We start from the raw sequence: 54951 nt of genomic DNA on the forward strand, positions 1-54951 counted from the left end.
ACCGGTCGCTCACTCAACGTACTGACGATGATTAATGTCCTAAGACAAAAACCTTCCTCTGATACTTCGTGTGAGACTCTTGATACTTTTGCTATTCCGGTTCAAAGAACCGGCCGCACTCGCATCAAGCGCCCACACTTATCGGCTGTTAGTTTTTAAAGAGCACATCGCAGAACAGAACCACTGCACTTCCGTCTTGCGTCGCTGCATCAGCAGCAGAGAAACGAGATTATGAAGAATCTTTTTCTCCTTGTCAACACTATTTTTTTGCTTTCGCTTCAAAATTTGCCGACTTGGAGGCCACCTGTTTCGCAGCGGCCCAACGTCTTGCGACGAGGGACCGAATCTTAGGTCAAGCAGACGCGGATGACAAGGTGATGAAGCAACTTTTTTGCAAACACTTTACTTCTGCACCGCCTTGGCCGTTCCCAACACGAACTCGGACGGCACCGCAGCCGCCATCGCGGCATACCCCGCGTCGCTCGGGTGAATGTGGTCGCCGCTGTCATACCGCTTCTGCAGCGCCGTCGGGTGCGCCGGGTCGCGCAACGCCTCATCGAAGTCGATCGCGCCGTCGAACGCGCGGCTCGACCGGATCGACTGGTTGACCGCCGTGCGGATTGCCTCCCGCTCCGGCGGCAACGAGGCCGGCGTCAGCGTCGCACCATAAATCTTGACGCCGCGCTGGTGCGCCTGCGCGATCAGCCGCTGATAGCCGCGCACCAGCGCATCGGCGTTGACTTCCGTGTGGGGCGCGTCGCAATCGAGGCCGCCATGCGCAGGCATCGCCATGAAGTTGATGTCGTTGATGCCGATCAGCACGATCACCGCGCGCACCCCCGGCTGACGCAAGGCATCGCGTTCGAAACGGTTCACCACCGCCTCTCCGTAGCAGGCCGAGTTGCTCAGCAGCCGATTCCCGCTGATGCCCGCATTCACGACAGCCGTCTGCGCGCCATCCTTACGCGCAATCTGTTTTGCGAGCGCATCGGTCCAGCGGCGGTTGGCATTGAGCGACGAGCGCATGCCGTCCGTGATCGAATCGCCGATCGCCACCACCGCATGCGCCGACGTGTTCTGCACCGCCACATTCGTCAGCCACGCGTATTGCGTGAACCGCGAGCGGAACGGACCGGCGGAACTGTCGTCGGCGTGGTTGCCTGGCGTCGAAATGTAGTTTACCTGGCTCGCGACCCGATGCCACGCGGCCAGCTTCTGGTCCTTCCCCAAAAACAGGCTCACGGCGAGCGGCTGCTGCGCTTCGACGACGAACTCCACCGGATCGCTCGTCATCTGCGAGCCCGGCGCCACGATCACGCGCTTTTGGCCGCCGAACAGCACCGGCCGCGCACTGCCTGGACGAAGGGCCGCGCCACTGCCGCCCGCCGACCGCGCGACACTCATTGCGTCGACAACCAGCGGCTCCGTCCCAAACGTATTACTGATGCGCAAGCGCACCCGCTTGCCGTCGGCCTGTGGATAGACGATCTGCCGAACCGTCCGTCCGCCAACCTCCGGCGCGCGATACAGCGGCGGAAGGTTGGCCAGTTGCGGAATGGCCTGCAGCGCGGTGCCCCACGCGCTGACCCAATGCTCGCCGGCGGACGGCTCGGTGGTGTCGGCGGCGAACGCATGCGGGACGAAGAAAGATTGCGCAATCAGCGCAGCCGCGCAGATCGCGGTGAGAACGGGTCGTTTCATTCGGCGAAGGCGTGCGGAAAGGGATCGATTGTGCCTGAAGCGTGATGTCCGCCGCGGCGTGATTCGTGCGAAACGTTCGCTGACAGGAACGGAACGCCCGGTTTGGCCTCACAATGCTGCCAGTTCATTTTTCGCCGCCCGCTTCGGACGGCTCGCAGGCTCATCAATATGCAATCAAAAACCGCAACACCTCAGCGACTCGAGTGGGAAGAGGACGGCGAAAGCCGCTCGGCCCGCTGGCGATCGGAAAGCGGCAACTCGCCGCCGAAGCGGGTGGTCATCGGGCATGACCAGATGACCGCCGATCACGCCTACCGGCTCGCCTGCGAAGGCACGGCAATCGTCTGGCGCGGCGACTTTCAGAATGCCCGGCAGCTTCTGCAGGCGTTGGCGCGCCGCATCGACAACAAGCCGCGCAAGGCCAAAAAGGCCGCGCCGGAGACTTCGCCGGTCGATACCTTCAATCTGCACCGCCTCGCCCAGTCGCAACGCGCCCGCACCCTGGCGATGCTCGTGCTGCCGCTCGACGAGCACTACGCCATTCCCCTGCGCCGCGCGCCCGACGTGCGCGAGGCCTGCGAGGAAGCGTACGGTCCGCCATCCGACGAGGCGTCGGTGGTGTCCTTGCGGGAAGTGCTCGGGCTGGTCGGGGCGCACGAGTGGCGCAAGAAGGGCGTCGAGATCGCGGCGCTCGGCGCGCGCATCCATCCCTGGTACGGCGTGTTCTCGCCGGTGCGCGGCGAGTACGTCGAGCTCGTCGCGAACCAGCCCTTGCCGTCGCGGGAACTCGCGTTCGATATCGGCACCGGTACGGGTGTGCTGGCCGCGTTGCTCGCCCGACGCGGCGTCGAGCGCGTAGTAGCGACGGAACTCGATCCCCGCGCCCTCGCCTGCGCCCGGGAAAACGTGTCGCGGCTCGGACTCGGCCGTCAGGTCGAGGTCACGGAAGCCAACCTGTTTCCCGCCGGCCGCGCGCCGCTGATCGTCTGCAATCCGCCCTGGCTGCCCGCGCGCCCGAGCGCCGCGATCGAGCACGCGATCTACGATCCCGACAGCCGCATGCTGCGCGGCTTCCTCGACGGCCTCGCCGCGCATCTCACGCCCGGCGGCGAAGGCTGGCTGATCCTGTCCGACTTCGCCGAGCATCTCGGACTGCGCACGCGCGCACAGCTGCAGGAATGGATCGATGCCGCCGGCCTGAAGGTGGACGGTCGCATCGACGTGAAGCCGCATCATCCGCGCGCAGCCGACAAAACGGATCCGCTGCATGCCGCACGATCGGCGGAAGTGACTTCGCTCTGGCGTCTCGTCGCCGCTTAGTCACTTTCCAGGCGCATTCGACGCTCAGCCGCGCCCGGCCAGCCAGCCGAGCGCGCCCTCGCCGGCGACGAGGCCGCTCGCGAAGCACGCCGTCAGCAGGTAGCCGCCTGTCGGCGCTTCCCAGTCGAGCATTTCGCCCGCGCAGAACACGCCGGGCAAGGCGGTGAGCATCGAGCGCGCGTCGAGCGCTTCGAACGCGACGCCGCCCGCGCTGCTGATCACCTCGGCGATTGGCCGCGGGCGCAACACGCGCAGCGGCAGCGCCTTGATGCGCGCGGCGAGCGTGTCGAGATCGGCGAATTCGTCTTTGGTCAGGCACTCGCGCAGCAGCCCCGCTTTGGCTCCGGTCAGATGCAGCCGGCTGTGCAAATGGCTCGACATCGAGCGCGCGCCGCGCGGATGCAGCACTTCGTCACGCACCCGTTCGGCGGAAAGCTGCGGCACCAGATCCAGCAGCACCGTGGCGCCCCGGCCTTCGCTGGCGGCGATCCGTTCGCGTATCGGCGCCGACAGCGCGTAGATCAGGCTGCCTTCGATGCCCTGCGCCGTGACCAGGCACTCGCCGACGCGCCACGCGGTTTCGCCGTCCGTGCCCGGCAGGCCGATCGCCACGGACTTGAGCGGCTCGCCCGCGAAGCGGCTGCTGAAGTGCTCGCTCCAGCCGATATCAAAACCGCAGTTCGACGGCTTGAACGGCCGCACCTCCACGCCGCGCGCCGCGAGCAACGGTAAAGCGCCGCCGTCCGAACCCAGTTGCGGCCAACTTGCGCCGCCGAGCGCGAGGATCAGCGCATCGTGACGGACCTGTTTCTCGCCGGCGGGCGTGGCGAATCGCGACACCGACGCGCCGTCTTCCGCCCAGCCGAGCCAGCGATGGCGCATGTGAAACGTCACGCCCGCCCCGCGCAGCCGATGCAGCCAGGCGCGCAGCATCGGCGCGGCTTTCATGTCGGTGGGAAAGACCCGTCCGGAACTGCCGACGAAGGTCTCGACGCCCAGTTCGTGTACCCACGTCCGCAGCGCGGCGGCGTCGAAACGCGCGAGCAGCGGCGCGATATCGGGCTGACGGGCGCCGTAACGCGCGAGAAACGCGTCGGCAGGCTCGGAATGCGTGAGGTTCATGCCGCCCTTTCCGGCCATCAGGAACTTGCGGCCGACGGAAGGCATGGCGTCGTACACATCGACCCGTGCGCCGCCCGCCGCGAGCGCCTCGGCAGCCATGAGCCCGGCCGGGCCGCCGCCCACGACCGCGACCGCGACGCCGCTCGATTCGATGTTGTCGACTGAAGACATGCTGGATGGTCGGAAACGAAAGGGAGCGACATTGTCGCACCCGGGCATCGGGACGCTCCGCGCTTCCCCCTCGCGCCGCTCGTAAGTCATTAAATAACAAAAAAGAATTTGGGCGCGCCCGCCCGGCCCAGTACGATCCCGCGATTCGTTGCATCAACAATCTTTTTCATAATCAGACCGACCATGTCCGTATCCCTCGCGCCCGAGCCCGCCTCGACCGGCGCTTCCGCCCGCGCCACCGACCCGCGCCCCGTCATCGAAAGCGCCGCCGATATCTCCCGGCTCGTCAACCACGGCGCCGCCATCGGCAGCGATGCACGCGTGGTCGTCGCCATCGCGCTCGGCGGCATCTTTCTCGATGCCTACGATCTGGGCGCGCTCGCGTTCGGCATGAAGGACATCGCGCGGGAATTCTCGCTGACGCCGACCGGCGCCGGCTTCGTCGCGTCCGCGATCACCTTCGGCGCGATCATCGGCGCGTTCCTCGGCGGCTATCTCACCGACAAGATCGGCCGCTATCGCGTCTTCATGGCCGACATGTTCTTCTTCGTCGTCGCCGCCATCGCCTGCGCGCTCGCGCCCAACGCCTGGGCGCTCGGCGGTGCGCGCTTCGTGATGGGGCTGGGCGTGGGCATCGACTTGCCGGTCGCCATGGCCTTCCTCGCCGAATTCTCGCGGCTGCAGGGCCGCGGCAACAAGGCCGCCCGCGTCGCGATGTGGTGCCCGGTCTGGTATGCGGCGATCAGCATTTCCTATCTGCTCGTGCTCGGCCTGTATGCCGTTCTGCCCGCGCACAATGCCGGCTGGCTCTGGCGCCTGATTCTCGGCTTCGGCGCCGTGCCGGCGATCGCGATCATCGTGATCCGCAGCCGCTACATGAGCGAATCGCCCGTCTGGGCCGCGAATCAGGGCGATCTCAAGGGCGCGGCGGCGATTCTCAAGCGTTCGTATGGCATCGATGCACGCGTCGCCGATACGCCCGTTACGCCACCCAAGGCGCGCCGCGCGACATGGAGCAATTACGGCGCGCTGCTGCGCGGCGTCTATCTGCGCCGCACCGTGCTCGCAACGGTCATCGCGATCGCTTCCTCGTTCGCGTACAACGCCGTCGCGTTCGGCCTGCCGGTGATCATCTCGAGCTTCCTCGCCCAGTCGATGCTCACGACGATCCTCGCCTCGCTCGCGCTCAACCTGTGTTTCGCGTTCGCGGGCGGCCTGTTCTCGGTGCGTACCGTGCCGAAATACGGCGCCTGGAAGCTGTCGGTGGTCGGCTACGCGTTCCAACTCGTCGCGCTCGTCGGGCTTGCGATCGTCGGCAAGCCGTCGACCGGCGCCGAAGTGGTGCTCGCCATCGGGTTCCTGGCCGCGTTCCTGCTCGGGCAAGGCGTCGGACCGGGCTCGCACAGCATGACCTTCGCGTCCCTGAGCTATCCGACTTCGCTGCGCGGCGTCGGCGTCGGGTTCAATCAGACGCTGATGCGGGCCAGTTCGACCGTTTCGCTGTTCCTTTTCCCGGTGCTGTCCGCGGCGCTCGGCACGAAGGTGTTCTGGATCATCGCGGTCGCACCGCTCGCCGGACTCGTCGCGCTGTTCGCGGTGCGCTGGGAACCGTCGGGCTATGACGTCGACGCCGAGGACTTCGGCGCGCAACAGGCGCGCTGAGCCGGCGAGCCTGGTTTCGTACTCTGCGTTTTGAGCGGCGGCGATAGCCGCCGCTCGATTGCTTTCTTGGCTTGCCCGACTTCCTCCGCTTCCTCCGCTTCCTCCGCTTCCTCCGCTTCCTCCGCTTCCTCCGCTTCTTCCGCTTCTTCCGCTTTCCCCGCTTTCCCCGCTTTCCCCGCTTTCCCCGCTTTCCCCGCTTTCCCCGCTTTCCCTACTTTCCCTACTTTCCCTGCGTTCCCTGCTTTCCCTGCTTTCCCTGCTTTCCCTGCTTTCCCTGCTTTCCCCGCTTTCTCCACTTCACCGCTTTCTTCACTTCCCCGCTTCCCGCTTCTTCCGCTTCCCCGGCCCCTCCGCTTTCTCGGCTTCCTTCACTCCTCCCGCGATCCACGCTTCCCCGGCTTCGCCGCTTCCTCGGCTTCCTTTACTCCTCCCGCTTCCCCGGCTACTCGGCTACTCGGCTACTCGGCTTACCCGGCTCCTCGGCTCCTCGGCTCCTCGGCTCCTCGGCTACTCGGCTACTCGGCTACTCGGCTACTCGGCTACTCGGCTACTCGGCTACTCGGCTACTCGGCTACTCGGCTCCTCGGCTCCTCGGCGTCCCCGGCTCCCTGGCTCCGCGGCTCTCCCGACTTCTCCGGCTCATCGGCTTTGCGGCTTCCCGGCTTCTCGGTTTTCCGGCTCTCGGCTTCCCGGCTCTCGGCTTCTCGGCTTCTCGGCTTCTCGGCTTCTCGGCTTACCCGGCTCCTCGGCTTACCCGGCTTCTCGGCTTACCCGGCTTCTCGGCTTACCCGGCTCCTCGGCTACCCGGCTCCTCGGCGTCCCCGGCTCCTCGGCGTCCCCTGCTCCCTGGCTCCCTGGCTCCGCGGCTCTCCCGACTTCCGCGGCTCATCGGCTTCTCGGCTTCTTGGCTCGCCGGCTCATCGGCTTCTCGGCGTCCCCCGCTCCCCGGCTCACTTCACTCCTTCCACGTTCCAGCTTCTTCCGCCGTCCATCCCCCTCCCCCGTTCCGCATCGATTCCAGCAACGCCTCCCCCAACCCCATTCCCACTCATGCGGATTTACCCCAGCCCCTTCCGAAAAATCATTCACCGACCGTCCGGTCGGTTTATAATCCCCCCACTGCGATTTCCTTGAGCGCGAGTACCGCCATGTACACCCAATCCCTCGATGTCCCCAGCCCCGCGGCCGATGCGTCGTCCGGCAAACCCGCCGCCTCTTCAGACCAGGGCGCGGACCAGACCCGCTTCGACGCCGTGATGCAGGCCGACGGCAAGATCGAGCCGCAGGACTGGATGCCCGACGCGTATCGCAAAACACTGGTGCGGCAGATTTCCCAGCATGCGCATTCGGAGATCATCGGCATGCAGCCCGAGGGCAACTGGATCAGCCGCGCGCCGAGCCTGAAACGCAAGGCAATCCTGCTGGCCAAGGTCCAGGACGAAGGCGGCCATGGCCTCTATCTCTACAGCGCGGCTGAAACGCTGGGCGTCTCGCGCGATCAGCTGGTCGACGCATTGCACGCCGGGCGCGCCAAGTATTCGAGCATCTTCAATTACCCGACGCCCACCTGGGCGGACGTCGGCGTGATCGGCTGGCTGGTCGACGGCGCCGCGATCATGAACCAGATCCCGCTCTGCCGCTGCACGTACGGGCCCTACGCCCGCGCGATGATCCGCATCTGCAAGGAAGAGTCGTTCCATCAGCGCCAGGGCTTCGACGCGCTGCTCGCCATGATGAAGGGCACGCAAGCGCAGAAGGACCTCGTGCAGCAGGCGGTGAACCGCTGGTGGTGGCCGGTGCTGATGATGTTCGGCCCGAGCGACAAGGATTCGATCCACAGCGGACAGTCGTTCGCGTGGGGCATCAAGCGCATCTCGAACGATGACCTGCGCCAGAAGTTCGTCGATGCCACTGTCGAGCAGGCGCGCATCCTGGGCGTCACGCTGCCCGACGCCGACCTGAAATGGGACGAGGCGCGCGGCGCGCACGATTACGGCGCGATCGACTGGGATGAGTTCTGGCGCGTGGTCAACGGCGACGGTCCGTGCAACAAGGAGCGGCTCGCCACGCGCGTGAAGGCGCACAACGAGGGCGCGTGGGTGCGCGAAGCCGCGCTGGCCCATGCTGAGAAGCAGCGGGCGCGAACCCAAAAGCAAGCGGCCTGAACAGACGACGAGAAACAGGAGACGCAAAGATGAACAAGGAATGGCCGATCTGGGAAGTGTTCGTGCGCAGCAAGCAGGGACTGGATCACAAACACTGCGGCAGCCTGCACGCGCCGGACGCAGGCGCGGCGTTGCGCATGGCGCGCGACGTCTACACGCGCCGCCAGGAAGGCGTGAGCATCTGGGTGGTGCCGTCGGCGGCGATCACGGCGTCGGACCCGGCGGACAAGGGCGAACTGTTCGAGCCGGCGGAAGACAAGATCTACCGCCATCCGACCTTCTTCGTGCTGCCCGAAGAAATCAATCACATGTAAGGGCGCGGGACATGACTCAGGAACATCTCGCCTACGTGCTGCGGCTGGCCGACAACGCGCTGATCCTCGGCCAGCGCAACGCCGAATGGTGCAGTCACGGCCCGGCGCTGGAGGAAGACATCGCGCTGGCCAACATCAGCCTCGATCTGATCGGCCAGTCGCGCCTGCTCTATACGCATGCAGCAACGCTCGACGCCGCGCTCAACGGCGCCCACAAGACCGAAGACGATTACGCGTACTTCCGCACGGAACGCGAGTTCGCCAACTACACGCTGGCAGAACTGCCGCACTGCGGCCCGCTCGCCGGCAACGCGCGCGCCGAACGCGATTACGCGGTGACCATCGTGCGCAACTTCCTGTACTCGGCGCTGATGGCCGAGGTCTGGACGGCGTTGCAGACCTCGGGCGATGCCCAGCTCGCAGCGATCGCGGCGAAGTCGCTCAAGGAAACGCGCTATCACCTGCATCACGCGCGCGACTGGCTCGTGCGTCTGGGCGACGGGACCGAGGAATCGCATCGGCGCACACAGGCAGCGCTCGACTACCTGATGCCGTACACGCGCGAGTTCTTCGCCACCGATGCGATCGAACAGGCCGTGGCCGATGCGGGCATCGCCCCTCTGGCAAGCGATTTCGAAGCGTCGTGGCGTGAGCAGCTTGCCGCGGCGCTGGAAGAGGCGACCCTCGAAGCCCCCGCGGAAGTGCGCCACGTCACCACCGGCAAGCAAGGCGAGCACTCGGATCACATGGGTTATCTGCTGGCGGAAATGCAGAGTCTGGCGCGGCAGCATCCCGGAGCGAGCTGGTGATGAACGCCGCCAGCGTCCCTGCCCGTGCCGCTATGAACGCGACGCTCCAGCGCGCGTGGTCGGTGCTGGAAACGGTGCCCGATCCGGAGATCCCGGTGGTGTCGATCCGCGAACTGGGCATTCTGCGCGACGTCCGTCAGGGCGGCGACGGCGTGCTCGAAGTGGTAATCACGCCGACGTACTCGGGCTGTCCCGCGATGGGGCAGATCGCGGAAGACATCGCACTGGCGATCGGCAATGCCGGACTGGGCGCGCATCGCATCGAGACGGTGCTGGCGCCGGCCTGGACGACCGACTGGATCACCGAAGAAGCGCGCGACAAGCTGCGGCGCTACGGCATTGCGCCGCCGTCGGGGAGCTGCGCCGTCACCGAGAAGCCCATTCGCTTCGTGCCGCGCTCCATGCCGCACGCGAAGGAAACGGTTGCCTGCCCGCGCTGCGGTTCCACGCACACGGAGAAGCTGTCGCAATTCGGCTCCACGGCCTGCAAGGCCTTGTACCGCTGTGTGGATTGCCGCGAACCGTTCGACTATTTCAAGCCGTACTGAACCGCGGCCCTGATTCAATCCGATTTAATTGAAAGCGAGCCGATAACGATGGCGACTCCGCAATTCCACCCGCTGCGCATCCGCGACGTGCGTCCCGAAACCGCCGATGCGTTCACCGTTTCGTTCGACGTCCCGCCGGCCTTGCGCGACGCCTTCCGCTTCACGCAAGGGCAGTTCGTGACGCTGAAGACGCACATCGACGGCGAGGAGACGCGCCGCTCGTATTCGATCTGCGTCGGCGTGACCGACTATGACCGCGACGGCGAGTTGCGCATCGGTATCAAGCGGGTACGTGGCGGACGGTTCTCGAACTTCGCGTTCGAGACGCTCAAGCCCGGCCATGAGATCGACGTGATGACCCCGGACGGGCGCTTCTTCACGCACCTGAACGCCGATCACGCGAAACAGTACGTGGCGTTCTCGGGCGGCTCGGGCATCACGCCGGTGCTGGCGATCATCAAGACGACGCTCGACACGGAGCCGACCAGCCGCTTCACGCTGGTCTACGGCAATCGCAGCGTCGACGCCATCATGTTCGCCGAGGAACTCGAGGACCTGAAGAATCGCTACATGGAGCGGTTCGCGCTGTATCACGTGCTGTCGGACGACCTTCAGGACGTGGACCTGTTCAACGGCGTACTGGATCAGGCGAAGTGCAAGGCCTTCCTGGAAACGCTGCTCTCACCGCAGGACATCGACGAGGCATTCATCTGCGGCCCCGGCCCGATGATGGACGCCGCCGAAGCCGCGTTGAACGACGCAGGCGTGCCGCCGAAGCAGATTCACGTCGAACGGTTCGGCACGCCGCTGCCGCAGGCGGGGGTGCCGCCTGTCGAGATCACGGAAAACACGCCGGCGGCGGATCTGGAACTGATCATCGACGGCAAGAAACGCAAGCTGCGCCTGCCGTACGAAGGCGTGAGCGTGCTCGATGTCGGCCTGAAGGCAGGACTGGCACTGCCGTATGCGTGCAAGGGCGGCGTGTGCTGCACATGTCGCGCGAAGGTACTGGAAGGCGAAGTGAAAATGGACAAGAACTACACGCTCGAACAGCACGAGATCGATGACGGTTTCGTGTTGACTTGCCAGTGTCATCCGCTGAGCGAGCGCGTGGTCGTGAGTTTCGACGACCGTTGATCCTGCGGCGTGCAAGCCTGAGCGGTCTGTCGCGCATCCGGGCGGACACGTGACCGCCGGACGGGAGTCGATTCGCGTAAACTAGGATCGCTCCCTTCGAGCGTTCCTTCAGCTTTCCGGCATTCCGACACCCATGAACACGATTCACGTCGTCAATGGCGACAGCGCGGCGCAGTCCCTCACCGAAGCCTTGCTCCGCGCAGAACGCGCAGACCGCGTCGTGACGCTGCGCGACGACCTGGCGGTCGGCCCCATCCGCGATATCGACGATTCCGCGCTCACGCGCGCCGCGTTCTGGCGACAGGTCCTGAACAGCGCGATGGACTTCGAAGAGCAACTCGAGGAACAGCTCGGCGTGCTCGACCGCCTTACCCGGGGCGATGGGCAGGTCGTCGTATGGCATGGCCAGAGCGCCGCCGATCAACTCACGTTGCGGCGCACCGCCTTTTATCTGCGCAACGCGCCGCAGCGGCTGAACGAGGCGAAGCTGTCGCACGATGATTTGCAGATCGACGCTGAAAACGACTCGTCTGGCTTTCCTGGACGGCCGGACCGCGCGACTGCCGTCGGCATGTTTTCGCCAAAACAGCTGCTCGCAAAACTGCCGACTGCCGCGCCCATTTCCGTATTGCGCATCAGCCGCCTCGCGCTCGAATGGCAGGAAGCGAAATATGCCAGCGCCGAAACCCGCCGGCTGCGCGACAACATGCTGGTCTCGGGCACCTGGCTGGACGTCGACGAAGCTTTGCTCGATCTCGCCAGCCCCGAATGGCAACTGGCGCGGCGGATCGCGGGCGGGGCGATGGGCCAGCGTTTCGACTTCATGCTCTCCGATTCCGTCGCGTTCTGGCGCCTGCGCGAACTCGTCGTCGCCGGCCGGCTGAAGATACGGGGCACGCCGTCCGACATCGCGCAGGCCGAATTGCGCCGCTGAAGCGCATCTGACTTCTGTATTGAAGCTGCATCGAATCCATAAGAACGCATCATCACGACACATGGCCCGTACCAAAGCAGCCGACCACGAAACCCAACGCGAACAGATCCTCGAACTCGCCGCCGCGAAATTCGCCCAGACGAGTTACCCCAGCACGTCGATGGCCGATCTGGCCGCGGCAAGCGGCACCTCGAAGGCCCGTCTCTACCACTATTACGAGAGCAAGGAAGCCATCCTGTTCGATCTGCTCGACCGCTACACCAAGCGGCTGATGCTGATCATCGCGGAGGTGGAAGGCGCGAGCCAGCGGCGCGGTCTCGGCGAGCGCGAAGCCTTCTCCGATCTGGTGCGGGCCTTTCTCGCCGAATACGAGACCTCGCACAGCCGCCACGTGGCGCTTCTCAACGACGTGAAATATCTGGAAGAAGCCCAGCGCCAGATTGTTCTGGATCGTCAGCGCGATATCGTCGCAGCGTTTGCGCGCCAGCTGGCGCGGGCGTATCCGAAGCGCGCTTCCCGCGACAACCAGACCGCGCTCACGATGATGGTTTTCGGCATGATCAACTGGACTTTCACCTGGCTCAAGCCGGGCGGCAAGCTCGGATACCGGGAGTTCGCCGATCAGGTGGTAGACATGATCGAGCATGGGCTCGGCGGCCATTCAGAAGCCTGATTGTTGCGGCACAACATAGATGAGTTGATCTTCGTGCGTTTTGCCGCACTGCGATAAACCCATGATTTATTTGAACTTCAAGATAATTTAGCACCCGTTTAGAACGGCTCACCTAGGTTTGTTTAGGGTTTTCCCGTACTTGTTTTTCCGGAATCCGTTAAAATTCGTCTTGCTTTGCAGCATGCTGCATGACGAATGAAGGAGAAACGCCGTGGAACTGACCCTCAACCGCACTGCCGAGCAGATCGTGCCGAACGATCCGCCGCTGACTGACGCACGTCCGCCGGTTCTGGTTCGCGAGCTTTCTTCCGCCGATCGCGAGCGTCTGCTGAGCCACTTCCTCGCCCTCGAAGAAGACGACCGTCTCCTGCGCTTCGGCCAGGTGGTTCCCGATCACGTGATCGAGAACTACGTGCGCAACATCAATTTTTCGGACGACAAGGTATTCGGCGTGTTCGGCGATGCGCTGGAACTCATCGGCGTCGGCCATCTGGCCTATCTGCCTGCGGAAGGCGACAAGCGCACCGCCGAATTCGGGGTGTCGGTGCTGGAAAGCGCGCGTGGGCGCGGTGTCGGATCGAAACTCTTCGCGCGCGCCGCCATGCGCAGCCGCAACACGCACGTCTCGGTGCTTTACATGCACTGTCTGTCGCGCAATTCGACGATGATGCACATCGCCAGGAAGTCGGGCATGAAGATCGAATACGCGTATGGCGAAGCGGACGCCTATCTGTCGCTCGCGCCGGCCGACCAGAACAGCATCATGACCGAGATGCTCCAGGAGCAAGCCGCCGTGTTCGACTACGCCATCAAGCGCCAGGCGCATCGTGCGTCGCAGATGTTTCAAGCATTCATGCCGACGGCAGACGCCGCCTGATTTTCCCCGACCACATCGCATGGAAACAAGGGCGGCTTCGGCTGCCCTTGTGCTTTTGGCGCCTGTCAACGCAGCGGCAATGCTGTCGTTTCCTTGATGCGTTCGAGCGAGAAGCTCGACCTGACATCGATGACCGACGGGTGATGCAGCAACTGCTCCTGCACAAAGCGGGAAAAATCATCCATGTCGCGCACCTGCACCCGCAGCAGAAAGTCCATCTCGCCCGTCATCGCGTCGCACGCGACGACTTCCGGCCACGAACGCACCGCTTCGCGGAACAGGTCGCCGTGCGTCGGCGTCTTCGGCGTACCCGCTGCGGCTTGCGTGCCGCCGCGTTTCTCCAGCCGCACATTGATATAGGCCAGCAGGCCAAGGCCGAGCTTCTTCGCATCGAGCAGCGCGACGTAGCCGCGAATGACGCCGCTTTCCTCCAGCCGTCGGATGCGCCGCAAACACGGACTCGGTGAAAGACTGATTCGCTCAGCAATTTCCTGATTGGACAGCCGTCCGTTTTCCTGGAGGATCGCCAGAATGCGTCGGTCTATTGTGTCCAGTTCGGCGTCGACTTCGGGTTCGGCCATTTCCTGGCTCCTTTCTGTACATTTTTGGCATGAACTAGCGCAAGTCTATGAAGTGGCGATGTGTTTCGCAAGTTTTTGCCGCATCGACATGGCTAGACTGTCTTCACGTCGCGCTTTCGCGCAGACCCCTTATCGGAGACACCGCATGACCGCAACGACCTGGGAGAATCCCGTCGGCACCGACGGCTTTGAATTCATCGAGTACACCGCACCGGATCCGGTCGCGCTCGGCAAGCTGTTCGAGCAGATGGGCTTCACGGCCATCGCCAGGCATCGGCACAAGGACGTCACGCTGTATCGCCAGGGCGAGATCAACTTCATCGTGAACGCCGAGCCCGATTCGTTCGCGCAACGCTTCGCCCGCCTGCACGGCCCGTCCATCTGCGCGATTGCCTTCCGCGTCGCCGATGCCGCCAAGGCCTACCAGCGCGCGCTCGAACTCGGCGCCTGGGGCTTCGACAACAAGACCGGCCCGATGGAATTGAACATCCCGGCCATCAAGGGCATCGGCGATTCGCTGATCTACTTCGTGGACCGCTGGCGCGGCAAGAACGGCGCGCAGCCTGGCAGCATCGGCGACATCAGCATCTACGACGTCGACTTCGAGCCGATTCCCGGCGCCGAGCAGAATCCGGTTGGCCACGGCCTGACCTACATCGATCACCTGACGCACAACGTCCATCGCGGCCGCATGGTCGAATGGGCCGAGTTCTACGAGCGGCTGTTCAACTTCCGCGAGGTGCGTTACTTCGACATCGAGGGCAAGGTGACGGCGGTGAAGTCGAAGGCGATGACGTCGCCGTGCGGCAAGATCCGCATTCCGATCAACGAGGAAGGCTCGGAAAACGCCGGGCAGATTCAGGAATATCTCGACGCCTATCGCGGCGAAGGCATTCAGCACATTGCGCTCGGCACCAACGACATTTACACGACCGTCGATGGCCTGCGCAGCGCGCGCATTGCACTGCTCGACACCATCGACACGTATTACGAGCTGGTCGACCGGCGCGTGCCGGGGCATGTGGAATCCGTCGCCGAGTTGAAGAAACGCAAGATCCTCATCGACGGCACCAAGGACGAAATCTTGCTGCAGATCTTCACGGAGAACCAGATCGGACCGATTTTCTTCGAGATCATCCAGCGCAAGGGCAACCAGGGGTTCGGCGAGGGCAACTTCAAGGCGCTGTTCGAATCCATCGAACTGGATCAGATGCGCCGCGGCGTGCTGAAGGACACCACGGCCGGCTAGGCGGCTGAAACGCCCGGCAAAGGAAAAGGGGCATGAACCTAGTGGTTCATGCCCCTTTTCGTCATTTTCAGCGATCCGCCCCGATGGACGAATCCCGCGAGCGGGTCAGCCCGCCGTCTCGTCGTCGCTGCTCTCCGATGCGCGGCGCTTCTCGGCGCCTGCCTGAACGGACTGAACGCGCATCTGCGCGACCTGTGCAACCGACGACGCCCCGAATGGCGACGCACCCTGCGCGCGCGCGCCGACCGGCGCGCTGATCGCGAAGAAGGCGGTCGAGACCATCAAGAAATTCTGAATGTGGCGTTGTTTCATCGTTATCTCCTTCTAACTGCATGTGTACTGCCTGCTTCCGGGTGAAAAATGCACGCACAAGGAACGGCGCGAAAATACCGGAAGCGCCATTTTAGACAGGCTTGAGCCCGAGGGTTCCATTGCACCCCCGGTTTTACACGCTGTAACAAAACCCTCTCGATCGCCGCCAAATCGTCAAAGATTTGACGCAAAGCGCTGTTAGATGAGTAATTTCTAACGGGTTTGTCCCAGTGCCGGAAAAACCGCCGCATCGGCACACTGGAAGTCGCGGCCGAGCGTTCACAAGACGCGGACGGCCCGAAACATGCTTTGGTGATCCCAAACCTCGGGTGGAGGAAGACACATAATGAACGCCCCGCTAGACGCAGAACAAAGAGCTTCGCTAGAAGCCGCGTTGAAATCAGTCACGCTAGACGACAAATACACGCTCGAACGCGGCCGCGCGTATATGAGCGGCATTCAGGCGCTGGTGCGCCTGCCGATGCTCCAGCAAGAGCGCGACAAGGCCGCCGGGCTCAATACGGCCGGATTCATCTCCGGCTATCGCGGTTCTCCTCTTGGCGGTCTCGACCAATCCCTTTGGAAGGCGAAAAAGCATCTCGCCGGCCATCAGGTCGTGTTCCAGCCGGGCGTGAACGAAGATCTTGCCGCCACCGCCGTGTGGGGCTCGCAGCAGGTCAATCTCTACCCCAGCGCCAAGTACGACGGCGTGTTCTCGATGTGGTACGGCAAGGGCCCGGGCGTCGACCGTTCGGGCGATGTCTTCAAGCACGGCAATTCCGCGGGATCAGCGCGCCATGGCGGCGTTCTGGTGCTCGCCGGCGATGACCATGCCGCGAAGTCGTCGACACTCGCGCACCAGTCCGAACACATCTTCAAGGCGTGCGGCCTGCCGGTGCTGTTTCCGTCGAACGTGCAGGAATATCTCGACTTCGGCCTGCATGGCTGGGCGATGAGCCGCTACTCCGGCCTGTGGGTCGCGATGAAATGCGTGACCGACGTCGTGGAATCGTCCGCTTCCGTCGATATCGATCCGCATCGTACGCAAATCGTGCTTCCCACTGATTTCGCGATGCCCGAAGGCGGGCTCAATATCCGCTGGCCGGATCCGCCGCTCGTGCAGGAAGCCCGTCTGCTCGACTACAAGTGGTACGCCGCGCTGGCCTACGTGCGGGCCAACAAGCTGGACCGCGTGGAAATCGATTCGCCGCATGCGCGCTTCGGCATCATGACCGGCGGCAAGGCGTATCTCGACGTGCGTCAGGCCCTCACCGACCTCGGTCTCGATGACGCCACCTGCGCGCAGATCGGCATCCGCTTGTACAAGGTCGGCTGCGTCTGGCCGCTCGAAGCGCAAGGCGCGCATGAATTCGCGCGCGGTCTGGAGGAAATCCTGGTCGTCGAGGAAAAGCGCCAGATTCTCGAATACGCGATCAAGGAAGAGCTCTACAACTGGCCGGACGCCCAGCGCCCGCGCGTGTACGGCAAGTTCGACGAAAAAGACGGCGCGGGCGGCGAATGGTCCGTGCCGATGGGCAACTGGCTGCTGCCCGCGCACTATGAGCTATCGCCGGCGATCATTGCGAAGGCGATCTCCACGCGTCTCGAAAAGTTCGATTTGCCCGCCGACGTGCGTGCCCGCATCGCGACGCGACTCGCGGTGATCGACGCGAAGGAAAAAGCGCTGGCACGGCCGCGCGTCGAAGCGGAGCGCAAGCCGTGGTTCTGTTCCGGCTGCCCGCACAACACCTCGACCAACGTGCCGGAAGGCTCGCGCGCGATGGCGGGCATCGGCTGCCACTACATGACGGTCTGGATGGATCGCAACACGAGCACCTTCAGCCAGATGGGCGGCGAAGGCGTCGCGTGGGTCGGGCAGGCGCCGTTTTCGAACGACAAGCACGTCTTCACCAATCTCGGCGACGGCACCTACTTCCATTCGGGTCTGCTCGCGATTCGCGCGGCGATCGCGGCGAAGGTGAACATCACCTACAAGATCCTCTATAACGATGCGGTCGCCATGACCGGCGGCCAGCCCGTCGACGGCGTCCTGACCGTGCCGCAGATCACGCATCAGCTGGCGGCCGAGGGCGCAGCGAAGATCGTCATCGTCACGGATCAGCCGGAGAAATACACCGCCACGACCGGTCTTGCACCGGGCATCGACGTACATCATCGCGATGAGCTCGACGCCATCCAGCGTCAGTTGCGCGAGGTGCCGGGTACGTCGATCCTGATCTACGACCAGACCTGTGCGACTGAAAAGCGCCGCCGCAGGAAGCGCGGCGCGTTCCCCGATCCGGCGAAGCGCGTCGTCATCAACGAGGCGGTCTGTGAAGGCTGCGGCGATTGTTCCGTGAAGTCGAACTGTCTGTCGGTCGAACCGCTGGAAACCGAATTCGGCACGAAGCGGCAGATCAACCAGTCGACCTGCAACAAGGACTATTCGTGTGTGAACGGCTTCTGCCCGAGCTTCGTCACGATCGAGGGCGGGCAGTTGAAGAAGCCGAAAGCGACGAGCGTCGGCGCCGATACGATGCCTCCCGTGCCGACGCCCGAACTGCCTGAAATCGCGCGGCCGTATGGCGTGCTGGTGACGGGCGTGGGCGGCACGGGTGTCGTGACGATCGGCGCGCTGCTCGGCATGGCGGCGCATCTGGAGCAAAAGGGCGTCACGGTGCTCGACGTCACCGGTCTCGCGCAGAAGGGCGGCGCGGTGATGAGCCATGTGCAGATCGCCAATCGTCCGGCCGACATTCATGCGACCCGCATCGCGATGGGCGAGGCGGACCTGGTGATCGGCTGCGATGCGATCGTGACGGCGAGCAACGAATGTGGCTCGCGGATGCAGCCCGACCATACGCGCGTGGTCGTGAACAGCGCGCAGACGCCGACCGCCGACTTCATCAAGAACCCGAACTGGAGTTTCCCCGGCGCGAGCGCGGAGGCGGATATCCGCGCGGCGGCGGGCCAGCATGTCGCGCTCGTCGATGCGAACCGTTTTGCCGTCGCGCTGATGGGCGACGCGATCTATACCAACCCGTTCGTGCTCGGTTACGCGTGGCAGAAGGGCTGGGTGCCGTTGCGACATGAATCGCTGATGCGCGCGATCGAGCTGAACGCGGTGCAGGTCGAGAAGAATCTGGCCGCGTTCGAGTGGGGACGCCGCGCCGCGCATGATCTCGAGGCCGTGCAGAGGCTGACGCAGGGGCAACGCGGCACGGAGAGCGCGGCGGGCAAGGTCGTTGCGCTGCATACGCCGAAGGCGCTGGACAGTTTGATCGAAAAGCGTCTGGACTATCTGGTGAAGTATCAGAACAGCGCGTATGCGTCGCGTTATGGGCGAATCATCGCGGAAGTGCGCACGGCCGAAGCCAGCCTCGGCATGGGCGACGGCCAGTATGCGCTGACAGAAGCCGTCGCGAAGAACCTGCACAAGCTGATGGCCTACAAGGACGAATACGAAGTCGCGCGGCTGTATGCGGACCCTGCGTTCATCGAGAAAGTGAAGAGCAGCTTCGAAGGCGACTGGAAGATCAAGATGCATCTCGCGCCGCCGAGCACGTCGAAGAAGGACGCGCACGGGCATCTGATCAAGAAACAGTACGGCCCGTGGATGATGTCCGCGATGCGCGTACTGGCTCGGCTGAAGTTCCTGCGCGGCACGGCGCTCGATCCGTTCGGTCGTACCGAAGAACGGAAGATGGAGCGGGCGTTGATCGGCGAGTACGAGGCGCTGGTGCGGGAACTCATCGACGGGCTGACGGTGCAGAAGTTGCCGCTGGCGATCGAACTGGCGAGCCTGCCCGACGCGATGCGCGGTTATGGACACATCAAGGAAAACAATGTGAAGGCCGCGAAGGTGAAGTGGGAGAAGTTGCTGGGGCGGTGGCGTGGTGGTGAAGGTACGGAGAAGCGGCAGGTGGCTTGAGGGAATGGATGGGGAGAGAGGCCGGCCTTTCTCCTCTCGCCTGACACCTCGCTGAATTCTGGTGGCGTTCTTGATCAGTCATAGCGAGTTTAGCGAAGTTATCGAAATTCCCTAAACTCGCTAAACCCGCTATAAGTCGACCCGGCAAACAGGCCCTTCGACCCGTTCATGACCGGCATCATGCAGGGCGAGACCTGATCCCTTCCGAACTCGCAGCACCAGACAAAACGGCGATCCAGTCACCCGGATCGCCGTTTTTCACATCACATCAAAGCATCAGAACCCAGCCGCCCTACTTCGCCTTCGCGACGCTCGCATTCGCGCTCGCCACCGCGGTCATGTTGATGATCCGCCGCACGGTCGCCGCCGGCGTCAGGATATGCACCGGCTTGGCGCAACCCAGCAGGAACGGCCCCACCGTCACGCCCTCGCCGCTCACCATCTTGAGCAGGTTGTACGTGATGTTCGCCGCTTCGACATTCGGCATGATCAGCAGGTTGGCTTCGCCCGTCAACGTCGTGCCCGGGAACGATGCCTTGCGCACCGCCTCGGACAACGCAGCATCGCCGTGCATTTCGCCGTCCACTTCCAGCGTCGGCGCGCGCTCGGCAATCAGCTTGCGCGCCTCGGCCATGCGCTTGCTCGACGCGCTCGGCACGCTGCCGAAGTTCGAGTTCGACAGCAACGCCACCTTCGGCTGCACACCGAAGCGCTCGATCTCACGCGCGGCGAGAATCGTCATGTCGGCAAGCTGCTCGGCGGTCGGCGACTCGTTGACGTAGGTGTCGCTGATGAACAGATTGCGTCCTTGCAGCATCAGCAGGTTCATCGCCGCGAAGTTGTTCGCGCCCTTCGCTTTGCCCAGCACCTGATCCACGAACTTCAGATGGTCCTGATACGTGTCGATCAGGCCGCAGATCATGCCGTCCGCGTCGCCGGTGTGGATCAGGATCGCGCCGATCAGCGTGTTGAACTTGCGCAGCGCGGCCTTTGCGCCTTCGGGCGTCACGCCGTCGCGCGCGGCGATCTCGTGATACGCCTGCCAGCTCTTCTGATAGCGCGGATCGTCCTCCGGATTCACGATCTCGAAATCGGTGCCCGGCTTCAGCTTCGAGCCCATCTTCTGCAGACGCATTTCCACGACCGCCGGCCGGCCGACGATGATCGGCTTCGCAATCTTCTCCAGCAGCACGAACTGCGCGGCACGCAGCACGCGCTCGTCCTCGCCTTCCGCGAACACGATGCGCGCGGGCGCGGCCTTCGCTGCCACGAACACCGGCCGCATCACCATGCCTGTGCGATACACGGTCGCGCCGAGCGTCTCGCGATAGGCATCCATGTCCTTGATCGGACGCGTCGCGACGCCCGAATCCATCGCAGCCTGCGCAACGGCCGGCGCGATCTTGATGATGAGGCGCGGATCGAACGGCTTCGGAATCAGATACTCCGGACCGAACTCGAGCGAATGACCTTCATAGGCCTTCGCGACTTCATCGCCCTGATCGGTTTCTTCGGCGAGCTCGGCGATCGCATGCACGCACGCGAGCTTCATCTCTTCCGTGATGGTCGTCGCGCCGACATCCAGCGCGCCGCGGAAGATGAACGGGAAGCACAGCACGTTGTTGACTTGATTCGGATAATCCGAACGGCCCGTCGCGACGATACAGTCCGGACGCACTTTCTTCGCGTCTTCCGGACGGATTTCCGGTTCCGGATTCGCCAGCGCGAGGATCAGCGGCTTGTCCGCCATCGTCACGACCATCTCCGGCTTCAGCACGCCGGCGCTCGAACAACCGAGGAAGACGTCGCAGCCGTGCATCGCGTCGCCGAGCGTGCGCGCTTCGGTGCTCGCCTGATACCGCTCCTTCGACGCGTCCAGATTGCCGCGACCTTCATAGATCACGCCCTTCGAGTCGATCACCAGCGTGTTCGACTTCTTCAGGCCGAGGTGCACCAGCAAGTCCAGGCACGCGATCGCCGCCGCGCCCGCGCCCGAGCACACCAGCTTCACTTCGTCGAGCTTCTTGCCGACCACTTTCAGGCCGTTGAGAATCGCCGCCGACGCAATGATCGCCGTTCCGTGCTGATCGTCATGGAAGACGGGAATCTTCATGCGCTCGCGCAGCTTCTTCTCGATATAGAAGCATTCCGGCGCCTTGATGTCCTCGAGGTTGATGCCGCCGAGCGTCGGCTCGAGCATCGCGATGGCGTCGACGAGCTTGTCCGGATCCGTTTCCGCCAGCTCGATGTCGAAGACGTCGATGCCCGCGAACTTCTTGAACAGGCAGCCCTTGCCTTCCATGACCGGCTTGGCCGCGAGCGGGCCGATATTGCCGAGACCGAGCACTGCCGTGCCGTTCGTGACAACGCCGACGAGATTCGCGCGCGAGGTGTACTTCTGCGCGTCGAGGGGTTCGTCGTAGATTGCCATGCACGCGGCCGCCACGCCCGGCGAATACGCGAGCGAGAGGTCGAGCTGGTTGGACAGGGGTTTGGTCGGCGTGACCGAGATCTTGCCCGGACGCGGATTCTGGTGATACGCGAGGGCGCTTTGCTTCAGTTGTTCGTCCATGATTGACCTGAGACGTTGGAAATTATTTGAACAGGGTTCACACTGCCGTCGACCGCTACCGTGAATGCGGGAATGTGAATCGATGGACCAGGTGTCGCAGGCCCGACGCGCCGGGTAGGCGCAACATGCTGCTGGCCGGATAAGACGAGCAGACGGGGCGTTCGGAATTTTTTGGACGTCCAGTGTACACCCCGCTTTTGAAATGACGCGATGCAACGTTTCAGCTCGGGTTTCAGCGCGTGCGATGTCCGTTTCGTCGGATTTGAGCGGCCAGGCGTACCTTTGGCGGAGTCATCCGGCACGCCGTCCGTTCGGCCGGGGTCCTCGCTCCGGCACGCCGCCTCGGGTAAAATCCCGGGCTGGCTCCGCACGGTTCGGGACCCGGGCGCCACGGCGCTTCGTCCCGCCGGCACGCGCGGCACACGTCAACAGCCCGTCGTCGAGCGGCTCTTTCGCGTCGAACCCGCGCCAAAGGTCCTCACGGCCGCCTCCACGCTCAGCAAGCGTCACATCAAGTCCAAGGATTCGCCCATGACAGGCTTCGATCGCCAGACGATCTCCGACACCACCGCCAAGATGCTCCTGGAAGTCCAGGCGGTGCACTTCAACGCGGAAAAACCGTACATCTTCACGTCCGGCTGGGCGAGCCCGGTGTATATCGATTGCCGCAAGCTGATCTCCTACCCGCGCGTGCGCCGCGGCCTGATGGAAATGGCCGAGTCGACCATCCTCCGTGACGTCGGCTACGAGCAGATCGACGCGGTCGCCGGCGGCGAAACGGCCGGCATTCCGTTTGCCGCGTGGATCGCCGACCGCCTGATGGTGCCGATGCAATACGTCCGCAAGAAGCCGAAGGGCTTCGGCCGCAATGCGCAGATCGAAGGTCTGCTGACGGAAGGCCAGCGCGTGCTGCTGGTCGAAGACCTGACGACCGACAGCCGCAGCAAGATCAACTTCATCAACGCGCTGCGCACCGCCGGCGCGACCGTGAATCACTGCTTCGTGCTGTTCCACTACAACATCTTCAAGGAAAGCGTGTCGGTCCTGAAGGACATCGACGTCGACCTGCACGCGCTCGCCACGTGGTGGGACGTCCTGCGGGTGGCCAAGGAACAGGGCTACTTCGAAACGAAGACGCTGGATGAAGTCGAGAAATTCCTGCATTCGCCGGCTGAATGGTCGGCGGCTCATGGCGGCGCGACCGCTGCTCCCCAATAAGCGTTTCTACCTGAAGGCTGCTTAAAGACAAAAATCCACTGCCGAAAGAGCGCCAAAAACCGCTGACAAAAAAGCCGCTGACTGAGTCAGCGGCTTTTTTATTTATTCCGCGATACTGCGCTTACAGCGTGTGTGAGCTTGAAACCGGAGAGTCGTCGATACTGCCGTCGCCGGAATAGGCCGAGAGATTCATTAATCCGTTGCTCTGCGCATATTGAAACAATTCGGAATCACGCTCGATGCCGAGTTTTCGCATGGCCGTATTCTTTTGCGTGCTGATGGTCTTGATACTGCGCCGCAACTGCGCGGCGATTTCCGTAATCGTCATGCCCGAGACAAACAGGCGCACAACCTCCAATTCGCGTTTCGAAAGAATCACGCCGCGCTGCTGTCCGTTCGTGGCGAGGCCCATGCTGTCGAGCGCCGCCTTGACCGACGGACCGAGATATTCCTGGGACCGCATCACGTGCTGGATGGCCCAGCCGATGTGGTTCATGTCGTCAGCCTTGTTGATGATGGACATGACGCCCACCTCGCGCAGACGTTTGAGCAGCGCCGGATTCTCGAGCATGGTCAGCACCACGAGCTTCACGCGTGGGAACTGCCGCCCGATATAGCCGAGCAGGGGCATGCCGTCGCCGTACGAGCCGCCGGGCATGGCGAGATCGGTCACGAGGACGTCACAGGGCGTCTTTTGCAGGAGCTGGATGAGTTCGGTCGACTGGCGCGCCTGGCCCACGACGTCGATTTCGGGAAACTTGCTGAGCGCCTGCGTGGCGCCGAACAAAATCACTGGATGATCGTCTGCAATGATGACCGTTATTCGCTGGCTCATTCAAATCTCCCGTAAATGGATGGTTGACGTGCCGTGCGAATTTGCATCGAATTATTCATTTTTTCATTCAATATGTTCGGAAAAGACCGGCCTCACCGTCCCGTTCGCTTTCCCGTCCAAAAGCAAAACAAACCCACGCCATTGGTTAACTCTCAAGCGATCAAGGCTTTAAACCTTTGTTGCAATGTTAAACTGCAACCTGTCAGGAAGCGCATCCATGAGACAAAAAACGTCGTTTCGGTCAGCGAATCGCAGATTAACCGCAACGATTTTGAAAGGAGTTTGGCCCATGCGCCTTACTGGTCGAAGCGGGGAATCGAGTGGCCTGGTCGCATCTGTCCTTTTCATCCTTGGCGCTGCCGCGGCGTTGCCTTTTTCGCGCGATGCGGCGGCCGACACTGCCTTCACCGTGACCAGCGCGGACCTTGCGCCGGGCAAGCCGATCGGGCGTGATCTGCTGTTCGACCAGGCCGGCTGTACCGGTGGCAACCGCTCGCCGCAGATTTCCTGGCGCGGCGCGCCGGCAAACACGCGCAGCTTCGCGGTGACCATCTTCGACCCGGACGCGCCCGGGCGCGGCTGGTGGCACTGGGCGGTCGCGGGCATTCCCGGCGGCACCGAGCGCCTGCCGAACAACGCGAGCGCATCGGGCGTGCTGCGCAAGATGGGCGCGATCGAGGCCCGCAACGACTGGGACACCGACGGCTACGGCGGTCCGTGCCCGCCGCCCGGCAAGGCGCACCGCTATGTGGTGACGGTCTACGCGCTCGACAGCAACGACCTGCGGCTGCGCCAGGGCACTCCGGCGCTGATGTTCGAGCATGAAATCCGCACGATGGCCATTGCCACGGCGCAGCTGACCTTCAGTTACGGCCGCTAGCCATAGCGTTCGCGAACCGTGCGGTCGCGCCGGTAAGCCTTTGGCCGACTTTGCTAGACTGGCCGGAACCCTTCCCCACCGTTCTCCACCGTCCGGCGGCGGCGCATTCAGGCGAGGCGCGCTGGCGCCCTTCTACACATGCTGACCGCTGGCCGCCCGACATGGAAAGACTCAGGCCCATCATGCCGACTATTGCCATCGTCTATCACAGCGGCTACGGCCACACGAAGAAGGTCGCCGAAGCCGTGCTCGCCGGCGCGACCGAAGCAGGCGCGAGCGTCAGGCTGATTGCCGTCGCGGACCTCGACGACGCCGCATGGAATGACCTCGACGCCGCCGATGCCATCGTCTTCGGCGCGCCCACGTACATGGGCGGCCCGTCCGCCGATTTCAAGAAATTCGCCGACGCCAGCTCCAAGCCCTGGTTCGCGCAGAAATGGAAGGACAAGATCGCGGCGGGCTTCACCAATTCCGCGCACATGAACGGCGACAAGTTCCTGACCATCTCCTACTTCGTCACCCTGGCGATGCAGCACGGCATGATCTGGGCCGGCACCGGCATGATGCCGTCGAACACGAAGGCGGCCACCCGCAACGACCTGAACTTCATCGGCGGCTTCACGGGCTTGCTGACGCAATCGCCTGCGGACGCGTCACCCGACGAAGCGCCCCCGCCCGGCGATCTCGAAACCGCGAAGGCATTCGGCGCGCGCATCGCGGCCGTGACGGCGCGCTGGACCGGCAATGCGGCGGCCCCGGAAAACGGCGGACACGAGGCCGCCTCGGAATCGCCTTAAAATAGCGGTTTTGCGGCGAGCGGCCGCACGAACCAGCGAGATCGAGATGACCACGAAAGTATTTGTCGACGGACAGGAAGGCACCACCGGCCTGAAGATTTTTGAATATCTGTCGCAACGCCGTGACATCGAGGTGTTGCGCATCGAGGATGCGAAGCGCAAGGACGTCGAGGAGCGCCGCCGCCTCATCAATGCTTCCGATGTGACGTTCCTGTGTCTGCCGGACGTCGCGTCGCGCGAATCGGTTTCACTCGTCGATGCCGGCAACACCCGCACCGCGATGATCGACGCGAGCACCGCGTTCCGCACCCAGGACGACTGGGCGTATGGCCTGCCGGAACTGGCGCGCGCGCAGCGTGAACGTCTGCGTACGGCCAAACGGATCGCCGTGCCGGGCTGCCACGCTTCGGCATTCGTGCTGTCGGTGCAGCCGCTGGTCGCGGGCGGTCTCGTTCCCGCCGATTTCGACGCGCATGCCTACTCCATCACCGGCTACAGCGGCGGCGGCAAGAAAATGATCGCGGAGTATGAAGCGGGCGGTAATGAACTGCTGATGAGCCCGCGCGCCTATGCGCTCGCGCTGACGCACAAGCATCTGCCGGAAATGTCGGTGCGCACGGGACTGAAGCGCGCACCGATTTTCACGCCGATCGTCGGCCCGTTCCTCAAGGGCCTGGCCGTCACGACCTATTTCTCGCCCAATCAGCTCACGCGTCCCGCCAGGCCGCAGGACGTGCGCGACATGCTGGCCGAGTATTACAACAACGAGCCGTTCGTCCGCGTGATGCCGTTCGACGCCGACAGCAATCTCGACGCCGGTTTCTTCGACGTGCAGGCCTGCAACGACACCAATCGCGTGGACATCTTCGTGTTTGGCAACGATGAGCGCTTCGTAACCGTGGCGCGGCTGGACAATCTGGGCAAGGGTGCGTCGGGCGCGGCGATCCAGTGCATGAACCTGGCCATCGGCGCTGACGAAGAAGCAGGACTCTCGCGCTGATTGTCGCTACTGGATGACAAAAGGCCGGTTCGCTGCGAGGCGCACCGGCCTTTTGTGCTATTTGAGCGCACGCAACATCAAAAGCCGCAGACGAAAAAAAAGCCCGCCGAGTGGGCGGGCTGAATCCATATCAGTGGAGACATGGAGGAGACAGGAGTAACTATACCGACGCTTATGATGCGATGCAACATACGCTGTTGCGCCGGTTCCACACCGTGTCTCCGGAGTTCCGGACCCGTTAAGGCTGGGTCATCGACAGGATGAATTGCAGTTGATCCGCAGCAATCGGCTTGACGAGATGCACGTCGAAACCGGCGTCGAGCGTCATCTCGCGATGCTGCGGCTGGCCCCAGCCAGTCAGTGCCACCAGCATCATTGCGTGGCCGTGCGGCAGAAGGCGCAACGCGCGCGCCGCCGCCAGACCGTCGACCATCGGCATGCCCAAGTCCAGGATCACCACATCCGGCGCGAACTGCGCCGCCACTTCCACCGCCTGCGCGCCGTTTCCCGCCAGCGCCACTTCGTGACCCATCGCGGTCAGCAGGTGGGCGAGGCCCGCGAGCGCATCGTCGTCGTCATCGGCTATGAGGATGCGCTTGCTCACGATGGCCTCAGCGTGATCCGGAGACTTCGAGTTTCAACCGGTTCGAACCCGCTTGCGCCGCCGTGATGTCGGTGCGCGCACCGCGTGCGCCGAGATAGAAATGCTGCCGGGCGGGGGAATTCTGATCATGCGTCGCGTCCGGAAGACAGGCGGCGATGTCCGCCGCCACGCTCTGCAACGCGTCGGCGCTGGAGCCGCCATGCGGCGTCCAGGTGCAGCGATAGGTCGATTGTGACGCGGCACACTGGGCATCGTCGCCGTAGGACAGCGCGACGGGACGGCCATCGAACGACGAAAGCGACGCAAAATTCGGTGCGGCAGCCACGATGCGTTTGAGCGCGTTGCAGGGACTGGGCGTGTCGTCGGCCCGCGCGGTCGAAGCGAGCACGAACGCAGCGCAACTTGCCACGAGCAGTGTCGCGCGAGTCACGCGTCGGACAGTCGAATGCATCAGGCGCCTCCTTTTTATCTGTTCTTCTTGGGTTCGCCGCCAACCGGTGGACGAGCGCCACTATCCGCCGGGCGAAAGCGAATGTCTGTTCGCAACCGAATGAAGCATGGCCACTCAAGCAAGTCATGCACCCGTTCAAGCAGACGATAGGCTCAGTGGCGCACCAGCGCCATCATCGCGCCGAAGCCGACGAACACTCCGCCTGTCAGGCGATTGAACGCCTGCGCGACGCTTGCGCTCCTGAGCCGGTCGCCAATGCGCGCACCCAGGCCCGCATAGACCGCGTACCAGCTCACCTCGATGACCGCGAACGTCGCAACGAGCACCGCGAACTGCGGCAGGACAGGACGGCTTGCATCGATGAACTGCGGCAGCAGCGCCGCCGCGAAGAGAATCGCCTTCGGATTGCTGCCGGCGACGAAGAAGCCATTGCGAAAGAGCACGAAACGATGCGGCGAACGGACGGTCTGGCCGGGGCTGTTCGATTCGTCGCGGATCTCGATCGCGCTGGCTTTCGCGCGCCAGCTTTTCACGCCGAGCCAGACGAGATAAGCCGCGCCGAGCATGCGCAAGGTATCGAACAGACGCGGCCAGGCGTCGAGAAACACGCCCAGCCCCGCCGCCGATACCGACAGCATGATGATCAGGGCGGCGAGACAGCCGGCCATCGTGGCCGTGGAGCGTCTGAGGCCGTGACGCGCGCCGTGCGTCATCACGAGCAGCATATTGGGACCGGGAATCGCGGAGACGACGAATACGGTGGCGACGAACAGCCACCAGACATGCAGGTTCATTGCGGCGGAGCGGAAGGTGGAAAGGGATTCGCATTATGCCGTCCGCCGTAAGCGGCGCAAGCGAATCCCGAACACGCGCTGTCCGAGTGAACAAACCAGTCTTCAGCGTCCCGCCCGACGCGCCGCCACCCGACCAAGCACGGCAAAGTCCTTCTCGCCGTCGCCGTGAGCGAGGGCATCGACGAGGTTGTCGCGCACGACGCTCGCCACGGGCAGCGGCACGTTGACAGCCTCGCCGGCGGCGATGGCCAAACGCACGTCCTTCAGGCCGAGGCGGGCCTTGAAGAGCGCCGGCTCATAGCGCTGCTCGGCGATCATCTTGCCGTAGCCCGCGTACACCGGTCCGGGAAACAGCGAGTTCGTGATGACATCGAGCAAGGTCTGGGACGCCACGCCGTGACCGGTCACGAGCGCGGCCGCTTCGCCGAACGACTCGATCGCCGACGCCAGCATGAAGTTCGCCGCGAGCTTGAGCACGTTGGCGTGCTGCGGTTCGTCGCCGACGCGCCAGGTCTTCTGGCCGAGCACGTCGAGCACGGGCTGCACGCGATCGATGGCGTCAGCCGCGCCCGCCGCAAGGATATTGAGCTTGCCCGCCGCCGCGACGTCCGGCCGCCCGAGCACGGGCGCAGCGACGTACGCAATGCCGTGCTGGGCGTGCAACTCCGTCAGTTCGACGGCAAGCGCCGCTGAAATGGTGGCCATGTTCACATGCACGAGTCCTTTGGGCGCATGCTTGAGCAAGGCGCCGTCGACGAGCACGGAACGCAGCGCGTGATCGTCGGCCAGCATGGAGAACGCGGCGTCGCCGGCGAAAGCCTGTTCAGGGGTATCGACGACCGATGCACCCTGGTCCGCGAGCGCGCGGGTCTTGTCGCGCGAGCGGTTCCATACGCGCACCGTGTGTCCTGCCTTCAGCGCATTGCTCGCCATCGCGCCGCCCATCTCGCCCAGTCCGATAAATCCGATGTCCATGTTCCATGACTCCTTCGTGGCCCGTTTCGGTTCGAGCCTCAGTTAAGCACATCGTCCGGCAGCGCGCCGGAGCGCCCGATGCCATACTGCCCGGATGGTCGAGGCGCGCTTTCACTTTCATGGCGAATTGAATGACTTCCTCGCGCGGCCGCAGCGCGAGCGCACGTTCGCGTGCCCGTTCTCGCCGACGTCCTCGGTCAAGCATGTGATCGAGGCGCTCGGCGTGCCGCACACGGAAGTCTCGACGATCCTGAGAAACGGCCGGCCGGTAGGCTTCGACACGCAGATCGAGCCGGACGATCTCATCGAGATCCATCCAGCGGGGCACGCGGCAACGGACATGGCCCACGGCGAACTGCTGCTGCGCCCGCCGCTGCGTGCCGCCGACTTGCGCTTCATCGCCGATGCCCATCTCGGCGGTCTCGCGCCCTTGCTGCGGCTCGCCGGCTTCGATACGCGCTACGACAACAACTTCGCCGACGACGAAATCGAGCGGCTTGCACAGGCGGAGAGCCGTATCGTGCTGACGCGCGACCGCGAATTGCTCAAGCGCCGCACGGTGCTGCGCGGCTGCTATGTGCGCGCGTTACAGGCCGACGATCAATGGCGCGAGCTGGCGGACAGGCTTGCACTCGCGCCGCACGCGCGACCGTTCCGGCTCTGCCTGATGTGCAATGCGCCCTTGCGTCCGGCCGGCGCCGGTGAGATCGACGGCCGTGTGCCCGATGGCGTGCGCGAACGACATACGCGCTTTGTGACCTGTGACGTGTGCCACCGCGTGTTCTGGGAAGGCTCGCACTGGCGGCGCATGCGGGCGCGCATCGACGCTTTGGCCGACGCGAACCCTTAGCGGCCACGACGCTTTTCGCGGATGGCGGCGGCGCGTTCCGTACAATACGAGACTTTGGCAACAAACCGCCCCGGAGCATCGCGTGAACAAATTCCAGCTGGAACAAACCAAGGCATTCAAGCTTGCCAACGACCTCAAACACGGCGGAAAGACGCGCATCGGCGCCGCCGACGAAGCGAAGCTGGACCGCCGCGAACAGCGCAAGCTCGACCAGGCGAAGGGACTCGTGCCGTTCGCATGCAAGCTGGACGAGAAGCTCGTCAAGCAGCTGAAAGAGCGCGCGGATGCCAACGAAGGCGGCATGACCGAAGCGCTGGCGGAATTGCTGGTGAAGGCCGGGCTCGAACGATAAGCCAGGGCGCGCTTGCGGGCGCTAGCTGTCTTCGTCTTCGCAGCGCCCGCGACAGCTATAAATCAGAAGCTGCAGGTCGGTGACGTGATAGACGAAGCGATGCTTCCCGTCGATCCGACGCGACCACGCCTTCCTGCAGCGCAACGGTTCCGGCTTGCCCTGTCCTGCAAACGGGCTGCGGCAGCACTCGTTGATCAGCACGGTCACTTTCTCGAAGATGTTCGCGTCCGACACGCGCCAGGCATGGTAGTGATGCCAGCTTGGCCTTGAGAACTGGATGCTTCGCGCCATCATCCGGCCTGCCCGGAGCGTTTGGCAAACAGCGTTCCGAGAAAACCGGCGAACGCGGTCTTCAATCCTTTTGCCTGGCCCACGCTACGCGGCTCAAGCGCACGCTCCGTGGCACGTGACTTCCTGGTTACACCGTCGCTCTCGAAATCTTCCGGGGAGAGAAACATCTCGTCCGTATAGCCGAGCGATTCGAACCACGCAAACGACTCTTCGATCAGCCGCGTGTCCAGCGCCAGCTCCGCCTCTTCCACCCGCCACGCCATGCGCGCCAGCGCCTGCACCGACATCACGACGAGTTCTTCCGATTCGAGCAGCGGCATGGTTCCCCACTCGCCCAGCCGATCAGCCGCACGCGCCGCTTCGTAATCGCGCTCGATCAACTCAACCGTCCTGACCATGCCTTGCCCTCGCTCGTGAACCGCACATCGATGGGCACAGTATCTCCGGCAGCCGCGTCAGCGCGCCACCTGTCCGAACGGCCAGCGCTGGTCAGACACTTCCTTCTTTTTCGATCACCAGAATGCGCGCCTCGCCGACCGGTTCGGCGCAATGCTCGTCGCCGGCCTGCGCATGGAAGATATCGCCGGCGCGCAACGTGAGTACGCGTTCGCCCTCGGGGCCGCGCACATGCATGCGCACCTCGCCCTGCATCACGGCGAACACTTCCTCGCCGTCGTTGATGTGCCATTTGTAGGGCGTGTCGGTCCAGTGCAGCCGGCACGAGGTGCCGTTCATCACGCAGATGTCGAGCGCGCCCCACGCGCGCTCCGCCTTGAACTTGCCGCTTTCGATCACTTTCATCCGATGCCGCCTAACGATTGAGGTCGCGCGCTTCGTCGACATCCGCGTGGCGCCTCGCGGGAATGCACGCCACCGCGATCAACGAGAGCGCGAGTCCGCCCATGACATAAAAGGTGGGCGCGAGTTGAGACTCCGTGACGCGGATCAGCCAGGTCACGATGAACTGTCCGAAGCCGCCGAAGATCATCACCGCGATGTTGTACGCGAGCGAGAGTCCGGTCGAGCGGATGTGCGCGGGAAACAGCTCGGCGATGAGCGCGCCGAACGGCCCATAGTAGCCCGAGAGCGCGATGGACAGCAGCGCCTGCACGATTACGAGCCGCGGCACGCTCGGCTCGGCCGCGAGCCACGCGAACAGCGGATAGATCATCACGAACGTGATGCCGAGCGACCACAGCGACAAACCCTTGCGCCCGATGCGGTCCGACCACGCGCCCGCGATCGGCGACAACACCGTCAGCAGCAGATTGCCGACGATCAGCGCCGTGAACGACTGCCCGAGCGGCAGCTTCAGCTGCTTGACGGCGAAGGTCGGCAGATAGGCGATCAGCACGTACACCGTCACCGTCAGCGCGACCACGGCGCCGAGCCCGCACAGCACTTCGCGGCCATGGCTGCCCAGAACTTCGCCGAGCGTCGCGCGCCGCGCGGTCTTGCGCGCATGCAGGAAGGCTTCGGTATCGGACATGCTGCGGCGAATGTACAGGCCGATCGGTCCGATGATCAGCCCGAAGATGAACGGCACACGCCAGCCCCAGGCATCGAGCGCCTGCGGGGACAGCCCGCGCGTGATCGCCGCGCCGACGAGCGCGCCGAGCAGCAGCGACGCCGCCTGGCTCGCCATCTGGAAACTGCCGTACAGGCCGCGTTTGGAGAAAGGCGCCGCCTCGATCAGCAATGCAGTCGAGCTGCCGAACTCCCCGCCCGCCGAGAACCCCTGCAGCAGCCGCGCGAACACGATGACGAGCGGCGCGCCGATACCGATCGCCGAGTACGGCGGCGCGATGGCCAGCAGGAAGATGCCGAGCGTCATCAGGCCGATGACCAGTGTCAGCGCTGCCTTGCGGCCGGCCCGATCCGCATAGAGGCCGAGCACGATGCCGCCCACTGGCCGCATGACGAACGCGACGCCGAACGTCGCGGTGGTGAGGAGAATCGATGAATAGTCGCTCGCGCTTGGAAAGAACAGTCGCGCGATGACGACCGTCATGAAGCCGAAGACCGTGAAGTCGTACCACTCCAGTGCGTTGCCGATGACAGCCGCCGTCACGGCGCGCGCGTTCAGTGGTCTGGCTGGCATGCGTTCCCCTGAGGTCGATGGTTGCGATGGTTGCCGTGGATGCGGGCTTCATGCGTCGGGCTGCGGCTTGGAAACCCGGCCCCACGGGTCTTTCGCCGTCCGCGTTTTGTTGTACCGATTCGCACGCGCGGCTGATTTTTCCTCGCGAGTGTAAAGACGCCTTAATCCGTGATCAAGCGAATCGCGCACACGAAAAAGCGCGCCCGGACTTGCGGCCGGGCGCGCTTCGGTTCGCTGCGCGGGGTATCGCAGGGCGTGTTATGCCTTCTTCACATAGGCGCTGCACCAGCCCTTCGAGGCCACCTGCTTGTTGCTGAACATCGGGCACGGCGCGTAGGCGTCGGTCGGCTTGCCCTGATAGAACTGGCAATTGCCGCAGTCCTGCCCGGCGGCGTACTTCGCGTACTTGGCCTTGTCCACCTTGCTCGCGTCTTCCTTGTAGCCGAGTGCCTGCGCGGTGGGGTCGCTCTCCGCGACCTTCGCCGCATCCGCGGCGAACGCGGTGCGGCCGCCCAGCGCGAGCGTCGAGGCGACGCCCACGCTGGTCAGAATGAACGTGCGTCGTGATGTCTTCATGGTGACTCACTCCATGGTGTATTGGGGGGTTGCGCCGTTCTTGGCGACGGCGACAACCGAGCATAACAACCTGGAAGCGGGTCGAGGACCTCAAATGCTGGAGATAAGGACGAAGGAAAGGCGTCCGTAATCTAGCGCGTCATGTCGGCGACGCGCTCGCCGATCGCAAGCGATGCGGTCAATCCCGGCGACTCGATGCCGAACAGGTTCACGAGTCCCGGCACGCCATGCGCGGACTTGCCCTGGATCATGAAATCGGCGGCGGCCTGGCCCGGTCCCGAGAGCTTCGGCCGAATGCCGGCGTAGGCGGGTTGCAGCGCGTCGTCGGGAAGACCTGGCCAGTACGCGCGGATGGCGGCATAGAAGGAATCGGCGCGGCGCGGATCGACGTCGTAGTTGAGCGTCGGCACCCATTCGACGTCCGGGCCGAACTTCGCCTGTCCACCGAGATCGATCGTCAGATGAACGCCCAGGCCGGCCTCGTTGGGCATCGGATAGATGAGCCGCTCGAAGGGCGTGCGTGCGCTCACGCTGAAGTAGTTGCCCTTCGCGAAGTAGAGCGGCGGTACGTGACGATCGTCGAGGCCGAGGATCGAGCGCGCCATGTCGTTGGCATGCAGGCCGGCGCTGTTGATCAGATACGAAGACCGGAAACGCGCCGGCGACGCGCCGCCCGTCTCGACGATGAAGCAGCCCTCGCGTGCATCGATGCTGGTGACCGGCGTATGAAACACGACGTTCGCGCCGTGCTGCTCGGCCTCGCCTTGCAGCGCGAGCATGTACTGGTGACTGTCCACGATGCCCGTGAGCGGCGAGAAGACGGCCTCGACGCACTCCAGTTGCGGCTCCATCTCCTTCGCCTGGGCGGCGCTGAAGTGCACCAGCCCCTTCACGCGGTTTTCGGTGCCCTTCTGTTCCAGCGCCGCGAGTTGCGGCACCTGGTTGCGCGCCGTGGCCACCAGCAATTTGCCGCATTGGCGATGCGGCACGCCGTGCGCGCGACAGAAGTCATACAGCATGTCGCGGCCGCGCACGCAGAGTTCGGCCTTCAGCGAGCCGCGCGGGTAATAGATGCCCGCGTGGATGACTTCGCTGTTGCGTGAACTCGTGCCGATGCCGATTCCCTCTCCCGCCTCCAGCACGATGACCTCGCGCCCGCGCAACGCCAAGGCACGGGCGATGGCCAGTCCCACAGCGCCCGCGCCGATCACTACACATTCGATCCGATCCATGTCCTGTCCGCCGCCTATTCCGTCCCACGTATTCTACGTTTGGGACTATTGCGCATTACACAACAAACGCACATGAATGACCTCGTTTTCCGGTGCAATTCGGAAAAAGGCAAGAATCTGGCCGCCAAATGTCGAAATTGCCAGGTTTTTGGGGCGTTTTTGGCAATTTCGTCATTTTCGATTTTTCAGAAACCCATCGCTTTCCTGTGCGCATGACGGTCGAGCTGAATGTCACGCGCCTCCACATGATGCCGGCCGTCGATACGCGCATTGCCGAACGCATTCAGCATCGCCCGTCGCATGCCGCGGGGCGATGCCCGGGTAAGCGCGTCGAGCGGCGCGTCGCCGAGCGTTTCAGGAAAGCGCGCGCCCCACGCGTGCGCCTCGCGGATGTCGGCGTAGATGGCCTGTGCAATGCGGCGCGCGCCGTCGCGGTCGGGCGGCGGAATCTCGTACACGTTCATGCGGTTCAGCAGCGGCTCGGGGATCGCGCGCGCGTCGTTCGCGGTGGCGATCCACACGACATTGCCCGCATTCACCGGCACTTCGGCGAATTCGTCGATGAAACTCTGCGCGGTGTCGTGCTCCAGCAGCGCGTACAGCGCGCCGAGCGGATCGTATTGCGCGTCGCCGGTGGCCTTGTCGATTTCATCGACGGTCATGACGGGGTTCGCATAGCTGCCATTCACCAGGGCATCGAAGACCTTGCCGGGCTTCGCATTGCGCCATTGCGACGACGCCCCCGACAGGATCCAGCCGGCCGTGAGCGAACTCATCGCCACATAATGAGACGTCGTGCCGAGCAGCCGCGCCAGTTGCTTCGCGAAATGCGTCTTGCCGATACCCGGTTCGCCGAGCAACAACATGGGCATGAGTTCGAGACGATCATCGGTTTCGAGACACAGCGCGATCTGCTTGCGGATGTCGTCGAGCGGCTCCTCGAAATTCGGCAGGCTGGCCGCGAGGTCGTCGATGGACGGCATGCGGTTCGGCTTCACGCAGAAGCGCAGATTGCCTACCTTGAGCATTTTTTCGTAGGTAGCGCGCAAGGCTTCGCTTGCGCCCTCGGACAACTCGTTGAGCGCGGTCTCCACGTCGTCGAGACTGTAGACCTTGCTGAACGATGCCACCGCGAGTTCCTGTTTCACCACGGCCGTCGTCATGTCGCACCCCGTCTTTGTTCTGGTCGGTGAGTCCAGTGTAGCGACGCCAAAAGCCCGCGCAAGCGAGCAGTCTCGCGCGGGTGCTGCCAATCGGGCCGTTATGGCCGAAGCCGGTCTCACCGACAAAGCCGCGATTTGCGCGGGCTAGTATCATCGTCGGGATCGCACGGCGGGCGGGTTCGAAACATGCTGTTTCAAGTGCCGGGGTTGAGCGATGTGCCGGCCAACCTCATGTGCGTGTTTCAGCGGCGCGCTGAACCGGCGCCGTGCCGCCGTGTCAGAAGAAGTTGCCGAGGAACGCCGATCCAGCGGCCGCCCGCCGGGCGCGCCGCCATCCGAACAGTCCGCGCGCAGGAGCCGCTTTCAATGCCTACACCGATACGAACTGCCTTTGTGAATCTCGCGCTCGCCACGGGAGCCGGCCTCGCCGCCTTCAGCGCCTGCGCGCAGGGCACGGCGCCCCAGCCGGTGAAGTGGGAACTGCAGGTCGTGCGCGACGGACAGCAGATCGACAGTTTTTCCGGCACGACCAACGTCGGACAGGCGCGCACGGAGACGCATCACAACAAGGTGCAGAATCGCGTGGGCTGCGCGGACCAGCCGGCGGGCGAGATCGACCTGCAACGTACACTCACCATCTCACCAACCCACGCCAGCGCCGATGACATCACGCTTGCCATCGACGCCCAGGAAACCCTGCAGGACGACAGCACGCGCGCCTCGCCTTCCGGCTGCAAGCTGCCGCCGGTGCCGCGCCAGGTAAGCGGCGCGCATCCGGGACTCGTGCTCAAGCCGGGCGAATGGGGACAATGGCAGATCATCGACAGCAATCCGTCGCTCGCCTACCGGGTGCGCGCAACGCTCCCCGCTTCCACGGCGGCGCAATGACAACCGCGGCGACATGGCTTCCGGCGCGCCGCACGAGATACAGAACGCATGCGAAACCCAGAACATCTTCCGCCCGGCCCGTCCGCTGATCCGGCCACACCGGATTTCACGGCGGTCAGCTGGAACCTCCACAAGGGCCGCTCGCCGCTCGGCTTGCGCGCGTGGACCGCGATGCAGCGGTGGGTGCAGACCACCAATGCGGACGTCTATTTTCTGCAGGAAGCGATGGCGCGGCGCATGCCGCAGCCGATGCTCGCGACCGGCTTCGGCAACCCGCTGAACGCGCCGCTCGACGATGTCTGGCATTGCCAGGCCACTGAAATCGCGACCTCGCTCGAACTGCAGATCGCACTCGGGCCCAACGTGTTCAAGCCGTCGTGGCGACACGGCAATGCGATCCTGTCGCCGCATCCGCTCGATCTGTCGGGGCGCTGGGATATTTCCGCGCATCGCTTCGAGCGGCGCGGTTTGCTGGTCGCACGCGCGACCTTCGCCGGCCGCGCGATCACGCTGCTGTGCGCGCATCTCGCGCTGACGAGACAGGCGCGCTTGCGGCAGATGAACTGGATCGCACACTGGATCGCGAAGGAAGCGCCCGAAGGGCCGCTCGTGCTGGCAGGCGACTTCAACGACTGGCGCAACGACTCCACGCCGCTGTTCGCCGAACTGGGCATGCAGGAAGTGGCAAACATGCTGGGGGAATCGGGCCGTACGTTTCCGGCGTTCTCGCCGGCGCTCGCGCTCGACAAGATGTTCGTGCGCGGACTGAAACCGGTCGAATGGCTCGTGCCGACGCAGGACACCGCGTGGCTCTCCGATCACCTGCCGTACATGGCGCGGCTGCGCGTTGACTGAGCGCGGTGCCTTGATCCGAGGCTACTTCCGCTTGCCGGCGAGCGCGGCTTCGATCTCCGCAATGCCGACAGGCTTGGTCAGATGATGATCGAAACCGGCGGCCAGCGCTTCCTGACGATCGGCCTCGCCGCCCCAGCCCGTCAACGCGAGCATCAGCACGTGCTTCGTCACGTCGCGCTTCCTCATCTCCCGCGCCACCTCCAGTCCGCTCATGCCGGGCAAGCCGATATCGAGCACGACCACATCGGGCCGGAAGTCATCGATGGCCGCCAGCGCGCGCGGGCCGTCGTGCTCGGTGCGCACCTCGTGTCCAAGTGCTTCAAGCAGCATCGAGAGCGCGAGCGCGGCGTCGAGGCTGTCGTCGACGAGCAGGATGCGGCGGCCTTGCATCGCGCCGCCGTCCGTTTCGGCGATGGTGTTCATGCGAATTCCCGTGATTCGTCGTCGCGCCAGGCCCGTGCTCCGGCGCCCGCGCAACTATATTGAGATAGTGCGGGGACTGTAGCACAGCGCTTTCGCGCCGCAGAATGGCCGAGCAATCCGGCGTGCGCGGGCTCTGCTATCGTGAGTGCTTCACGAGCCGCCGTTCTTGCGCATCCCGCCATGTTCGATCTCTTCGACGACATCCCCAAGCCCGATATCGCGTGGCATCCGGACTGGATCGAGGCCGACGCCGCCTCCGACCTGATGGGCGCCCTGCTCGACGAAGTCCGCTGGCAGCAGGACACGATGACCACGCCCGGCGGGCGCGTGCCGCTGCCGCGCCTGACCGCGTGGCAAGGCGAGCCTGATGCGGTGTATGTGTATTCGGGCATCCGCAACGTGCCGCAGCCATGGACGCCGGCGGTCACGCAATTGCGCGAACGCGCCGAACAGGCCAGCGGCGCGCGCTTCAACAGCGTGCTGCTGAACCGCTATCGCAACGGGCTGGACAGCATGGGCTGGCACGCCGACAAGGAACGCGAACTCGGCCCTGAACCGGTGATCGCGTCGGTGAGCTTGGGCGCGACACGCACCTTCGAGTTTCGCCATGCGCGCACGCACGCGACGCACGCGCTCGTGCTCTCGCACGGCAGCCTGCTGGTGATGCGCGGACGCACCCAGCTCGAATGGGTGCATCGGGTGCCGAAGGAACCGGGCGCGCGCGGTGAGCGCATCAATCTCACCTTCCGCTGGGTCGATGCGTCCAAACGCAAACCCAGCCGCGCTTAAGGCCGCTTCGCCACGAAGTCGATTTCCACCAGCGCGTCCCGCGCCAGCCCCGTCACGCCGATGCAAGTGCGCGCCGGCAGCGGCTTCGGCAGGAAGTACGCGCGGTACACGGCGTTCATTGCGTCGTAGTCGCGCTTGAACTCGGTCAGGAAGATGCGCACGCTGACCACGTTGTCGAGCGTCAGGCCAAGGCCGCCCAGCACGAGATTCAGGTTGTCCATCACGCGCCGCGTCTGGGCCGCGACGCCTTCCGGCAGCGGCGCGGCGTCGTCGTCGGGATCGGTCGGCATCTGGCCGGTCAGGAACACCCAGCCGTCCGCCTCCGCGGCATGCGAGAAAGGACCGACCGGCGTCGGCGCGGCATCGACCATCGTGAATTTGGGCAGTTGCGTCACTTCGTCTCCTGAACGTTGGTTTGAGTCACCGAGCCTCGCACGTTAGCGCGCCAAAAATGGGCATGAACGTCGTCGCCTCGCCGCCATGCCTGCTTTGATGCGAAGATGACCCGGCCCGCCGCTCTTTCGAACGCCTCATGCTGCCCTATCCCATCCTCGCTGACGCCCTGCTGCGCATGCTGACCGCCATGTTGATCGGCTGCATCATCGGCATCGACCGCGATCTGCACGGCAAGCCGACCGGCATGAAGACGCTCGGACTCGTGTCGCTCGGTGCGTGCCTCGCGACCATGTGCGCGCAAGGCTTTTCCATGACGCTCTCCCCGGACGCCGACGTATCCCGCGCGGTGCAGGGCATCGTGACGGGCGTCGGTTTTCTGGGCGCTGGCGTGATCCTGCAGAACCCGCGCGAGAACCGCGTGCGCGGCCTCACGACAGCGGCATCGATCTGGGTGACGGCGGCGGTCGGCATCGTGTGCGGGCTCGGCGTGTGGAGCGTCGCGTTCCTCGCCATGCTGCTGATGATCTTGCTGATGGTGTTGGGACGCGTCGTCGAGAAGCGTCTGTTGCGACGCTGGATGAACAAGCCCGAACATGAACGCATCAAGTACGACGACGTCGGGGAAATCTGAGTCGCGTGCAGCGGGTGATTCCCGACCCGCCGCACGCGTCGTTGCTTACCAGCCGTGGCGCTCGTGCCAGCGGTCTTCACGGCGCATCTCATGACGCCAGTGACGTTCGCGCCATTCGCGATGGCGCCATTCGCGTTCGCGCCAGCGCTCATGCTCCCGGTAGCCGGGACCATCACCGTAGTAACCCACCGGTTCGGCCGGCTGCGTGTACACAGGCACGCCGACGCCGACCGCCACATCCACGTGCGCATTCGCCGCTGCCGACATCGCGAGCGCCGCAAGCCCCGCCAGTCCGATTGCCGTACCCAGAAGCTTCTTCTTCATCTTCATCGCGCTTTCTCCTTTGCACCTCGTACCGGGTGAGTCAGGTGCAGTCTAAGAAGCGCTTCGGGATACAAGTGCTACGGGTCTGCCAGAAAGGTAACGTCAGGTAACGGTCAACCGATGGTCAGGTGATGCGATGTATTCCAGTGTGACTTAGCGCACACGCTTGCCGGACGCATCGATGATGACCTCGCCGTCCTCTTTCGTGAACGGCCCCTTCTGCGGTTCGGGCAGGATATCGAGCACGAGTTCGGACGGACGGCAGAGCCGCGCGCCTTTGGGGGCATCGACGAAAGGACGGTTGATGAGGATCGGATGAGCGAGCATGGCGTCGATGAGCTGGTCATCAGTGAGGCTGGCATCGTCAAGGCCGAGTTCCGCGTACGGCGTGCCTTTCTCGCGCAGCGCCTCGCGCACCGGCAACCCCGCACGCGCGATCAATGCAACCAGCGTCTCGCGCGTGGGCGGATGGGTCAGATACTCGATCACAATCGGTTCGATGCCCGCGTTGCGGATCAGCGCCAGTGTGTTGCGCGACGTCCCGCACTTCGGGTTGTGATAGATGGTGACGGTCATGGTCGAGAAGTCCTTGCGTTCGTGAGAAGGAGTGACGCCTCGCATTCTAGAGCCCTCGTGGATGGATGACATGTGCGTCACGCGCGCGACAGGCCCCCGACACCCTTCTTGAGGCATGATCAATTATCCTGTTCATTCACCGCTGCGCGGCCTATAACGAATTGTGCAACGACGAAGCACGCAGCCTTTCACAGGCGAGCATCGGCGCTCCGTCTGCATCGCACCCGCGACATGCCATGCGCGAGGTGGATCGCATTCGAATCGCGCCGACATCATCATGGCGCCACGCGCAGCCCAACCCAAAACCGGCGCCGGGGCCTTTCAGCACCATGGGCGAAGCATGGCAGATCAGGACACGTGGCACGTTCTGTGCGGAAATTCAAACCGCAACAGTGAACAGCGCCGAGCAGCCAGCCTGCATCCCGCCAACGGGCGACAGGCCGGCGACACGCGAGCGCGCCTATCCATCAAGGAGTCGACATGAAATCACGTATTGCCATGGCGGCGCTGGCCGCCTCGTTACTTGCCACTGCGGGCCTGGCATCGGCCCAGCAGACCTACTACCGCACAGCCCAGGTACCGGGGCAAGCCACCGCGGACACCTGGAGCGATCCGAACGCGCCCCAGCAGAGCGCCATGCAGGGCCAGTCGGACGATATGTCGTATGGCGGCGCGCCGATGACACGCGGCGCCGCCGGCGCGACGACCATGGGCACGATGGACAGCGCCGCATCGAAGCCCTGCACGCGCGGACCGCAGTGCAACATCTTCTTCGGAAACTGAGTCAGCACGAACGTCCGGCAACTGCGTCAGCATCAGATGCATGAACATGCGCCCGGCCTTGAGACCCGGGCGCATTCCTTTATCTCCCGAGGTCGACTACATGAACCGCGAAGCATTTCTCGCGCAACTCTCAAGCGCTGGCTATGACGAGATCGTCACGGCGACGCGCGATCCCGACGGCGTGATGGATTTGCACGCTCATCCCTTCGAGGCACGCGCCCTGATTCTCTCGGGCGAGCTCACGATCCGCATCGGTGACGACGCGCATACCTACCGCACGGGCGACATCTTCCATCTGGCGCCCAACACCGAGCATTCGGAGACCTACGGCCCGGACGGCGTCAGCTATCTCGTCGGACGCCGGTGAGCGGGGCGGAACCCATCGATGGCGACACGCAAGCAGACGTCGAACGCGAAGAGCGGGCGCATTCGCGTCGGCATCGGCGGATGGACTTTCGAACCGTGGCGCGGCACGTTCTATCCCGCCGATCTCGTGCAAAAACGCGAACTCGAGTACGCCAGCCGTGCGCTGACCAGCATCGAGGTGAACGGCACGTTCTACGGATCGCAGAAGCCCGCGAGTTTCATCAAGTGGCGTGATGAGACGCCCGACGATTTCGTCTTCTCGCTGAAGGCGCCCCGCTACGCGACGAACCGGCGCGTACTGGCCGAAGCGGGCGACACCATCGAGCGATTCTTCGGCAGCGGCGTGCTCGAACTGGGCAACAAGCTGGGCCCGATCAACTGGCAATTTGCGACGACCAAGCAATTCGATCCTGAAGACTTCGAGCGCTTTCTCGAACTGCTGCCCGCGAAGGTGGACGGACGCGCGATCCGTCATGCCGTGGAAGTCCGGCACGAGAGTTTTTGCGATCCGGCATTCGTCGCGCTGGCGCGCAAGTATCGCGTCGCGGTGGTCGTGGCGGGAGATTCGAAGTATCCGCAGATCGCGGATGTCACCGCGCCCTTCGTCTATGCACGCATCATGGGCACCACGGAGAAACAGGCGAAGGGCTACGCGAAAGCGGCGCTCGACCGCTGGACCGCGCGCGCGCAGTCATGGGCGGCGGGTGGCGCCCCGGACGACTTGCAGACCTTCGGCAAGGCGGCGCCGAAGGCCGCCGCGCGCGACGTGTTTCTCTACGTGATCAGCGGCCACAAGGTGCACAACCCGGCGGCCGCCATGGCGCTCATCGAGCGGCTGAACAAATAAGCTCAGCGCACCAGAGACGGCTTCTTGTTGTCGAAGGTCCAGTTCGGGATCAGGTACTGCATCGCGATGCCGTCGTCGCGTGCGCCCAGACCGTGTTCCCGGTACAGCGCATGCGCCTTCTCGACCTCGTCCATATCCAGTTCGACGCCCAGCCCCGGCACCTGCGGCACCGTCACCTTGCCGCCGATGATCTGCAGCGGATCGCGCGTCAGATGCTGGCCGTCCTGCCAGATCCAGTGCGTGTCGATGGCCGTGATCTTGCCAGGCGCCGCCGCCGCGACGTGCGTGAACATCGCCAGCGACACGTCGAAGTGATTGTTCGAATGCGAACCCCACGTGAGGCCCCAGTCGTTGCACATCTGCGCGACGCGCACCGAACCCTGCATCGTCCAGAAGTGCGGATCGGCCAGCGGGATATCGACGGACTGAAGCTGGATCGCGTGACCCATCTGGCGCCAGTCGGTGGCGATCATGTTGGTGGCCGTCGGCAGGCCGGTCGCGCGGCGGAACTCCGCCATGACCTCGCGCCCCGAATAGCCATTTTCCGCACCGCACGGGTCTTCCGCATACGCGAGCACGTCGTGCTGGTCGCGGCACAGCCGGATGGCTTCCGCCAGTGACCACGCGCCGTTCGGATCCAGCGTCACGCGCGCCTCCGGGAAGCGTTCGGCCAGCGCCGTCACTGCCTCGATTTCCGCATCGCCGGCTAGCACGCCGCCCTTCAGCTTGAAATCGTTGAAGCCATAGCGCGCCTGCGCCGCTTCGGCCAGACGCACGACCGCTTCCGGCGTCAGCGCCACTTCGGTACGCAGGCGCTCCCAGTCGTCCCGGCCGTCCGCGCCTGACGCATAGGCCAGATCCGTCTGGTTGCGATCGCCGATGTAGAACAGATAGCCGAGCATCTCCACTTCGTCGCGTTGCTGGCCCTCGCCGAGCAGCGCGGCCACCGGCACGCCGAGATGCTTGCCCAGCAAATCGAGCAGCGCGGCTTCGAGCGCGGTCACCGCGTGGATCGTCGTGCGCAGGTCGAAGGTTTGCAGGCCGCGTCCGCCCGCGTCGCGATCCGCGAACGCCGTGCGCACCGCGTTCAGCACCGCCTGCATGTTGCCGATGGATTGCCCGACGACGTGCGCGCGCGCATCGTCGATGGTCTTGCGGATGTTCTCGCCCCCCGGCACTTCGCCGACGCCCGTATTCCCCGCGCTGTCCTTCAGGATCACGAGATTGCGCGTGAAGAACGGGCCGTGCGCGCCCGAGAGATTCATGAGCATGCTGTCGCGGCCCGCGACCGGGATGACGCGCAATTCGGTGACGGTTGGCGTGGCGTTCGGCTTGATTGCTTGGGTGGACATGATCGTGATCCTGAGAAGAGAAGGTTGTGGGTTCAGTGCGCGGCGCGCCGGGTCGCGTGTGCGCCGGGCGGCTGATCCACGCGACGGTGGCGGGTGAAGAACGCCGCCGCGGCCGCGATCAGCGACGCGACGCCGAGCGCAACCAGACCGCCCGATACCGAGCCCGTGTGTTGCTGGAGATAACCGAAAGTCGCCGGCGCGAAGAACCCGCCGAGATTGCCGACCGAGTTGATCAGCGCGATCACGCCCGCCGCCACGCGCGCGTCGAGGTAACCCTGCGGGATCGGCCAGAACAGCGACGAGGCGGCCTTGAAGCCGATCGCCGAGAAACAGATGGCGACGAAGGACAGCACCGCGTTGCCGGTCGTCGAGGCGAACAGGCCGCACGCCGCGATCACGAGCGCCGTCGCGAGCCACGCCTGCTGGAAACGCCAGCGCGCGGACAGCAGCGCGAAGCAGTACATCGCGATCATCGCGATGAGCCAGGGAACGGCGTTGAACAGGCCGACCTGGAAGTCGCTCAGGCCGCCCATCTTGCGGATGATCGTCGGCAGCCAGAAGGTCGCGGCGTAGATCGTCAGCTGGATGGCGAAGTAGAGGAAGCAGAACAGCAGGATCTGCGGATCCTTCAACAGCTTGATGGCGGGCACGTGCGCGCCGGTCACGGCCTCACGCGCAGCCTGCTCGGCGCTGATGGTCCGTTGCAATGCGCGCTGCTCGTCCGCGCTGAGCCAGTGCGCGTCGCTGATGCGCGATTTCAGCAGCATCCAGCTGACGCCGCACAGGAACACGGAGAACGCGCCCTCGATCAGGAACATCCACTGCCAGCCGTGCAGTCCGAAACCGCGAATCGACAGCAGTCCGCCCGTGACCGGCCCCGACAGGATCGAGGCGAACGCCGAGCCGCCCAGGAAGATCGCGATGGCCTTGCCGCGTTCCTTCTGCGGCAGCCACTGGGTGAAGTAATAGACGACACCCGGAAAGAAGCCGGCTTCCGCGATCCCCAGCAGGAAGCGCAGCACATAGAACGAGGTGTCGTTCCAGACGAAGGCCATGGCGCCCGCGACGATTCCCCACGTGCCCATGATGCGGGTGAGCCACGCGCGCGCGCCGTACTTCTGCATCAGGACGTTGGACGGCACCTCGAACAACGCATAGCCGATGAAGAACAGACCGCTGCCGAGCCCGTAGGCGGCCGCGCCGATGCCCAGGTCCGTCTGCAGATGCGAACTGACAAAGCCGACGTTCACGCGGTCGATGTAGTTCGCGATGAACATGATGAGAAACAGCGGCAGGACATGGCGCTTGACCTTGGAACTGGCCGATTCGAGCGCGGCGTCGGGACTGGCGAAGGCGGTGTTCAACGAGATGTCTCCTGATCGCACCATGTGGTACGTTGTCTGATGACATTTTATGACTGAGCCTGAACGGACGCCAGCACGTGTTTACCCTCTGCCCCTTATATCTCTGTTATATAACGCTTTTTTCCGATTGACGGTGCCACGTGCGGACTGCGGTATCACCTCAAGCTAAGACGTCCGACGACTTGATAACCCGTACCAAGGAAAGTTACGCCGGAAACGACACTGCCGGCACGAGGCCGGCAGTGTCGATGCTGCGAAGGGGGAAGACGATGCTTACTTCTCGCCCTGCCCGATCTCGTGGTTCGCCATGATTTCGAGCGCGCGCACCATGCCCGAGTGATCCCATGCCTTGCCGCCATGCGCCGCGCACGCATTGAACAACTGCAGGCACGTCGACGTGTTCGGCAGCGCGACGCCCAGCGACTGCGCGGTGGACAGCGCCAGATTCAGATCCTTCTGATGCAGTTCGATCCGGAAGCCCGGATTGAACGTGCGCTTGGTCATGCGTTCGCCGTGGACTTCGAGAATGCGCGACGACGCGAAGCCGCCCATCAGCGCAGTGCGGACCTTCTCGGCATCGACGCCGGCCTTCGACGCCAGCAAGAGCGCCTCGCCCACCGCCTCGATGGTCGCCGCGACGATCACCTGGTTCGCGACCTTGCAGACCTGTCCCGCGCCGACCTCGCCGATCAGCGAGACGTTCTTGCCCATCATGTCGAACAGCGGCTTGACCTGGTCGAACGTGGCCTGCGCGCCGCCGACCATGATCGTCAGCGACGCCGCCTTGGCGCCGACTTCGCCGCCGGAGACGGGCGCGTCGAGATACTCGGCGCCCTTCTCGCGCACTTTCGCAGCGAACTCGCGCGTGGCGATAGGCGAGATCGAGCTCATGTCGACGACGATCTGTCCGGCCTTCAGCTTCTCCGCCACGCCGTTTTCGCCGAACAGCACTCTTTCGACGTCAGGCGTGTCCGGCACCATGATGAAGATGACATCGGCCTGCGCGGCCACCGCGGCGGGCGAATCGCACGCGCTGGCGCCCGCCTGGGTCAGGTCGGCGGGCACGCCGCTGCGCGTGTAGGCCGCGAGCGCCACGCCGTTCTTGAGAAGGTTGGCCGCCATGGGATTGCCCATGATGCCCAGTCCGATAAAGCCTGCCTTTTGCATGTGTCGCTCCTTGATGTCGATTCTTCGATGCGGGTTCGCCAAGCCTGCCGCTCACCCGGCTTATTCGGCTTACTCGGGAATGAAGTGTTTGCGCACGCCCTGCGCAGCGTTCCTGAGCAGACCCAGGTCGGCGCCCACGGCGACGAGCGTGCTGCCCATGGCGAGGAAACGCTCCGCTTCTTCGCGTACGGGCGCCAGGATGCCGCTCGGTTTGCCCGCGGCGTGCACGCGCTCGAACACGTGCGCGATGGCTGCCTGCACGTCGGGATGATTCGGGTTGCCGAGATGACCGTACGACGCCGCGAGATCCGACGGGCCGACGAACAGCGCATCCACGCCCTCGACCGCGGCGATCTCGTCGATCGCCGCCACTGCCGTGCGGCTCTCGATCTGCACCGCGACGCACATGTTGTCGTTCGCCCGCTCGAAGTAGTCCGGCACGGTGCCGTAACGGTTGCCTCGATGCCCGACCGATACGCCGCGCACCCCTAGCGGAGGATAACGCGTTGCGGCCACGGCGCGCTGCGCGTCGGCGGCGCTGTCGACGAAGGGAATCAGGAAATTGACCACGCCGATGTCCAGAAGCTTCTTGATGGCGATGGCATCGTTGGCCTGGGGCCTCACCACGGGCGCGCTGACGCTGTCCTTCAGGGCCATGAGCTGCGGGATCAGCGTGAGCGGGTCGTTCGGGGTGTGTTCGGCGTCGAGCAGCATCCAGTCGAAGCCCACCACGCCGATGAGTTCGGTGGCAATAGGACTGGCCAGCGACATCCAGCAGCCGATCAGTCGCTTGCGTTCGCGCACCGAGGTGCGGAAGGCGTTGGGCAGGGGTTGGTAGGGCGAGGATGACGGCATGATGCCTCCTGTGACGGCAGCGACACGATGGGAACGCGAGTATCCGAATGCCGGAATGTCATCGGACGTCTTAACACAGAGTACCGTTGAATCACGGATCGACAACAGGCATGTAAACCCTGATTCCGTTGATTTATAGCAGTTTTCCTCGTTTCATGACGACGATCCAATTGTACGATGTCTCATGACAGTGAGCGTTGTGGACGTCCACTGCGCTGGTTTGACCAACTCCCTTGCACGCGGGATGATGTGTTGTCGGACATCTTCCAAGGATCAGGGCCGTGCCGGCCTGCCGTCGACCGGAAGCGGCCCTGCGGCCAGCCACTCACGGACGTCCGACTACCGCCCCACTCCTCGCCTTCAGCCGCGGATCGCCATGCCCAGTCTCACCGATAAAGTCGTCTCCACCCTGTTCGAGGATATCGAGCGCGGCGTCCTGCGTCCTGGCGACAAGATTCCCACCGAAGTCGCCCTGATGAAACAGCTTTCGGTAAGTCGCTCGGTCGTGCGGGAGGCGGTGTCGCGCTTGCAGGCGGCGAATGTCGTCGAGACGCGTCATGGCATCGGCACCTTCATTCGTGCGCCCGAAGAACGTGAGTCGATGCGCCTGAAGGACGCAGACCTGTCGAGTTTGCTCGACATCATGGCGATCATCGAATTTCGCATCGATCTGGAGGGCGCGGCGGCAGCGCTCGCTGCAGGCCGGCGCACGGAAAGCCATCTGAAGCAGATATCAGCCGCGCTCGGACAATTCGAGGTGCAACTGGCGAGCGGCAGTACCGATGTCTTACAGCATGACGTCGAGTTTCACTTGCAGATTGCACGGGCGAGCGGAAATCGCTATTTCCACGACGTGCTAAGTCAGATGGGACGCGGCGTGAGTCCGCGCACGCGTCTGGGAAAGGAAGAGATTGCCGAACTGGATCAGATTGAACACCTGCGTCATGTGCTTGCCGAGCACAAGGCGATCTATCAGGCGATCGTGCGGCAGGACGCCGAAGATGCGCGTGCCGCAATGCGCCTGCATCTGAGCAACAGCCGTGAACGCTTGAGACAGGTGCATGGTGCGGCGTGAGTGCCGCGCCTGTTTTGAGCAGCGCCTCCTGCTCCTTTAAGTAAACAGAAGAACGTATATGTATACGTGGTAGTAGTTAACAAGCTTTGCACATTTCAGTGGACAACTCCCGCTGGCCGTTTCGCGTCAGTGACTTAGCAGGTAAACAACTTCGGTATATCGCGGCCGGTTCTGACGTGAACCTGGAACAACTTTTGGCTCGCCGACGTTTACGTCGAGTTGTTCAGAATCCGCAAACAGTCAGTGCCATGACGTTTCAACAAGTTTGTCCACAGGCGCGGCATCCGGCGCCGGATGCCCGTTGATGCCATGGATGCCCTTGATCAATCGACGGATGCGTCGCAGGTCCGCTCGAACGACGCCGCTTTCGCAGGCCGTTCGAGGGTCGCGAGTCGTTGCAGGATCACGAGGCCCAGCAAGGCGAGTCCGAGTCCCAGTGTGAAATCAGCCTGCACGCCGGCGCGATCGACGAGCGCGCCGCCCACCGCCGAGCCCGCTGCAATGGCCACCTGAATGATGCTCACGAACATCGCCGAGCCGGCTTCGGGCAGGTCCGCGGTGCCGCGCTGGATCCATACGCTGAAGCACAGCGGCAGCGCGCCGAAGGCGACGCCCCAGAGCAGCATCCCCGCCGTCTCGCCGATGAGCGAGTGTTCGAGTAGCAGCATCGACGACATGGCGCCGAGCAGCAGCAGGACCATGACGGCGACCGACTTCTTGAGATGATTCGAGACCGCCATCGACAGCAGCGCATTGGAAAAGAAGCCGATCAGCCCGAAGCCGAACAGCAGCAGCGTGATTGCGCTGAGCGAGAAGTCCTGTTCGAGCAGCGGTGCGATATAGGTATAGGTCGAGAAATGCGCGCCGAACACGACCGCGACCATCAGCATGCTCAGACGCGTGTGCGGGCGTGAGAGCAACGTCCTGAAGTCGGCCACGCGCAAGGCCGATGCCGACGGCAGCGCCGGCACCAGCAGCGCCTGCGCGAGCAGCGCCACTGCGACCAGGCCGGCGGTGGCCGCGAACGACATGCGCCACGAGGCGAACGACGCGATGAAGGTTCCGAGCGGCACGCCGATGACCGTCGCGCAGGTGACGCCAGTCAGGATGATGGCCGTGGCCTTCGCTGCGTCCCGGCCTTGCACGAGCCGCGGCGCGGCGGCCGTCGCGAGGGTCCAGAAGCCGCCCAGCGCGGCGCCGAGCAGCGCGCGTCCGGCGAGCATCAGCGCGAAGTTCGTGGCCATCGCGCAGACGAGGTTGGACAGCAACAGCACCGCGGTGAGTAGCAGAAACACGTAGCGCCGGTCCATGCGGCCGGCGCTGACGATGAGCATCGGCGCGGAGATGGCGGCCATCACGCCGGGCGTCGTGATCATCAGGCCCGCGACACCCGGCGACACGCCGAGATCCTGCGCGATCTGCGGCAGCAGGCCCACCGGCAGGAATTCGCCCGTGACGAAAGCAAACGCGCTGACCGCGACGGCCAGCACGGCGAGCCATTGACGCAGCGTCGTGGAACCTCCTTCGGAAGAGGCTGAAAGAGTGGGCGTATCGATTTGCATGAGGACACCAATGCCAGTTTGAAGTCGGACACTTTAGGCCCGGCGCGGCACGGGAAAAAGCATCGAGCCTTGAACAGAGATACCGGCGCGGCCGAACAATGCCGGCGCGAGGGGAAGAAAACAGAAATACGGGTCTGCGAGCCGCGGCATCGGCGGCTCGCAGGTCCCGTCAGTGCTGCGGTGTCAGGACTGCACGAAGGCGAGCAGATCGGCGTTGAGGATCTCGGCGTTCACGGTCAGCATGCCGTGCGGATAACCGGGATACGTCTTCAGCGTGCCGTTTTTCAGCAGCTTGATCGACTTGAGCGCCGCATCGGCGTAGGGGACGATCTGGTCGTCTTCACCGTGCAGCACGAGGGTCGGCACGCTGATCGACTTGAGGTCTTCCGTCTGGTCCGTCTCCGAGAACGCCTTGATGCCCTCGTAATGCGCCTTCGCGCTGCCCGTCATGCCCTGACGCCACCAGTTCTGGATGACACCTTGATGAACCGTCGCACCCGGGCGATTGAAACCGTAGAACGGACCGCTCGGCACATCGAGGAAGAATTGCGCGCGGTTGTCGGCGAGCGCCTTGCGGAAGCCATCGAACACGTCGAGCGGCAGGCCTTCCGGATTGGCTTCGGTCTTCAGCATCAGCGGCGGCACCGCGCTGACGAGCACCGCCTTCGCGACGCGTCCCGCCGGTTCGCCATGCTTCGCGACATAGCGCGCCACTTCGCCGCCCCCGGTCGAGTGCCCGATGTGCACCGCGTTCTTCAGGTCGAGCGCTTCGACGACCGCGAAGGCATCGGCGGCGTAGTGGTCCATGTCGTGACCTTCGGAAACTTGCGACGAACGTCCGTGCCCGCGCCGGTCGTGCGCGATCACGCGATAGCCCTTTTGCACGAAGAACAGCAACTGTGCATCCCAGTCGTCCGAGGACAGGGGCCAGCCGTGATGGAAGACGATGGGTTGAGCGTCCTTCGGGCCCCAGTCCTTGTAGAAGATCTCGACGTTATCCTTGGTCGTGACGAACGGCATGATGAACCTCGCTGGTTGAAAGAAGGTGGAGCACGACGCCGTGCCGGATGCGCGACGGTGGCACGGGTCCGACGAGCTTGCGAATGGAACAGAGGAGACCACCGGCGTTCAACCGGACTTCACGGAATTGAGCGCCGGACAATGGGCTGCCGGAAAACTGCATCAGGCGGGCATCGGCCGCGAGATGTCAGCCTTGGGCGTCCGGTTTCGTCGCCCGAGTAGAACAGTACACGCTTGCTGCTTCTGCCGGATGGATCGCCCGTCAGTGAATGGGGTTGTCAATGCGCGTCCGGCCCGTCACGACGACCGTGTTGGCGATGCGGTCATGCAAAGCCTGCTTGCGCGGATTAAACCAGATCCAGAGAAAGCCTGCGCCGAACATGGCAAAGGTCAGCAGATAGCCGAAGGTGCGCAGCATGGACTGGTGCAGCGTCATCGGCTCGCCGCTGTCCGCATCGACGATCCGCAGCTTCAGCACATGCTTCCCCGGCGTCGTGCCCCAGACGGCCCACAGCACGCCGGTGATCAGTATCGGAACGCATTGCGCGAGCATCAGCCAGAGGATCATGTCGGCCGCGAGCGCGTCGGGTGACAGCGGCATCGTGTCGAGCGAGGGTCCGAGCGGCACGAACAGCGCGATGAGCGTCCACCACAGCGAGTCGATGAACAGCGCGCGGCCGCGCTCGGACACGGTGGCGAGGCGTATCGGGAAAGAATCCGGGTGGTCGGGCAACGGGGCGTCCTGGGATAAAGTCACGCAATCATCCGATTTGAGCACATTCACGTGAAACGGAACCTGACAGCGGGCATCAACCGCGCGATGGCCGCGGCGTTTATCGCGCTGGTGGCAAGCCCGGCGGCGGCTTCGGACTGGAGGCTGATTGCGTCGAACCCGTCGTTCGATCTGTTCGCCGATGCATCGAGCTTTGTCGGCGGGCCGATCAGCCGGGTATGGGTGCGCTTCGAAGGCAAGCCGCCCTACAAGGAATTGAACGGCCACGTGCAGGTAAAAGGGATGGAACGATGGTCGATCGATTGTGCGGGCAAGCGGATCGCCACCAGCGACTACACGGGGTATGGCGCGGACGGTGAGCCGGTGGTGAGCGAGCCGGGGTCGCCTGATCAGTTTCGGGATATTCCGCCGGATTCGGTCTGGGATGTCGCGGCGGGAAGGATCTGTGGGGCCGATGGGATGGAGTGAGATGCCGACGAGCTCTGGCAAACCTGAAGCGCATGAAGGAACGGCCGCGTGGTTCGTGGCCTAGGCCCAGCCGCCGCCCAAGGCCTGAATCAGGCCCACGGAGGCCGTCAACCGTCGGGTGCGCAGGTCCACCGACGCGATTTGCGCATCGAGCTCGGCGGTCTGCGCCGTCACGACATTCAGATAGCTCACGGCTCCATCCCGGTAACGAGACATCGCGAGCGCCAGCGTCGATTGCGCCGAAGCGAGGGCCTCGTCTTCGTTTCGGGACGCGTCACCGAGGTGGTGCAGCAAAGCGAGGTCGTCTTCGACTTGCTGGAATGCGGCAAGCACGGTCTCGCGGTATTTGGCGCCATTCTCCGCGAGCTTCGCGCGTGCAACGGCCACCGCGGCAGTTCGCCTGCCGCCATCGAACAGCGTGAACAGAAGCTGCGGTCCGATGGACCAGATCTCGTCGGGTGCGGCCAGCAACGGTGAGAAGTTGTTGCTCTGGTAGCCAGCGTCGAGTCCAAGCGAGATATCCGGGAAGAAAGCCGCTTTCGCCACGCCGATGTTCGAGTTCGCGGCGGCCACGCGTCGCTCGGCGGCTGCGATGTCGGGCCGACGTTGCAGGAGTTGCGAAGGCACGCCGACCGGTATCCGCGGAACGACGTAGTCGGGTGTCGCGCTCGCGAGCGTGAAATCCGACGCCGGCGTGCCCGTGAGCGTGGCGATGGCATGCTCGAGCAAGGCGCGGCGGGCCGCCGTGTCATCGACGGCCGCCCTCGCTGAAGCCAGCTGCGTCCGGGCCCGCGAAACGTCGATCCCCGACGCGAGGCCGCCGGCGTGCCGGCTCTCCGTCAGCTTCAAGGCTGCCTGGTACGTGACCATCGTCTCGTGCAGCAGCTTCGTGCGTTCATCGAGCCCGCGAAGCTGGAAATAGTCATCGGCGAGACTGGCCTGCAGACTCAAGCGTAACGATTGCAAATCGTCGGCGCTCGCCTGCTCGTTCGCCCGTCCTGCTTTCACTTCATTGCGGACCTTGCCCCACAGGTCGAGGTCATAGCCCATACCGACATCGAAGTGGGAGGCGTCGTACACCGAAGGCTCGTTCGCGCCGCGCAAGGGCCGGTTGTCGGACTGACGTTGCCGTGAGACTGACGCCTCCGAGCCGATCGTCGGAAACAAGCCGGAGCGCGCCTGCTGGACGAACCCTTCCGCCTCGTCGTGCCGCGCAACTGCTGCGGCGACATCCGGATTCGCCTGGTCGACCCTGGCCTCCAGCTGGTTCAACACCGGGTCCTCGTATATCTTCCACCAGCCGTCCCGCGCGATGCGGTCTGCTGGCTTCGCCGTCCGCCACGGCCCCGCTTCCTTGAAACGCGTGGGGATGGCGGTTTCCGGCGCATGGTAGACCGGGGCAAACGAACACGCGCTCAACACGCCCGCGGCCACGCATGCGGCAATGCCGCGCTTAAGCATGCTTGCCCTCCGACGCGGCCATCCTCTCGACAGCCCGATGTACCCGATCGCCATCGGCCAGCGCGTCGGGCGGATTGTCGACCACGCGGTCATCCGGCTGAAGACCGGAGCCGATGAGCACCGTGCTGCCAAGGTCGGTTGCAATCTTCACGTCGCGCAGGTGAATGCAGTTCTGCGCGCCCAGCACGGCGAGCTGGACGTGGTCGGTGCGGAAGATCAGCGCGCTCGCCGGCACCAGCAACGCGTGGCCGTCGCTCGGCAGCGCGAAGCGAACCTGTGCATACTCGCCGGGCATCAGCTGGCCGTCCGCATTGTCGACCGACAACTGCACCAGCATGGTTCCCGACTGCGGTGAGATGGCATCGTTGCTGTCGACGAGATGCGCCTTGAACGTTTTGCCCGGGCGCTCCGGCACGGTGAGCGTGGCGGTCAGGCCGCGCTGGATGGCTGCCGCATCGCTTTGCGGCACGTTGACATAGACGCGCAGCTTGTGCGCGTCGGTGACGGCGAAGAGCTCGGGCCCGGCGCCGCCGCCCGCGTTGATGAGCGCGCCGACATCGGTCTTGCGCGCGGTCACCACGCCATCGAACGGCGCTGTGATGCGCTTGAACGACTCGAGCGCTTCGAGGCGAGCCACGTTGGCGCGGCTTGCCTCCACGGTGGCTTCCTTTGCGGCGAGATCGCCCGTCTTCTCGTCCGTGGCTTGTTGCGACACCGAATCCTGCGCGAGCATCCGGGTCCAGCGATGCGCGGTCGTCGCGGCAAGCTTCTCGTTGGCGACGGCTTTCGCGAGGTCGGCACGCGCTTGTTGAAGCTGTT

At 64.2% G+C, this 54951-nt stretch carries 57 protein-coding genes (1 of these 57 only partly in view); 27 read left to right on the top strand and 30 right to left on the bottom strand.

The window, feature by feature from the left end; all coding sequences use genetic code 11:
• Nucleotides 1–402: 402 nt before the first annotated feature.
• Nucleotides 403–1701 carry an SGNH/GDSL hydrolase family protein gene (locus QCE88_RS00005; protein WP_309898070.1) on the bottom strand — a complete coding sequence of 433 codons (1299 nt, stop codon included), beginning with the start codon at nucleotides 1699–1701 and terminating at the stop codon, nucleotides 403–405.
• Between the two features lie 168 nt (nucleotides 1702–1869).
• Between QCE88_RS00005 and QCE88_RS00010 the strand changes: the two genes are divergently transcribed.
• Complete coding sequence (locus QCE88_RS00010) at nucleotides 1870–3021, top strand: class I SAM-dependent methyltransferase (protein WP_309898072.1); 1152 nt, start codon at nucleotides 1870–1872, stop codon at nucleotides 3019–3021.
• Nucleotides 3022–3045: 24 nt separating this feature from the next.
• Here the strand turns inward: QCE88_RS00010 and QCE88_RS00015 are convergent, their stop codons facing one another.
• The gene (locus tag QCE88_RS00015; protein WP_309898073.1) at nucleotides 3046–4314 is read right to left on the bottom strand and encodes a TIGR03862 family flavoprotein; all 1269 of its coding nucleotides are present in this window, start codon (nucleotides 4312–4314) and stop codon (nucleotides 3046–3048) included.
• 183 nt (nucleotides 4315–4497) lie between these two features.
• Here QCE88_RS00015 and QCE88_RS00020 point away from each other — a divergent pair, with 183 nt between their 5' ends.
• The 9 genes from QCE88_RS00020 to QCE88_RS00060 all read left to right on the top strand — a co-directional run bounded on the left by QCE88_RS00020 (nucleotide 4498) and on the right by QCE88_RS00060 (nucleotide 13433).
• The gene (locus QCE88_RS00020; RefSeq protein ID WP_309898076.1) at nucleotides 4498–5976 is read left to right on the top strand and encodes an MFS transporter; all 1479 of its coding nucleotides are present in this window, start codon (nucleotides 4498–4500) and stop codon (nucleotides 5974–5976) included.
• A gap of 1148 nt (nucleotides 5977–7124) precedes the next feature.
• A complete protein-coding gene (gene paaA / locus QCE88_RS00025) occupies nucleotides 7125–8141 on the top strand; it encodes a 1,2-phenylacetyl-CoA epoxidase subunit PaaA (RefSeq protein ID WP_309898078.1) in 1017 nt (338 codons plus the stop codon).
• A gap of 29 nt (nucleotides 8142–8170) precedes the next feature.
• A complete protein-coding gene (gene paaB / locus QCE88_RS00030; protein WP_309829338.1) occupies nucleotides 8171–8455 on the top strand; it encodes a 1,2-phenylacetyl-CoA epoxidase subunit PaaB in 285 nt (94 codons plus the stop codon).
• Between the two features lie 11 nt (nucleotides 8456–8466).
• Nucleotides 8467–9264, top strand: coding sequence for a 1,2-phenylacetyl-CoA epoxidase subunit PaaC (gene paaC / locus QCE88_RS00035; RefSeq protein ID WP_309898080.1), 798 nt, complete (start codon nucleotides 8467–8469; stop codon nucleotides 9262–9264).
• Nucleotides 9264–9812, top strand: coding sequence for a 1,2-phenylacetyl-CoA epoxidase subunit PaaD (paaD, locus tag QCE88_RS00040; RefSeq protein WP_409017988.1), 549 nt, complete (start codon nucleotides 9264–9266; stop codon nucleotides 9810–9812). Before paaC ends, paaD begins: the two co-directional genes overlap by 1 nt.
• 48 nt (nucleotides 9813–9860) lie before the next feature.
• Nucleotides 9861–10949, top strand: coding sequence for a 1,2-phenylacetyl-CoA epoxidase subunit PaaE (gene paaE / locus QCE88_RS00045; protein ID WP_309898083.1), 1089 nt, complete (start codon nucleotides 9861–9863; stop codon nucleotides 10947–10949).
• Between the two features lie 133 nt (nucleotides 10950–11082).
• Nucleotides 11083–11883, top strand: coding sequence for a DUF1835 domain-containing protein (locus QCE88_RS00050; RefSeq protein ID WP_309898085.1), 801 nt, complete (start codon nucleotides 11083–11085; stop codon nucleotides 11881–11883).
• Between the two features lie 61 nt (nucleotides 11884–11944).
• On the top strand, nucleotides 11945–12556 hold the full coding sequence (locus tag QCE88_RS00055; RefSeq protein ID WP_309903272.1) for a TetR/AcrR family transcriptional regulator: 612 nt from the start codon (nucleotides 11945–11947) through the stop codon (nucleotides 12554–12556).
• A gap of 211 nt (nucleotides 12557–12767) precedes the next feature.
• Nucleotides 12768–13433, top strand: coding sequence for a GNAT family N-acetyltransferase (locus QCE88_RS00060; protein WP_409017989.1), 666 nt, complete (start codon nucleotides 12768–12770; stop codon nucleotides 13431–13433).
• A gap of 65 nt (nucleotides 13434–13498) precedes the next feature.
• On the opposite strand, the gene QCE88_RS00065 is transcribed toward QCE88_RS00060, so the two are convergent.
• Nucleotides 13499–14014: an Lrp/AsnC family transcriptional regulator gene (locus tag QCE88_RS00065; protein WP_309898087.1), complete on the bottom strand. Its 516-nt coding sequence runs from the start codon at nucleotides 14012–14014 to the stop codon at nucleotides 13499–13501.
• A 145-nt stretch (nucleotides 14015–14159) separates the two neighbouring features.
• Here QCE88_RS00065 and hppD point away from each other — a divergent pair, with 145 nt between their 5' ends.
• The gene (gene hppD, locus QCE88_RS00070) at nucleotides 14160–15263 is read left to right on the top strand and encodes a 4-hydroxyphenylpyruvate dioxygenase (RefSeq protein WP_309898089.1); all 1104 of its coding nucleotides are present in this window, start codon (nucleotides 14160–14162) and stop codon (nucleotides 15261–15263) included.
• 105 nt (nucleotides 15264–15368) lie between these two features.
• On the opposite strand, the gene QCE88_RS00075 is transcribed toward hppD, so the two are convergent.
• Complete coding sequence (locus QCE88_RS00075; protein ID WP_309898091.1) at nucleotides 15369–15575, bottom strand: hypothetical protein; 207 nt, start codon at nucleotides 15573–15575, stop codon at nucleotides 15369–15371.
• Nucleotides 15576–15921: 346 nt separating this feature from the next.
• Here QCE88_RS00075 and QCE88_RS00080 point away from each other — a divergent pair, with 346 nt between their 5' ends.
• Entirely contained in the window at nucleotides 15922–19506 is a 3585-nt protein-coding gene (locus QCE88_RS00080; RefSeq protein WP_309898093.1) for an indolepyruvate ferredoxin oxidoreductase family protein, read from the top strand.
• 292 nt (nucleotides 19507–19798) lie between these two features.
• Here QCE88_RS00080 and QCE88_RS00085 read toward each other — a convergent pair whose 3' ends face one another.
• Complete coding sequence (locus QCE88_RS00085; protein WP_309898095.1) at nucleotides 19799–22078, bottom strand: NADP-dependent malic enzyme; 2280 nt, start codon at nucleotides 22076–22078, stop codon at nucleotides 19799–19801.
• 531 nt (nucleotides 22079–22609) lie between these two features.
• On the opposite strand from QCE88_RS00085, the gene QCE88_RS00090 reads away from it, so the two are divergent.
• Nucleotides 22610–23296 (top strand): orotate phosphoribosyltransferase, encoded by a 687-nt coding sequence (locus tag QCE88_RS00090; RefSeq protein WP_309810461.1) that lies wholly within the window; start codon nucleotides 22610–22612, stop codon nucleotides 23294–23296.
• Nucleotides 23297–23417: 121 nt separating this feature from the next.
• Here QCE88_RS00090 and QCE88_RS00095 read toward each other — a convergent pair whose 3' ends face one another.
• Entirely contained in the window at nucleotides 23418–24131 is a 714-nt protein-coding gene (locus tag QCE88_RS00095; RefSeq protein ID WP_309898097.1) for a response regulator, read from the bottom strand.
• Between the two features lie 289 nt (nucleotides 24132–24420).
• On the opposite strand from QCE88_RS00095, the gene QCE88_RS00100 reads away from it, so the two are divergent.
• The 3 genes from QCE88_RS00100 (at nucleotide 24421) to argC (ending at nucleotide 26808) form a co-directional block, all read left to right on the top strand.
• On the top strand, nucleotides 24421–25011 hold the full coding sequence (locus QCE88_RS00100) for a YbhB/YbcL family Raf kinase inhibitor-like protein (protein ID WP_309898099.1): 591 nt from the start codon (nucleotides 24421–24423) through the stop codon (nucleotides 25009–25011).
• 182 nt (nucleotides 25012–25193) lie between these two features.
• Nucleotides 25194–25808 (top strand): flavodoxin family protein, encoded by a 615-nt coding sequence (locus tag QCE88_RS00105; RefSeq protein ID WP_309898101.1) that lies wholly within the window; start codon nucleotides 25194–25196, stop codon nucleotides 25806–25808.
• A 46-nt stretch (nucleotides 25809–25854) separates the two neighbouring features.
• Nucleotides 25855–26808 (top strand): N-acetyl-gamma-glutamyl-phosphate reductase, encoded by a 954-nt coding sequence (gene argC, locus QCE88_RS00110; protein ID WP_309898104.1) that lies wholly within the window; start codon nucleotides 25855–25857, stop codon nucleotides 26806–26808.
• Nucleotides 26809–27046: 238 nt separating this feature from the next.
• On the opposite strand, the gene QCE88_RS00115 is transcribed toward argC, so the two are convergent.
• The 4 genes from QCE88_RS00115 to QCE88_RS00130 all read right to left on the bottom strand — a co-directional run bounded on the left by QCE88_RS00115 (nucleotide 27047) and on the right by QCE88_RS00130 (nucleotide 29674).
• Nucleotides 27047–27412 carry a response regulator gene (locus tag QCE88_RS00115; protein ID WP_309898106.1) on the bottom strand — a complete coding sequence of 122 codons (366 nt, stop codon included), beginning with the start codon at nucleotides 27410–27412 and terminating at the stop codon, nucleotides 27047–27049.
• 7 nt (nucleotides 27413–27419) lie between these two features.
• On the bottom strand, nucleotides 27420–27863 hold the full coding sequence (locus QCE88_RS00120; protein WP_309898108.1) for a hypothetical protein: 444 nt from the start codon (nucleotides 27861–27863) through the stop codon (nucleotides 27420–27422).
• A 152-nt stretch (nucleotides 27864–28015) separates the two neighbouring features.
• Nucleotides 28016–28657: a LysE family translocator gene (locus tag QCE88_RS00125; RefSeq protein WP_309898111.1), complete on the bottom strand. Its 642-nt coding sequence runs from the start codon at nucleotides 28655–28657 to the stop codon at nucleotides 28016–28018.
• A gap of 102 nt (nucleotides 28658–28759) precedes the next feature.
• Nucleotides 28760–29674 (bottom strand): NAD(P)-dependent oxidoreductase, encoded by a 915-nt coding sequence (locus QCE88_RS00130; RefSeq protein ID WP_309903276.1) that lies wholly within the window; start codon nucleotides 29672–29674, stop codon nucleotides 28760–28762.
• Nucleotides 29675–29726: 52 nt separating this feature from the next.
• Between QCE88_RS00130 and QCE88_RS00135 the strand changes: the two genes are divergently transcribed.
• Together QCE88_RS00135 and QCE88_RS00140 are read left to right on the top strand one after the other, a co-directional pair.
• Nucleotides 29727–30482 carry a Mut7-C RNAse domain-containing protein gene (locus tag QCE88_RS00135; protein ID WP_309898112.1) on the top strand — a complete coding sequence of 252 codons (756 nt, stop codon included), beginning with the start codon at nucleotides 29727–29729 and terminating at the stop codon, nucleotides 30480–30482.
• An 82-nt stretch (nucleotides 30483–30564) separates the two neighbouring features.
• Nucleotides 30565–30834, top strand: a complete 270-nt coding sequence (locus QCE88_RS00140; RefSeq protein ID WP_309898115.1) for a hypothetical protein — start codon at nucleotides 30565–30567, stop codon at nucleotides 30832–30834.
• Nucleotides 30835–30855: 21 nt separating this feature from the next.
• On the opposite strand, the gene QCE88_RS00145 is transcribed toward QCE88_RS00140, so the two are convergent.
• From QCE88_RS00145 to QCE88_RS00175, 7 genes are all read right to left on the bottom strand, one after another.
• Nucleotides 30856–31128, bottom strand: coding sequence for a Txe/YoeB family addiction module toxin (locus tag QCE88_RS00145; RefSeq protein ID WP_309898117.1), 273 nt, complete (start codon nucleotides 31126–31128; stop codon nucleotides 30856–30858).
• Nucleotides 31125–31505: a hypothetical protein gene (locus tag QCE88_RS00150; protein WP_309898119.1), complete on the bottom strand. Its 381-nt coding sequence runs from the start codon at nucleotides 31503–31505 to the stop codon at nucleotides 31125–31127. Before QCE88_RS00150 ends, QCE88_RS00145 begins: the two co-directional genes overlap by 4 nt.
• 109 nt (nucleotides 31506–31614) lie before the next feature.
• On the bottom strand, nucleotides 31615–31926 hold the full coding sequence (locus tag QCE88_RS00155) for a cupin domain-containing protein (RefSeq protein WP_309898121.1): 312 nt from the start codon (nucleotides 31924–31926) through the stop codon (nucleotides 31615–31617).
• 10 nt (nucleotides 31927–31936) lie between these two features.
• Nucleotides 31937–33226: an MFS transporter gene (locus QCE88_RS00160; RefSeq protein ID WP_309898124.1), complete on the bottom strand. Its 1290-nt coding sequence runs from the start codon at nucleotides 33224–33226 to the stop codon at nucleotides 31937–31939.
• Between the two features lie 258 nt (nucleotides 33227–33484).
• Nucleotides 33485–33802, bottom strand: coding sequence for a high-potential iron-sulfur protein (locus tag QCE88_RS00165; RefSeq protein ID WP_309898126.1), 318 nt, complete (start codon nucleotides 33800–33802; stop codon nucleotides 33485–33487).
• A 131-nt stretch (nucleotides 33803–33933) separates the two neighbouring features.
• Nucleotides 33934–35034 carry an NAD(P)/FAD-dependent oxidoreductase gene (locus QCE88_RS00170; RefSeq protein ID WP_309898127.1) on the bottom strand — a complete coding sequence of 367 codons (1101 nt, stop codon included), beginning with the start codon at nucleotides 35032–35034 and terminating at the stop codon, nucleotides 33934–33936.
• Between the two features lie 185 nt (nucleotides 35035–35219).
• Entirely contained in the window at nucleotides 35220–36197 is a 978-nt protein-coding gene (locus QCE88_RS00175) for an AAA family ATPase (RefSeq protein ID WP_309898129.1), read from the bottom strand.
• Between the two features lie 366 nt (nucleotides 36198–36563).
• Between QCE88_RS00175 and QCE88_RS00180 the strand changes: the two genes are divergently transcribed.
• Nucleotides 36564–37085, top strand: a complete 522-nt coding sequence (locus QCE88_RS00180; protein WP_309898131.1) for a hypothetical protein — start codon at nucleotides 36564–36566, stop codon at nucleotides 37083–37085.
• 48 nt (nucleotides 37086–37133) lie between these two features.
• On the top strand, nucleotides 37134–37940 hold the full coding sequence (locus QCE88_RS00185) for an endonuclease/exonuclease/phosphatase family protein (RefSeq protein WP_309898133.1): 807 nt from the start codon (nucleotides 37134–37136) through the stop codon (nucleotides 37938–37940).
• Nucleotides 37941–37961: 21 nt separating this feature from the next.
• Here QCE88_RS00185 and QCE88_RS00190 read toward each other — a convergent pair whose 3' ends face one another.
• Nucleotides 37962–38363, bottom strand: a complete 402-nt coding sequence (locus QCE88_RS00190; protein ID WP_309898135.1) for a response regulator — start codon at nucleotides 38361–38363, stop codon at nucleotides 37962–37964.
• A 180-nt stretch (nucleotides 38364–38543) separates the two neighbouring features.
• On the opposite strand from QCE88_RS00190, the gene QCE88_RS00195 reads away from it, so the two are divergent.
• The gene (locus tag QCE88_RS00195; protein ID WP_309898137.1) at nucleotides 38544–39152 is read left to right on the top strand and encodes an alpha-ketoglutarate-dependent dioxygenase AlkB; all 609 of its coding nucleotides are present in this window, start codon (nucleotides 38544–38546) and stop codon (nucleotides 39150–39152) included.
• Here the strand turns inward: QCE88_RS00195 and QCE88_RS00200 are convergent.
• The gene (locus tag QCE88_RS00200) at nucleotides 39149–39523 is read right to left on the bottom strand and encodes a RidA family protein (RefSeq protein WP_409018097.1); all 375 of its coding nucleotides are present in this window, start codon (nucleotides 39521–39523) and stop codon (nucleotides 39149–39151) included. The two genes, QCE88_RS00195 and QCE88_RS00200, sit on opposite strands and share 4 nt — an antisense overlap.
• A 161-nt stretch (nucleotides 39524–39684) precedes the next feature.
• On the opposite strand from QCE88_RS00200, the gene QCE88_RS00205 reads away from it, so the two are divergent.
• Complete coding sequence (locus tag QCE88_RS00205; protein WP_309898141.1) at nucleotides 39685–40179, top strand: MgtC/SapB family protein; 495 nt, start codon at nucleotides 39685–39687, stop codon at nucleotides 40177–40179.
• Between the two features lie 45 nt (nucleotides 40180–40224).
• On the opposite strand, the gene QCE88_RS00210 is transcribed toward QCE88_RS00205, so the two are convergent.
• Nucleotides 40225–40503 carry a hypothetical protein gene (locus QCE88_RS00210; RefSeq protein ID WP_309903278.1) on the bottom strand — a complete coding sequence of 93 codons (279 nt, stop codon included), beginning with the start codon at nucleotides 40501–40503 and terminating at the stop codon, nucleotides 40225–40227.
• Between the two features lie 153 nt (nucleotides 40504–40656).
• Nucleotides 40657–41079, bottom strand: a complete 423-nt coding sequence (gene arsC / locus QCE88_RS00215) for an arsenate reductase (glutaredoxin) (protein WP_309898142.1) — start codon at nucleotides 41077–41079, stop codon at nucleotides 40657–40659.
• A gap of 480 nt (nucleotides 41080–41559) precedes the next feature.
• On the opposite strand from arsC, the gene QCE88_RS00220 reads away from it, so the two are divergent.
• From QCE88_RS00220 to QCE88_RS00230, 3 genes are all read left to right on the top strand, one after another.
• Nucleotides 41560–41862 carry a hypothetical protein gene (locus tag QCE88_RS00220; protein WP_309898144.1) on the top strand — a complete coding sequence of 101 codons (303 nt, stop codon included), beginning with the start codon at nucleotides 41560–41562 and terminating at the stop codon, nucleotides 41860–41862.
• A 100-nt stretch (nucleotides 41863–41962) separates the two neighbouring features.
• Complete coding sequence (locus QCE88_RS00225; RefSeq protein ID WP_309898146.1) at nucleotides 41963–42229, top strand: cupin domain-containing protein; 267 nt, start codon at nucleotides 41963–41965, stop codon at nucleotides 42227–42229.
• 18 nt (nucleotides 42230–42247) lie between these two features.
• Nucleotides 42248–43075, top strand: a complete 828-nt coding sequence (locus QCE88_RS00230) for a DUF72 domain-containing protein (RefSeq protein ID WP_309898148.1) — start codon at nucleotides 42248–42250, stop codon at nucleotides 43073–43075.
• Nucleotides 43076–43077: 2 nt separating this feature from the next.
• Here the strand turns inward: QCE88_RS00230 and gudD are convergent, their stop codons facing one another.
• The 4 genes from gudD to garL all read right to left on the bottom strand — a co-directional run bounded on the left by gudD (nucleotide 43078) and on the right by garL (nucleotide 47813).
• Nucleotides 43078–44427: a glucarate dehydratase gene (gudD, locus tag QCE88_RS00235; protein WP_309898150.1), complete on the bottom strand. Its 1350-nt coding sequence runs from the start codon at nucleotides 44425–44427 to the stop codon at nucleotides 43078–43080.
• Nucleotides 44428–44459: 32 nt separating this feature from the next.
• Entirely contained in the window at nucleotides 44460–45704 is a 1245-nt protein-coding gene (locus tag QCE88_RS00240; protein WP_309903280.1) for an MFS transporter, read from the bottom strand.
• Nucleotides 45705–46064: 360 nt separating this feature from the next.
• Complete coding sequence (locus QCE88_RS00245) at nucleotides 46065–46973, bottom strand: 2-hydroxy-3-oxopropionate reductase (RefSeq protein ID WP_309903282.1); 909 nt, start codon at nucleotides 46971–46973, stop codon at nucleotides 46065–46067.
• A gap of 54 nt (nucleotides 46974–47027) precedes the next feature.
• The gene (gene garL / locus QCE88_RS00250) at nucleotides 47028–47813 is read right to left on the bottom strand and encodes a 2-dehydro-3-deoxyglucarate aldolase (protein ID WP_309898152.1); all 786 of its coding nucleotides are present in this window, start codon (nucleotides 47811–47813) and stop codon (nucleotides 47028–47030) included.
• Between the two features lie 376 nt (nucleotides 47814–48189).
• Here garL and QCE88_RS00255 point away from each other — a divergent pair, with 376 nt between their 5' ends.
• Nucleotides 48190–48888 (top strand): FadR/GntR family transcriptional regulator, encoded by a 699-nt coding sequence (locus tag QCE88_RS00255; protein ID WP_309903284.1) that lies wholly within the window; start codon nucleotides 48190–48192, stop codon nucleotides 48886–48888.
• 323 nt (nucleotides 48889–49211) lie between these two features.
• On the opposite strand, the gene QCE88_RS00260 is transcribed toward QCE88_RS00255, so the two are convergent.
• From QCE88_RS00260 to QCE88_RS00270, 3 genes are all read right to left on the bottom strand, one after another.
• Nucleotides 49212–50450 carry an MFS transporter gene (locus tag QCE88_RS00260; RefSeq protein ID WP_309898155.1) on the bottom strand — a complete coding sequence of 413 codons (1239 nt, stop codon included), beginning with the start codon at nucleotides 50448–50450 and terminating at the stop codon, nucleotides 49212–49214.
• A gap of 183 nt (nucleotides 50451–50633) precedes the next feature.
• On the bottom strand, nucleotides 50634–51470 hold the full coding sequence (locus tag QCE88_RS00265; RefSeq protein ID WP_309898157.1) for an alpha/beta hydrolase: 837 nt from the start codon (nucleotides 51468–51470) through the stop codon (nucleotides 50634–50636).
• 262 nt (nucleotides 51471–51732) lie between these two features.
• On the bottom strand, nucleotides 51733–52227 hold the full coding sequence (locus QCE88_RS00270) for an RDD family protein (RefSeq protein ID WP_309898159.1): 495 nt from the start codon (nucleotides 52225–52227) through the stop codon (nucleotides 51733–51735).
• 27 nt (nucleotides 52228–52254) lie between these two features.
• On the opposite strand from QCE88_RS00270, the gene QCE88_RS00275 reads away from it, so the two are divergent.
• The gene (locus QCE88_RS00275; protein WP_309898161.1) at nucleotides 52255–52671 is read left to right on the top strand and encodes a surface-adhesin E family protein; all 417 of its coding nucleotides are present in this window, start codon (nucleotides 52255–52257) and stop codon (nucleotides 52669–52671) included.
• A gap of 60 nt (nucleotides 52672–52731) precedes the next feature.
• On the opposite strand, the gene QCE88_RS00280 is transcribed toward QCE88_RS00275, so the two are convergent.
• Nucleotides 52732–54132: an efflux transporter outer membrane subunit gene (locus QCE88_RS00280; RefSeq protein WP_309898163.1), complete on the bottom strand. Its 1401-nt coding sequence runs from the start codon at nucleotides 54130–54132 to the stop codon at nucleotides 52732–52734.
• Nucleotides 54125–54951: the 3' portion of an efflux RND transporter periplasmic adaptor subunit gene (locus QCE88_RS00285; RefSeq protein ID WP_309898165.1), read on the bottom strand. It continues 370 nt past the right edge of the window; only the last 827 of its 1197 coding nucleotides appear in the window; its start codon lies off the right edge, out of view — the gene reads right to left on this strand; its stop codon occupies nucleotides 54125–54127. Before QCE88_RS00285 ends, QCE88_RS00280 begins: the two co-directional genes overlap by 8 nt.

The sequence above is a fragment of the Caballeronia sp. LZ035 genome, from assembly GCF_031451175.1.
In the GTDB taxonomy this organism is placed as follows: Bacteria; Pseudomonadota; Gammaproteobacteria; order Burkholderiales; family Burkholderiaceae; genus Caballeronia.

What these genes read in the sequence shown, in the direction of transcription:
- QCE88_RS00005 (WP_309898070.1), bottom strand. Translation starts at nt 1,701, where the DNA reads ATGAAACGACCCGTTCTCACCGCGATCTGCGCGGCTGCGCTGATTGCG.
- QCE88_RS00010 (WP_309898072.1), top strand. Translation starts at nt 1,870, where the DNA reads ATGCAATCAAAAACCGCAACACCTCAGCGACTCGAGTGGGAAGAGGAC.
- QCE88_RS00015 (WP_309898073.1), bottom strand. Translation starts at nt 4,314, where the DNA reads ATGTCTTCAGTCGACAACATCGAATCGAGCGGCGTCGCGGTCGCGGTC.
- QCE88_RS00020 (WP_309898076.1), top strand. Translation starts at nt 4,498, where the DNA reads ATGTCCGTATCCCTCGCGCCCGAGCCCGCCTCGACCGGCGCTTCCGCC.
- paaA (WP_309898078.1), top strand. Translation starts at nt 7,125, where the DNA reads ATGTACACCCAATCCCTCGATGTCCCCAGCCCCGCGGCCGATGCGTCG.
- paaB (WP_309829338.1), top strand. Translation starts at nt 8,171, where the DNA reads ATGAACAAGGAATGGCCGATCTGGGAAGTGTTCGTGCGCAGCAAGCAG.
- paaC (WP_309898080.1), top strand. Translation starts at nt 8,467, where the DNA reads ATGACTCAGGAACATCTCGCCTACGTGCTGCGGCTGGCCGACAACGCG.
- paaD (WP_409017988.1), top strand. Translation starts at nt 9,264, where the DNA reads ATGAACGCCGCCAGCGTCCCTGCCCGTGCCGCTATGAACGCGACGCTC.
- paaE (WP_309898083.1), top strand. Translation starts at nt 9,861, where the DNA reads ATGGCGACTCCGCAATTCCACCCGCTGCGCATCCGCGACGTGCGTCCC.
- QCE88_RS00050 (WP_309898085.1), top strand. Translation starts at nt 11,083, where the DNA reads ATGAACACGATTCACGTCGTCAATGGCGACAGCGCGGCGCAGTCCCTC.
- QCE88_RS00055 (WP_309903272.1), top strand. Translation starts at nt 11,945, where the DNA reads ATGGCCCGTACCAAAGCAGCCGACCACGAAACCCAACGCGAACAGATC.
- QCE88_RS00065 (WP_309898087.1), bottom strand. Translation starts at nt 14,014, where the DNA reads ATGGCCGAACCCGAAGTCGACGCCGAACTGGACACAATAGACCGACGC.
- hppD (WP_309898089.1), top strand. Translation starts at nt 14,160, where the DNA reads ATGACCGCAACGACCTGGGAGAATCCCGTCGGCACCGACGGCTTTGAA.
- QCE88_RS00075 (WP_309898091.1), bottom strand. Translation starts at nt 15,575, where the DNA reads ATGAAACAACGCCACATTCAGAATTTCTTGATGGTCTCGACCGCCTTC.
- QCE88_RS00080 (WP_309898093.1), top strand. Translation starts at nt 15,922, where the DNA reads ATGAACGCCCCGCTAGACGCAGAACAAAGAGCTTCGCTAGAAGCCGCG.
- QCE88_RS00085 (WP_309898095.1), bottom strand. Translation starts at nt 22,078, where the DNA reads ATGGACGAACAACTGAAGCAAAGCGCCCTCGCGTATCACCAGAATCCG.
- QCE88_RS00090 (WP_309810461.1), top strand. Translation starts at nt 22,610, where the DNA reads ATGACAGGCTTCGATCGCCAGACGATCTCCGACACCACCGCCAAGATG.
- QCE88_RS00095 (WP_309898097.1), bottom strand. Translation starts at nt 24,131, where the DNA reads ATGAGCCAGCGAATAACGGTCATCATTGCAGACGATCATCCAGTGATT.
- QCE88_RS00100 (WP_309898099.1), top strand. Translation starts at nt 24,421, where the DNA reads ATGCGCCTTACTGGTCGAAGCGGGGAATCGAGTGGCCTGGTCGCATCT.
- QCE88_RS00105 (WP_309898101.1), top strand. Translation starts at nt 25,194, where the DNA reads ATGCCGACTATTGCCATCGTCTATCACAGCGGCTACGGCCACACGAAG.
- argC (WP_309898104.1), top strand. Translation starts at nt 25,855, where the DNA reads ATGACCACGAAAGTATTTGTCGACGGACAGGAAGGCACCACCGGCCTG.
- QCE88_RS00120 (WP_309898108.1), bottom strand. Translation starts at nt 27,863, where the DNA reads ATGCATTCGACTGTCCGACGCGTGACTCGCGCGACACTGCTCGTGGCA.
- QCE88_RS00125 (WP_309898111.1), bottom strand. Translation starts at nt 28,657, where the DNA reads ATGAACCTGCATGTCTGGTGGCTGTTCGTCGCCACCGTATTCGTCGTC.
- QCE88_RS00135 (WP_309898112.1), top strand. Translation starts at nt 29,727, where the DNA reads ATGGTCGAGGCGCGCTTTCACTTTCATGGCGAATTGAATGACTTCCTC.
- QCE88_RS00145 (WP_309898117.1), bottom strand. Translation starts at nt 31,128, where the DNA reads ATGATGGCGCGAAGCATCCAGTTCTCAAGGCCAAGCTGGCATCACTAC.
- QCE88_RS00155 (WP_309898121.1), bottom strand. Translation starts at nt 31,926, where the DNA reads ATGAAAGTGATCGAAAGCGGCAAGTTCAAGGCGGAGCGCGCGTGGGGC.
- QCE88_RS00160 (WP_309898124.1), bottom strand. Translation starts at nt 33,226, where the DNA reads ATGCCAGCCAGACCACTGAACGCGCGCGCCGTGACGGCGGCTGTCATC.
- QCE88_RS00165 (WP_309898126.1), bottom strand. Translation starts at nt 33,802, where the DNA reads ATGAAGACATCACGACGCACGTTCATTCTGACCAGCGTGGGCGTCGCC.
- QCE88_RS00170 (WP_309898127.1), bottom strand. Translation starts at nt 35,034, where the DNA reads ATGGATCGGATCGAATGTGTAGTGATCGGCGCGGGCGCTGTGGGACTG.
- QCE88_RS00175 (WP_309898129.1), bottom strand. Translation starts at nt 36,197, where the DNA reads ATGACGACGGCCGTGGTGAAACAGGAACTCGCGGTGGCATCGTTCAGC.
- QCE88_RS00180 (WP_309898131.1), top strand. Translation starts at nt 36,564, where the DNA reads ATGCCTACACCGATACGAACTGCCTTTGTGAATCTCGCGCTCGCCACG.
- QCE88_RS00185 (WP_309898133.1), top strand. Translation starts at nt 37,134, where the DNA reads ATGCGAAACCCAGAACATCTTCCGCCCGGCCCGTCCGCTGATCCGGCC.
- QCE88_RS00190 (WP_309898135.1), bottom strand. Translation starts at nt 38,363, where the DNA reads ATGAACACCATCGCCGAAACGGACGGCGGCGCGATGCAAGGCCGCCGC.
- QCE88_RS00195 (WP_309898137.1), top strand. Translation starts at nt 38,544, where the DNA reads ATGTTCGATCTCTTCGACGACATCCCCAAGCCCGATATCGCGTGGCAT.
- QCE88_RS00200 (WP_409018097.1), bottom strand. Translation starts at nt 39,523, where the DNA reads ATGGTCGATGCCGCGCCGACGCCGGTCGGTCCTTTCTCGCATGCCGCG.
- QCE88_RS00205 (WP_309898141.1), top strand. Translation starts at nt 39,685, where the DNA reads ATGCTGCCCTATCCCATCCTCGCTGACGCCCTGCTGCGCATGCTGACC.
- QCE88_RS00210 (WP_309903278.1), bottom strand. Translation starts at nt 40,503, where the DNA reads ATGAAGAAGAAGCTTCTGGGTACGGCAATCGGACTGGCGGGGCTTGCG.
- arsC (WP_309898142.1), bottom strand. Translation starts at nt 41,079, where the DNA reads ATGACCGTCACCATCTATCACAACCCGAAGTGCGGGACGTCGCGCAAC.
- QCE88_RS00220 (WP_309898144.1), top strand. Translation starts at nt 41,560, where the DNA reads ATGAAATCACGTATTGCCATGGCGGCGCTGGCCGCCTCGTTACTTGCC.
- QCE88_RS00225 (WP_309898146.1), top strand. Translation starts at nt 41,963, where the DNA reads ATGAACCGCGAAGCATTTCTCGCGCAACTCTCAAGCGCTGGCTATGAC.
- QCE88_RS00230 (WP_309898148.1), top strand. Translation starts at nt 42,248, where the DNA reads ATGGCGACACGCAAGCAGACGTCGAACGCGAAGAGCGGGCGCATTCGC.
- gudD (WP_309898150.1), bottom strand. Translation starts at nt 44,427, where the DNA reads ATGTCCACCCAAGCAATCAAGCCGAACGCCACGCCAACCGTCACCGAA.
- QCE88_RS00240 (WP_309903280.1), bottom strand. Translation starts at nt 45,704, where the DNA reads ATGTTCATCGCGAACTACATCGACCGCGTGAACGTCGGCTTTGTCAGT.
- garL (WP_309898152.1), bottom strand. Translation starts at nt 47,813, where the DNA reads ATGCCGTCATCCTCGCCCTACCAACCCCTGCCCAACGCCTTCCGCACC.
- QCE88_RS00255 (WP_309903284.1), top strand. Translation starts at nt 48,190, where the DNA reads ATGCCCAGTCTCACCGATAAAGTCGTCTCCACCCTGTTCGAGGATATC.
- QCE88_RS00260 (WP_309898155.1), bottom strand. Translation starts at nt 50,450, where the DNA reads ATGCAAATCGATACGCCCACTCTTTCAGCCTCTTCCGAAGGAGGTTCC.
- QCE88_RS00265 (WP_309898157.1), bottom strand. Translation starts at nt 51,470, where the DNA reads ATGCCGTTCGTCACGACCAAGGATAACGTCGAGATCTTCTACAAGGAC.
- QCE88_RS00280 (WP_309898163.1), bottom strand. Translation starts at nt 54,132, where the DNA reads ATGCTTAAGCGCGGCATTGCCGCATGCGTGGCCGCGGGCGTGTTGAGC.